The organism is Crocosphaera chwakensis CCY0110 (assembly GCF_000169335.1).
GTDB classification, from domain to species: domain Bacteria; phylum Cyanobacteriota; class Cyanobacteriia; order Cyanobacteriales; family Microcystaceae; genus Crocosphaera; species Crocosphaera chwakensis.
The window spans coordinates 1-41,624 of sequence record NZ_AAXW01000043.1 but is presented as its reverse complement, the minus strand read 5'-3'; the positions used below and the strand labels follow the sequence as shown (position 1 = coordinate 41,624).

Below are 41,624 nucleotides of genomic sequence, written 5' to 3'. Positions count from 1 at the left end.
ATCAGGCTTGTTCTAAAATTAATACTTATAGCAGAGGCTTTTATGGTGATGTGGAATATCTCTTAGAAAAAGAAGCCATTATTGACTTAATTGATCATCCTTTCGTTTTTTGGGAGGATTCTCCTCAAACTAAGGTTGACTTAGTGGCTGCTACTCCTGAATTGTTAGTTAAAAAGAATCGTAAAAAAGAGATTACTTTAAAACTTTCTCCTCCTCTTTATCAAAAACAATCCCCTCTCGTTTGGCAAGACACTATCAATCTTGTTAAGGTTTTGGTTATTACTTCTGATTACGAACAAATTGCTGCTATTTTAGGTAAACGTAATCAATTAAGAGTTCCTCCCTCGGCCGAAGAACAGGTTTTGGCTGCTATTAATACTATCTCTAGTTTATGCACGGTTCATTCTGATATTGAAGGGGATATTGCTGATGCGATTGAAGTGGAAGCTCACCCTCTTCCTCATCTTCAATTATTACCAAATGATGAGGGATTAAGTGCTAGAGTGGTTGTCTGCCCTTTTGAGAAAGGTCATTCTTTTTATCATCCTGGTACCGGTGGTGCAACTGTTATTACTGAGATTGATGGTCAACGTTATCAGACGACTCGTGATCTCGAAAAAGAAAAGGATTTATTTAACGCTCTCATTGCTGATTGTTCCCTTCTTTCTTCTGGTGATCCCACTACGGGAAGATGGGATTTTGATGATCCTGAACTTTGTTTAGAATTACTTCTACAATTACAGGATTTAGAAGGTCGAGTTATTGTTGAATGGCCTGAAGGGGAGAGTCTTAAGGTGACTCAACCGGCTGGTTTTTCTCATCTTCACCTTAATGTTAATTCTCAACAAGATTGGTTTGAGGTGTCTGGTCAATTACAGTTAGATGAATCAAAAGTTTTTGATTTACAACAATTACTGACCTTATTAGAACAGAGTCCGGGTCGTTTTCTTCCTTTGGGTCAGGGACAATTTTTGGCTTTAACTGATACTTTTCGTCAACGTCTTGAAGAATTTCGTCTTTTTTCTCAACCCCATAAACAGGCTCGTCAGCTTCATCCCTTGTCTACCTTAGCTTTGCAAGATTTTTTCTCTGAGGTTGAGGATTTAACGGTTGACCAACAATGGCACGAACATTGTCAGAAAATTCAAGCCATGCACGAATTTACTCCTCAATTACCTAGCACGTTTCAGGGGGAGTTACGAGACTATCAATTGGAGGGTTTTCATTGGTTAGCTCGTCTCTCTCATTGGGACGTAGGAGCTTGTTTAGCTGATGATATGGGCTTGGGTAAAACGATTCAGGCTTTGGCTGCCATTCTCACCCGTGCTACTGCTGGCCCGACTTTAATTGTTGCTCCCACTTCTGTTTGTTTCAATTGGATTGATGAATGTTTTAAGTTTGCACCGACCCTTAATCCTATCTTATTTGGCAGTGGTAATCGTCAAGAAATTTTAGATAATTTACAACCTTTCGATTTATTAATTTGCAGTTATGGGTTATTACAACAGGAATCGGTGGCTGCTATGTTGGCTGAGGTTTCTTGGCAAACTATTGTTTTAGATGAGGCTCAATTTATTAAAAATATGACCACTAAACGCTCTCAGGCTGCTATGAAGTTACAGGGTCAGTTTAAGTTGATTACCACTGGCACTCCTCTGGAAAATCATTTAGGCGAGTTATGGAATTTATTCCGCTTTATTAATCCTGGTTTGTTGGGGTCAAAGAAACAATTTAATGACCGTTTTATTGCTCCTATCGAATCAGATTCACATAAAATTCTTCATCAACAATTGAAACGGTTGATTCAACCTTTTATTTTACGTCGTACTAAAACTCAGGTTTTATCTGAATTACCTCCTCGCACTGAGATGCTGTTATCCGTTGAATTGAGTAACGAAGAAATGGCTCTCTATGAGGCTTTACGTCGTGATTCCCTAGAAAAATTGAGCGAGAGTGATGACAGTGGCGGACAAAAACATTTACAGGTTTTGGCTGCTTTGATGAAGTTACGCCGTTGTTGTTGTCATCCGAGTTTAGTTCTTGATGATGCTTCTTTAAAGGGTTCTAAGTTACAGTTATTTCAAGAAATCCTTGAGGAGTTACTTGATAACCGTCATAAGGCTTTGGTTTTTAGTCAATTTGTTGACCATCTACAAATTATTAAATCTCATCTTGATCGACAAAAGATTAGTTATCAATATCTCGATGGTAGCACTCCTAAAAAAGAGCGACAACGACGGGTTAAGGCTTTTCAGTCTGGTGAAGGGGATGTCTTTCTTATCAGTTTAAAGGCAGGGGGAACCGGTTTAAATTTGACGGCTGCCGATTATGTCATTCATCTCGATCCTTGGTGGAATCCTGCTGTTGAAGATCAGGCTACCGATCGCGCCTACCGCATCGGCCAACAACGTCCTGTTACTGTCTATCGTTTGGTTGCTAAAGACACTATCGAGGAAAAAATTGTTCAACTTCATCATCGTAAACGGGATTTAGCTGATTCTCTTCTTTCTGGTACTGATGTTTCTGCTAAACTTTCCACTTCTGAATTATTGGATTTGATGAAATAACTCTTATTGCTTTCGTTTATACGCTCCTCAATAAACATATAAAGTCAAAAAGCCCCTTACCAGCCAAGTACGCTTTACCTCTAGCTAACTTCTTCAGTTACTTTTTGTATCTTTTGAGATTCTTCTGCCGAATTCTCCCTCTATTGTACTTTAGTCTCATTTTTCTTCATATTGCTTTTTCTTACTCCTACTCATTAATCTCTTACTTATACCTGTATAATCCTACTCATACTTGTATAATACTTATACTCGTATAAAATCTTGCATTTCTTTAATTATTATCCACATTTTCAGATAGTCACTCAATCTTTGCCATCCTTTCCATAAGGTCTGCACTCCTGGCTCTCCATCCCCTTTTCTGCACATAAATCCTCCTAATCTTCCTATCCACCTCACACATTCATATATTGTCGGTATTTCTGACGGTAACTCTTTTTTTTTAGTTATTACACAGTATAACACCTGCCATTCTTCCTCTTCCAAAGCAATGTCGGCTGGTTCATCTGGCATTTCTACTGCACAATATTTGAGCCACAATATTCTTGAGGCAATGATGCTGTAGGTGGCTAATGCTTTTTCGAGTCGCTCCCCTTTGTCTAACATCAGCTTCTCAATGCCACAACCTGTTTTCAATACATAGTGAAATCTCTCAATTAACCAACGATATGTATAATATTTTAGGACTTTTTGGGCATCTGCTAAGTTATTCACAGCTAAAGTTGTTAATAGTACCCACTTTACTGCTTTTTCTCCTTTAGGAGCTTGAATCTCTTCGGCTACGATCGCATTTATCTTCATGGACTGCATTTGCTGATACTCTGGTTTATTGAGAGGTGGTTGGATCTCCACTGATGTCCATTTCACTTGTAATCTTGCTATTCTCGGTTTTCTTCGCGGTGTTCGCCTCAATTTAATGGCTATTTCTGCCATTGATTCCAATTTCTCTAACTTAGAGAATAATTTATCTATTTCCTCTTCTGTTTTAACTCTCCTATTCTGTGCTGCTCTGATTAATAAGTGTGCGCCTTCTCTTAACGGTTCGGCCAACAACTCAAAAATGTCTCCTTCGCGATCACACACCGTTATTAATTCTATATCTTCTGGTATTGCCTCCTGTACCTCTCTTAATGACTCGATCCATCTAAAACTTTCTTTCTCTTCTATTTTCCGCTTTCTTTCTACATATCCTTTGCCTTTCCTTACTTTAGCTCTTGCCCATACTTTTTGCTTCAATAAGCCGTATGGAATTCCTTCTCCACTGACAGCCAGGACATTATGGACTTTTAATCCTTCTGCACCTTGTTTACTGATACTCCCTAATCCTCTTCTGCCTTTTTTTGGAGGAAATTCTAGCTCTGTTGTGTCTTGCACCGCTAACACCACTTTTTCTCCTGCGATCTTCTCTATTGTCGCTTTTTTATGCGCTTCTATTATTTTTTCTGCTTTCACATGACGATTTTCCCAAAACTCGTACGTGGCCTGTACATCTGATGGCTTCTCGATCGCCTGTGGAACTGTTTCGTGAGGATGTTCGGATAACTCGGAGAGCATTTTTTCAAGTCTGGTATTTAACCGTTTATCTCCTAAATCTAGAAATTTCAGTTCTTCTTCTACCCATGCTTTCATTGACTTATCCTCCTTCCGTTATTCTCTTGAATATGATTTGAGCAATTGTTGACTTTTGAACCTTTTTTCCTTATTCTTAATGAGTAAACACTCTAACTTTTCTAAACTTTTATGTAGCTAATCCATTAACTAAATTTTAGTAAAACTCAGATAGAATAAGTCTTTTAGGCTTTTTATTTACCTTTATTTTATCTCACTTCTTCCCTTAATTTTAATTTATTTATCTTCATTTATCTTAACTACATTTTTACTCTTCTTTGAATTACTTTACTTATTTTAAAAATACATAGCCTCTTTTCTTATTCTGTTTTCCTTAATAATTACTGTGATTGCTCATGATTACTACCTTTTAGACGTTTTCCTTTTGTTAACTTATATGTGCCGAAGGGATAGCTGTCCAATCTAATCCCCTTGGATCTACTTGGTAAAAATCCAACGATTCAGATGCCACTTCTTCGTTTATACTTTGGTGTTTATGTACTATTTGGTAATCTCTTACCCGTCTCAGTAGTCTGTTAGCGATACGAGGAGTTCCCCGCGATCGCCTAGCTATTTCCATTGCCCCTGGTTGAGTGATAGTTACGTCCAAGATTTTCGCGGTTCTTTCAATGATTAAGGCGAGTTCTTCGGGTTCATAGAACCGTAATCTTTCGATTAAACCGAAGCGATCACGTAGTGGTGAGGTTAAAGAACCCACTTTAGTTGTAGCCCCCACCAAGGTAAATTTAGGAAGGGGAATACTCCGTGTTCTTGCTGCTTGACCTTTGCCAATGGTGATATCTAAACGATAATCTTCCATTGCAGGATAAAGCAACTCTTCGGTCAAACGGTTGAGGCGATGGATCTCATCAATGAACAATACATCCCCTGGTTTGAGGTTGACGAGTAATCCCGTGATATCTCTGGGTCGTTCTAAAGCCGGCGCTGCGGTTATCTTACAGTTCACTCCCATTTCTTCTGCCAGAATTAAGGACATGGTTGTTTTTCCCAGTCCTGGTGGCCCGTAGAGGAGTAAATGGTCTAGAGGGTCTTTTCTCCCACGGGCTGCTTTTATGCCGATGTTTAGCACCGATTTTAGGGATTCTTGCCCGATGTAATCCTCTAACCGATGAGGACGGATGTTTTGAGCATTGCTCTCATCCGAGTCTTTGTTTGTAGGATCTAATAATCTTTCTTGGTTCTTTGAGGTTGACTCAACTGTTGTTGGGGATTGCTGAGGATTTGAGGAGGGGGTGGTTTTCTTAACTGATTGAGTGTTTTTCTTCCCTGTGGTTCCTCGTTTGATGGCCATTCCCCGTACCTCTCGACTCCATACACTTTGATTTTGCCATTGTTAAACGATTTAACTCCTCTATCCTTGATTTTTCTTTAGAAATTACTCCACTTGATACAACGGCGATCGCACTTCAACTTAGCCATTTTGCTCTAACCATTGTCTTAAGTCGGCTTCACTACCAAAGTTTAACAAGGCTTTGGCAAGATTTTCCAACTGTTCAGTGGATAATCCTTGTATTTGCTCCGTTAAAATTGGTGATAAGTCTGGAAAACGAGTGTTAAGAAGGAGCAATATTAAATTAGCTTCTCCTTCTGTAAAAGCTTCTTGATATACTTTAGTTTTCTTTAAGTCAGCTAATTCAAACATGGCTTCGATTTCCTGTCGACTTTTTTTGGGGAACTTATAGACAATGATACTTTCAATTAAATCAATTAACTGTCGTTTACTGCCTTCATCACTTAATTGATTTTGGGCTTTTTTAATTAACTTTTTAGCTTGTGGTACAGACTTTTCTTCTGATTCTACCACAAGATTAATCATGCCAATTCCTAGAGAATCTTTAGCGGATTCTCCTAATTCATTCAAGTAAATTATACTCACTTCCTCTAAGTTAAGTAAATTTCTAAAATGAATAGACTGTTCTCTCTCAATTTTACGGCTAGGATAAATCACAACCATCTGCCAAGGATGGGGTGGTTTATATTGTCTCAGAAACAGAAAAAACTCCGAGAACAACCGATAGTATAAATCCTCTTCAGGTTGAAACTGCACCTCAACTAAATAGAGAGGTCGGTTAGAGTTTTCTTCATTAGGCAGAAATAAGCCATCAAGTCTAAAAGACAGTTGTTTAACTTCGATGGAAGAAAATTTGTAGTTTTTTTCTTGGGCTGATTCTTCTCCAATTAACTCAAAGAAGCTTCGAGGATAGTCAAGAAAAATCCGATAAAATATACTGTCTGTTTTCACAATTGCTTAAGACACTATTAATAAGGTGATGACTTTTATTCTCTCTTTATTATACCAAAATACTCTTTTTATTTAAGATTTTTCGCTTAATTAAGCAGGAGATCATTAAGATCATTTTCAGTGGTAAAATCGGGTTAATTTGAGGTTTGATTTTCACTTGAAAATCTAGTTTAATTACTTTAAATAACTTACTTTTGTATGTTTGTTGGTATTGTCCCTTTAATTTCGTAAAAATAATCTGTCCCTACTAAAGCTACCAAAATTTCAGCTATTTGCGTTCCTGCTGCGGCTTCTTCTACTTCGGCGAAACCATACTGATCTGAAATTTCCCACTGCCCTAAACGAGGAGAACGTCGGCACTCAAATCTTCCCAATCCATAAGCAACTTCTGGCGTTCCACACCGCTATTATTCCCCCACCTAACCAATATAGAGGTTTTAGAGGTTTAAGCCATCTTTGTCTTTGTTTACGTTGTAGTTTTTCGCTTAAATTCAGTGGTTTAAGTGTCATGACTCAAATTGGGAGCTAATCTATGAGGAGTAAATCTATGGTATTAGCGGATGGTTAAATTTTGACTAATTAATAAGCGATCGCTTATCCAAGACGAATTGACCCTTAGTTAGTGCCGAACTATAATAAAATATATCAGCACTAACGCTAAACTAATGTCCCAAGCCTCCATCAAAGCCCGAATCGTTCAACTCCGAAGTCAAGGAAAAGTCGCACCTCCCAATACCTGGATCGGAACCACCAGTATCACAAAGAAAAACGGTAAACGCTACACTTATTACAGGCTAATGAAAGCTTATTACCCTCCTGCTACCAAAGATAACCCTAATCCTTCTCGTAAGACTAAAATGGTACAGTATTTGGGGACAAAAGATAGTGAAGCTTATAAGGAGATGGTTGAGGCTATTAAGCGTCGCAATGAGATTCAGAGGTTGGAGAAGAAGCTGTATAACCTAGAAAAAGAAGTTAGTGTAGCATTAACTCAGAATAGACAACGGGATAAGCAACCAGCACTAACTACGTTGGTGACAGAGTTAGTCGCACAGGTGCAAGGTTTGGTAGAGGAAGTAGCGTGGATGAAAAAGCAGTTTCAGCAACAATTATTAACAGTTACATAGATGATTTTAAGTACAATGATAAATAGCTATTCCTTTATTCAAGGTTAGTCATGAGTAATAACGATAATCATGAGTCATTATTTGAAAACAATGATAATCAAATTGATGATGACAAATTTTCTATAGATATTCCCTCACAATCAGAGTCCCCCTATCAAGACCGAATTCCCTCTGGATATGATCCAATGGGAGAAATTTATCTCAGAGGTCGAGCCTTTAGAGGTCTAGCTAGTGGAGGCATCCCTTGGTGGATTCTCGTTTCTGGTTGGATTATTTTTGGAGGTTTTACACTTTTAATTATCGTAGCTGTCATAATAGCACAAGATTTTATAGGTCTAATTTTGTTATTTGTTCCTGGTACTATTTTGTTGATTCTCTGGAGAGGGACGAAAGCCAAGCTTCGTCGTAGAAAGTCTAAAAGAAGGTTTTAGTCGTTCCCGTATGAACTCGAATAATTATTATGATAATAGCAATTATCAATAACAATGAGCAACTTATAACTTGGAACTCAACAGTTACTTTTACTGTTGCTACTAAAGAATACCCTAAACAGAAAATTAAATGGTGGACTCGATGGTAATTTTGCCCTCCATTTCCTAACTTCTACCATCACTAAATGAGATTTTCAATCTTAATCTTCATAAGCAACGGTAGAAAAGTTCCTTGAATGAGAATAGTTTTTTGAGGCTACTCTTTTCTATCTTTTTCCATTATTTTACACTGTTTCGTCACCAAAATATCCCCTTGACGGACTGCTGTGACTGACCATGTTTGTCCTGTTTTCATATCTTTATGGGCAGGGTGGACACTAATTCTTAGGGTTTTGAGAGGAGGACGACTAACCTTAAGTTGAGCAAAGGACATCTTTCTCCCTAAAACTGTGACTCTTCCCGTCATCGTCATAGCTGATTCTGTTACTTCATCAGAGATTTCCTCTAAGTTAATTGAGATAATTTTTCCATCAGAAGTCATATTTAGAGTGGTTAACCAACTACTTTCTTCACTGGGATAATTAGCTGGTAGTTGCTTAATTTTAAACTGCGTTTTATCAGGAATTTCTAAGTAGAATATCTCCCCATCTTTTTTGACTGTTCCTCTCAGAACATAATGATAGTTTTTTGAATCCATTTTGTTAAATTTTTCAACCCTTGTCATGTTTTAACTCAATTTCTCTTCAAAATTCGAGCTAATCTTTGTCTAGAAAATAACCGTTATATTCCCAGTCTTCAGAGAAAGAAGTGGAATCTTCGAGTTGTTTCAATTCTTGAGCCTCTTTTTCTTTTTGCTTTCTAGACTTTGGTTTTATGTATTTAGGCCAATATTTATGGTAGTCCTTCTTTGATAGCCACCATTCCCCTGTTTTGGGGTGTTTCCAACCAGAACCTTTCTTTCGTTTTCCCATTTCTTTTCCGACCAATCCAAATAAAAGTTTAATCATATAATATTATAGAATCCAAGTAATCTTCTGTTATATCTTCTTGTTCACAAACGAGGTCACTTTCTTTATTTTGACCATATTCATCATTAAATTCTTGGTAACTATCTAATCTAATGTCTTCTCTAATTTCATTATGAGAATTTGAGTAACTTTTCCATTTATTACTCTGTCTAACTAATAGTTCATCTTCCGAATTAGTTTCGTCGTTGTTCTCAGTATTTTTAGTTTTAATTTCTTTAGAAGCTTTACTCATAAATTTACCTTTTATTCCCCTTAATTATACCATAAAATCTTACTTATTATTTCTCCATATTCCTACAAGAACCCCTTGTATTTCTACAGTCGTTCTGGGAACTTTTAATGGGGTTTCTTTATCGAAAGATGTTAAAGTCACCTCAGAAAAATCTAAGTTGTATCTTCCTAATGTGACACCATAGCCTTCGACATTAGCAGCGACAAATTCCCCGTTTTTCACTGTTTCTTCTGGAGCTAAACGACGGATAATAGCTATGTCTTCATGGGCGCACCGCGAAGCGGATCTCTTCGAGATCGCATTCTCAACTAACCCATTACCCTCAACTCGTAAAGCATAGTAATCATCTTGGTTGAGAACGTAGGGAAGTTCTAGGATTGATTGTTCGTCAGTGAAAGGTTCAACTAAACCACCGGCAGCTATGGCCCCTTTGATAACAATCCCAGGTTTCTTGACTTTTAGGGGTTTGATGGTTCTTGCTTTTCCTTCAATCCATGTCACATAACCCTTATCTCTCATTCTTCCGAGACGAGATTGAACAGGGGCTGGAGAACGTAAATTCATCGCTCTCATCATCTGACGAATCGAAGGAGCGTGTTGATTCTGGTTGATATAATGAACCAGCCAGTCGTATAACTCTTTTTGAGCAGGGGTTAATGGCTCCATAGCTCTGGGATATTTCTGAAACTGATCCTAGTTTACTTGTATTTTAATACTAAGGTTCTGTTTCTTGGGTAAATTTTATAAGGATAGTTGACTTTTCGTTGTCAATTGGTATTATTGTACTATATAGCAGTTTTTGTTCATGTACTCTCCTTCTCTCAAACAAGATTCCCGTGACCCCTTTGTTGATAAGCTTCTCTTCTTAGCTATCAACCACAATCCCACTCTGGCAGAACAATTAGCTGCCATTACCGAAGCTCACCATGAACGTCTTGCCGATGTCACTCAAGGTCGTCCTTATTTCCGAGTTCATGATCTTGTCCGACATATTTGTTCTTTTTCTTATGGTTCTGTTCAACAGATTCGACCTTCTGTTAATAATCATCTTTATCTTATCGCTTGGTTTGATTCTCCTCATCCTTGGCAATGGCAATGGATAGAATCCCATTCTTTAACTTTACTGCCTTCTTTTTTTTAGTTTATTTTTTTTCCAGAAAAGAATAAGGGGAATAATTAATAAAATGGAAGAGAGTCCTCAAGGATATATAAATAAGGTAAAAATTTTAGAAAGAAACAGAAAGTTTATTCAGATTTATTCTCCCATTTACTTTTTCCCGTTATTGTCTTTCCTAGTCTGCCAAATTCTTAAGTATTTGTTAGCCTAGAGAAGCACCCAGTAATTAATAGTGTACGTTGCCCCAATTATGGGGCTTTTTACCCTAATCATGCTAGTCCCACTCTAATTAAACTAACACCGTTATCTCCTCCATTACAGATATTGTATAAGTAACTCCTTGTTTGTCTTCTAAATAATAATTACCATCAATCTCAACCACTTTTCCTTTAATCTTCATCATTCCCATCGGATGGGGAATTAACCCTTGTAACAACTGTCCCACTTCATAATCAGGGGTTGATAAACGATGTTGCTGTGAAGCTTCTTTGAGATTGTTGTAGAACTCTAGCAACTGTGAATCACTTAAACGTTTTCTAGAACTAACACCATATTGACTCAGTAGGTACTCTTTCCCCGTATTGGTTGACCATCCTAGTTGGGACATCTGAGAGTCAATCTGTTTCATTAATTCTCCCCTAGAAGTAGCTGTGTGATGGCTTGTAACGGGCTGGCTATCGTCTGTAACCCTTGCGGATGTTGAGTGTGACGGCTGTGACGGGTATTTTTCAGTTTTTTCTATTTCCATTTCTGCCTCCGTTGAAACTAAAACTTTCTCTAAAAGTCCAACTGATGATGATGAAGTTTTGTTAGAAGTTCCAGAAAGTTCAACACACCCGTCACATTCATCACTGATGGGGGTTTCAGCCATCACACTACCCATCACACCACCGGTTACACTCACCACCGACTCTTCACATGATGAACGATACAATCCTTCGATTAATGGTGGTAAATCCTCGTCCAAATGATCCCGAATTTTCAACCCCTGAATAAATGCCCCTTTGCGATCGCGTCCTTTCTTGATGGTGAAACCCAATTGATTGTTACATAGGTCTAGTAGCAAATAGGAGAAACGAGTCAACGAAATGGTATTAATGCCCGATAATGAACAATACTTGCAATAGTTCGCGTATAACCATATCTGTTCCTTTGACTCTCCCAACGGCGACTTACAACCGATTTGTGTCTCGTATCCATCAATGTAAGTGATCTTCTCGTTTAGCCACGCTGCTATAGAATTGGTATCAATCAAGTTCTCTAGCTTGCTTTTTAGGAGTCCTACCGCGTAGTTTAATGGGTCTTTGATGATTTGGGTGGCTTGCTCACTATCCATCTCTAAGACCCAATTTAAAAGCCCTGGTATGTACGGGGCAAATTCTCCTGTTAGATTATTATCCCTGTCATGATCAATCAGCTTCTTTTGATCTCTTTCAGCAATGCGCCGATTCATAGTCAGGGGAATCTCACGACGGTATAACCCACTCGTATGATCTCCTGTTTTGATGGGTTCATTAGAGGTAATAATCACCAAAGCATCCGGGTAGAAACTGGCTAGGGCTTGCTTATACTTTTGCTCAAATCTTAGGCGATCGCCTCCTGTTAATGCCTTGAGTTTTTTCACGCCCTTGTAGCTCGTTGCCTCATTAATAATCACCAGCCGTTTATCTTTTATGTTGGCTGTCTCGAATTTATCCTTTTCGAGAATATCCAAATCGGTGACGTGGACATTTTCAGCCCCAACCAGTGCGATCGCTAATTTGGTTAGGGTACTCTTACCACTTCCTCCAGGGCCACATAAAGCTAAGAACTTTTGCCAGTCCGCCCGTCCGGTAACAATACCATGTAAATAAGCCCGAATGAGATTGACTAGGGTTGCATCCCCTTCCATCATTTCGAGTAACCATTGCTTGATAGGGTTACAAGATGCCAAGGGGTTAAAGTCATACGGTAAGCACCAAGTTAGGTAATTTGTGGGGCTATGAGGCCATAATTCTTTTGTCTCGATGTCTAACACCCCATTACGGAAGGGGATTAACCCTTTTTGGCTATGGCTTTGCATTTGGGGGGTTAATAATTTCCTGCTTAGATGCTTTCCTATTGATTGGACTAATCTAATAGTATAGTCGAATTCTTTGGGGGTTTGTGCTTTTAATTGCCCAATTATCTCTGTTTTCTCTTTATTACTCCTACTGCTTTCTTTTACTGCTTTGATTGCCTTTCCTATCTGACTCCTAATGTCTTCAACCACTTGATCTAAATGAGTAAATTCTAATAGTATTCTCTGTTCTAGTTCCTCAGTAGAGATTATTTTCCATATTCCTTCTATTTCTGCACTGTACAAATACCATTCTTTGGTTTCCTTATCGAAAATCAGTCTATCTTTGTACAATTCTACTAAATATTTGACTACCCCTTTCTCATTCCACTTGGGTAGATCATGCTCTAATTTTGTTACTTTGATTGAGTCCGGTTCATTACTCCGATTTTCCCAGACTGAACGGAACCATTCCCGTCCATTAGCTACGCACCGCTCCGCGGATCTCTTCGAGATCGCATCATCGATCCCTTTCTCCGGTGTCTCCCAACTAAGAAATAAAACTTTACAACACGCTTCTCGGAAACACGAGGCTAACCTCTCTCTCGCTGCTATGACACTGGCCTGGGTTTTTACCTTCTCATCTTGGTCAAAGACGATTACGATTTCTCGTCCTGGGGTAGCTAAGTATTGAAGCTGTGGCAAGAGTACGGGATTCCCATCAGGGTCCTTGGGTGAACCGTTCCATATTCCAGGGACACTAATGGCAGCTATTCCTTGGGACAACAATGCCCCGGCTTTTTTTGTGCCTTCGACAATGGCGATCGCTACCTTTGGATTCTCTTTGACCCATTTCCAAAACAATTGGTCTTTTTGTCCTAAGAATTCTTTGTAAGTTATCCCTTCGGTGTCTGCCCATTGGTAACGAATACGTTCTTGGTATTCCTTTAACAATCCCGATTTTTTAGCTACTTTTAACCCAATACGTCGAGAAACCTTGAGACATATTGCCTGAACCGGTTCAAAGGGTGGGACTTCGTATTTTCGGGTTTTGCCATCAGGGGTGACTTTCGGTTTGTTGGGTTTGAGTTGGGACCATAACTGATCTTCCCCCGTTTCCGGGTCAATGGCGTTCACCCCCCATCCCCCGTCCTCTAGGTGTAAGTTGGCTTTCAAGGTTCGGGTGTTGATGCGACCATCGTTTCTACGGGGTACGTTTTCACTGTAGAGTAAGAAGTTGTAAGTGTCTGAACCGATAAGCGATCGCACATTGAGATAGACGATTTCCGAGTCGACTCCTGAACCTTTGACCCACTCGTTACGGTGCTGTTCATTGATGTTATTCATTTTGGACTCCAGTTTTTATGTACTACTGGAGATGCTCTATAGTAACGGCTTACTACTTGGATTTTTCAAGCTCAGACAACTATGATAGAAATGTATATGTAGGGTCTGGTGTATGTTCTTTGTTAGCATCACCAGTTGTTGTCTTGCCAGCTTTAATAGCAATGGCCAAGAAAAGAGCATCACCAGTCTTTCCTATTTCGACTTAATTGAATAATTGCTTAAATCTATGCTTCGACTCATAAGCATAGTCATTAGTAAATGCTTGTAAGATACTTTTTCCCCTTGGGTGATCACAGGGTTCAACTTCGGGTGCATGATTGTCTCCTTAATTTTGTTTGAGAACCCATAAGGAGGACTAAAATTGAGATAAGAAACTTAATATAACCAGAGTTAAGATTTATTGCCTAATTCTGTCTTTTTTAGCAAAAGTAATTCTTTTAAAGACAATACTTGCCTGTCCCGCAAATTTCCTATATCATGAGGTTATTGCGGTTAATTACCGTGGCTAAAATTTTATATTTCTTTCTTATCTCATCATTACCTCCTTATTTGGTTAACAGAGATTTCACAGAGAGAAGCCCTTAGATTAGAAACGTCGCGCATTCCCCAATGACTCGGCGTTTCGTGGTTTTAAAGGGTTTCCACACTTGAGAAACATCTGATTGATATTAATAATCCTGTTTGGTTTGACAGAATACTTCAACTATATATCAGATCCATACTGCAAACAAGTTTTGAATCTTTGATGGGGAATTATTTGTTTTCGTCTCAAATAACAAATAACTGGAGTTTAGACTAACTCCCCCGAAATCATACCGTACAGTCTAGTCTAGTCAGCAGGGGGGTTACGGGGGGTGAACATTGAAGAGATAATGAGGGAAAATTAGCCAATAATCAAAAACCTTGAATCAATCTGCTTTAAAACTTCAAAATTTCAGAAACGAAGTCTATCAACTGTTAGGGCCGGCCAAAGATAGCACTTTTGAATTAATGGACGCAGTTCTAATCACTAGAAATGTCTATTCTTTTGCTGAATTATCATTATCACCAGTGTTTCGGAGAAAATGGCCAAGTTTGTATGAGGCGATGGATGATTGCCGACCAAAAGCTCACAAATTAATGAGACGTTATATTTCTGAAATCCGTGCATCAACTGGACAACAGAGAATTATCCTAGCAGGAGATCATACACCTTGGCCTAGAACAGAAGCACCAACACTCAAAGATAGAACTTATGAACATGGGGCAAAAGTTATTTCAGGGAAACCGATTACTTTAGGTCATGGTTATAGTACCTTAGCATGGATTCCAGAAGCCAAAGGGAGTTGGGCATTACCATTAAGACATGATTTAATTACATCCCATCAAACGCCCATAATTAAAGCAATTTTACAAGTTAAACAAGTGCGCCGATATCTGCAAGAAAGACCAATTACTGTGTGGGATAGTGAGTATGGATGCGCTAAGTTTGTTAAAATGGCAAAAGGAATAGATGCTGACTTTTTGATGCGTTTAAGTCCAAATCGTTGTGTTTATGCAGAACCTCCCAAATACCAGGGAAAGGGAAGACCTAGGAAACATGGTCAGAAAATGAAATTATCTGACCCGACAACTTGGGGAGTTCCTGTCTCTTCAGTAGAAATTAACAACCCGACTTGGGGAATAGTTGAAATCACAAGATGGAGTAAATTTCATTTCTATCAAGCTGCTGAACAAAAGATGGAAATTGTCCTGATTCAACGAAAGGGAAAAGGACTATCTAAAAAGGCAGCAAAACCGATGTGGTTGGCATGGATTGGAGAAGAAATACTTTCGTTAAAATGGATTTGGGAATTATATTTGAGACGCTTCGCAATTGAACACTGGAATCGTTTTGTGAAACAAAGATTGCATTGGACTAAGGCTAAACTGGGAACCACAGAAAAAGGACAGCGATGGAGTCATTTAATGCCCATTTTAACATGGCAATTATGGTTAGCTCGTGACATAATAGAAGATAATCCTCTCCCTTGGCAGAAACCTCAAGTCAGAGAAAAGTTAACCCCAGGACGAGTTGCACAAAGCTTTTCTGGACTTTTGACCGTGATTGGCACACCAGCAAAACCGCCCAAACCCCGTGGAAAGTCTCCAGGTTGGAAGAAAGGTAAAAAAGCGGTGCGACCCCGCGTCGTCTTACGACGCTAGGGAACGCGCACCAAGAAAAGGAATAAAAGACCTCATTATCCCACGGTCAAAAAGACAGTAACTCGACAAAAAAAAGCCAAGGAAAAGGCTGCTTAAAGTCCTTAATCAATATATTAATATTATTTTCAGCTTTTCTGACAGGCTAAATCATATTTTTATGCCTTCTAAATCGTTAGACTAGACTGTACAGTATGAGTTTTTAGTCTAAACTCCAGTTCTCAACCAGGCACTTATTGTTTAGTTTTCTCCTGTTCTACTTCATTAGCAGTCACCGTAGGGAAACTAGGAACTTATCAAACTCTACCTGGTTATTATTGTTATCTTGGCAGTGCCTTTGGACGAGGTGGATTGAAATCAAGAATTAGTCGGCATTTAGAAATTAATAAACGCCATCACTGGCATCTTGATTATCTTAGACCTTATTTAACCCTTATAGAAATCTGGTATTCAACTGATACAATTAAACGGGAATGTCAATGGGCTAAACTATTACTAGAAGATGAACAATCAAGTATCCCAATTAAAAAATTTGGCTCATCTGATTGTCATTGTCCTACTCATTTATTTTACTATCAAGTAAAACCTAAATTGAACTTAAGTGGAGATATTTTAAAAACGCTAGATGCCATCCCACTTACCAGTCTTGGTTAACAAAGACATCTAGCTCATTGAGAGTCAAAGTGAGAAACACTTTGTTGAGTGGATATTGAATCATTGGTTAAGATGCTCAAAATTCTTGTCACAACTTATCACATTATCCATCACTAAAGAACTATCTTAATAATTTAGTTATTTCCACTTCTTCCCAAAGGGTTGACCCCAATACTTCCAAGATTCCTTATTAAAAGGACTTCTATATTTTATGATTAATTCTCGTTCCCATTCTAAGAGAACTTTCTTATCAGGGGGAATATGTTCCCAAAAAGCAGAAACCACCCCTACTTTAAGATCATGTATGCGATGTAATTGAAGATAATTTCTGATATAGTCTTTACAATCATGAACCCCAGACCAACGCTTATTTACAGTTAGCTTTGTTTCACCGCAATATAATAAAATAGGTAGGGTATTATCGATTATAAAATAAAGATAACCTTTGTTACTCTCATCAGCAAACTGATATTTAGGTTCTGGCATTCTCCAAAATAAACAGTTATGGATTGGTAACTCAAACGGTTTTATATCCTCTACTGTATGCCATGAAGTTTTAGGCATCTCGAACAAACTTTGTTGTTGCGGTTGATTATTTTTGAGACTTTCTTGATATTTGAATATTCTCTGTTTCCATTTAATTAAAGCTTCTCTATCCATGATCAAATTTTCCTTTTTTGGAGTCAGAGAAGATGATTGAGTATCAAATAAGTCAAGTTGTTTCATTGAGTAATTATACTGCTAAAATCTACTTAATTTATTGTACTTCTTAACCTAAAATAATTAACAGTCATCAACATGATAAGATAATCTTTAGGTTTGGGAACACTAAATCTAACAGAATTCAAATTAATTATTTGTCATTTACTATTATTAAAGCACGACCAGGACTGACTACTAATCAAAAAATATTGGAATTATTAGCAAAATATCCCGACGGGTTGACTGTTAAACAACTAAGTGATTTACTTAATCGACCTATCTCTATGATACAAAGCTGTTTAAAGTTATTAGTTTCGGGTAAGAAAGTGACAACTACAAATCAAAGAATGATACAATACTATTACATATATTCAAAAAAAAAAGGAGGAAAATAACCTTGTTCAACACAATAAATAATAAAGTCTAATTCTTGACCTTGTATCCACTTTAATACTTCTTTTTTAAATAGTCATTTCCAACTTTTTTATTTTTAAGAATGACTATGTTTATTTACTTAATAATCGATTTAGTAGTTCTTTATTATTCCTATCAAAAACTTGTAAACGTACAAAATTAGGATCGTTGGGTCGCCAAGCTATTTGATATTTATAACCCGAATTATTCCAAATATAAATATGACGTTCACTCGAACCATTATTATAAGCTCCAGTAAAAGAGATTGAATCTCCTGTTTTTAAATTACGTCCTGCATAATTTAAGGCTTCATTTCTACATCTTAAAGATACTAACCATAATTCATCCCTAAAATCACCCAAGGGAAAATTACTACAACTTGAACCACTTCCAAAACTGCCCCCTGGTGTTTCGTTATGGCAATGATATTCTCCTGTGCTTCTATTATTATGACATCCTTCAGTATTTGTTCGACCTGGGTGACTTAATACATTGCCATTGTTAATAATAGTAAATATTCCTAAAATTGATAATATTAATAACTTATTCATGTTGGTAATTTTTCTAGTAAATTTTCTACGGTAAGCTTTCACAAGCTACACCATCTTGATCTCGATCTAAGCGATGAGGATCGCCTGGATAAGCTTGTAGAACTTGTTGAGCTTGAGATTGAGTTAAAAAATCAGAGCAATCACAATCGCTATTAACACAAGCAGGTAAATTGGCATTGTTAACCGAATTTCCTCTTGTTGTGCCATTAGCATTGGTTGGTTGATTGTTTCTTACTCCTTTACGCCAATCCCAAGGCATTACTGCGTTCGTTATATTCCAAAAGCCCAGACTTCTCTGCCGAGCTTGTTTCTGGGCATTAATGTAAGCCTGGGAATTTGGACAATTGCTTAAATATTTGTGATAAACAACTGCTTGACCTTCTTGTACCATTGTCAGATTAATATTGAGATTGCCTTTGGAAACGACACCCACAGTTCGACCATAACGATCTCTATCAACTGTCTCAATACTTACAATTGTTCCAACTGCGACTAATTGCTTTAAACGATTGGTTGAAGCTATACCCCCAGGTTGTGAAGACTCCGGAGCATCGATACACGCTAATCGAATAGTTATGTTCTGACCATTTTCAACCACGGTTAAAGTGTCTCCATCACCTACTGATACTACTTGTGCGGCTAAAGTAGGAACAGAAACAACTACGGATAAACCCAGTCCCACTATCAGTGTTTTCATAATCACAAATCAGTTTATATTTTTAGTCTTCCCTTAACTCGTAAAAAAAATATCATTATTCTCTCGGCATTTTCGGCACCGTTACCATTCCACTAATATCAACAGATTTCCGATTATAATTATAAATGGTTCAGAAATTTGAGCGAACAGTGAGTTATTACATTTTTTTCACGAATGTTCATGAATTTTAGAAGCATTGGAACATTTATTAGGGATTTTTTACGATATGGCAATGGGATTGTCATCATCTTGGCTGTAGTATACACTCTGCTCTTCTACTCTTTGGCAGAATGTGAGCCAGATAGTGTGGTACTCGTCCTGAGTGGTCTATTAGGGTTTTTGACCTACAGTTATGATCGGATGCACGATTTAGGTGAGGAATCAGACATCCTCAATTCGCCAGAACGAACTAATTGGTTGCGAGCGAATTATACCTTCATGGTTTACTTGTGTGCGATGGCCGCGGTCATCAGCTTCATCGCAATGCTGTTACGACCAGCTGCAATCTTTCCTATTATCAGTACCATAGGACTCGCCTTTGCCTATAGTCTCCCCATTCTTCGAGATGGTAAAAGCCTTAAAAAAATACCAGGGGTTAAAACGGCTCTCATAGTCGTCCTCTGGGTTATTCTTACCTTTCTTATCCCCATGACAGTTAGTGGTGTCCACTGGAGCTTTCAAATCATCGGAGGAATCCTCTATGAGAGTCTGATGATAGCATCAATTGCCAATCTGAATGACATCAGAGATACACCAGGCGATCGTCTTGCCGGTGTTCCCACCATTCCAGTTATTTTTGGTGTGAGAATAGCCTTCTTTTTTTCCCTGGTTACTATTATTGCCGCGACAATGGTTGCAGTGACTTTAGGAAATTGGGTGCTGGTAATGTTAAGTGTTATCGGCACAATTGGGCTTTTGTTCAACAGTAGTCAGGTTTTAGAAATGCTGCGCTAGATTAATCCCACCACATACACCCCGTTTTCTGCTAATTCATGAATCCTGCTAGGGTTTCTGAACCAACGTTGCGATCGCTCAACTACCACACAACTACCACATTATAGTTATGGTGCTTAATAGCTAGGAATGCCCGTCTTACTTTTTCTGTGGCTGCGTCGGGGTGACGAGTTCTTTTCAAACTTTTGTTAAAATATTAATGATACATTTTTCACCCCAATCATAGAGGTGCAGTCAAAAGCCTGGCAGCTTATTTTACACCCTAGATTGGGTTTGTTATTTAAGAAAAGTATTTTTTGCTCTGTTTTTCATTTTTTAGAGAAATTTTTACCTATTAATCTTATTTTTAAAAAGACCAAAATTATGAGTTTTTTCTATATCCTTACATCCATAATTCATTTAGTCATGAAATAATAAAATAAGGAATTTATTAAGTTAGTTAAATTTCTCTCTGTACGAGCGTACACTGGTAGTATGGCTCTTAAAAATTCTAAGTTAAGACACTTAATTCAACAAAAACCCAAGTGGAATAATCTTCCCACTAAAGCTGTTCGAGTACCTGAATGTCTTGTTGAAGAAATCACCACTTATGCTCATCGTTTAGACCAAAATACTATTTCGAGGACTGGTAGTCCTAGATGGCTTGGGATTAAACCTAGCATCTCTAAATTATGATGGGCTGTTATTGATGGGAAACCACAGAAGAACCGAGTATGGTGGACTTTGGCTTAGTTGAAACCGATTCCCATGATCCTCTACCCTATAGATTAGGGGAAATTGAAGCTGATTTACGAGAGATTCTACAAGAATATCAAGTTACAAATATTGCCATTGAACAGCCTTTTATTCAGCCCGAATTTCCTTCAATGACTAAGTTATTACAGGTGTTAGGTGTTATTAATTTGGTGGCTTATCGGCATGGTTGCTTACCTACGATGATTTATCCTGCAACTTGGAAAAGTAATCTTGATCATCCTAAGGCCGAACGAGAGGATCTTACTGCTATTGTTGAGGAGTTGTTCGATTTACAGAGTATCCTTTTAAACCAAGAGGTTGATGCTATTGCCGTTGCTTATACTGCTTGGTGTGGGCTAGGACAACAATGATTATAATGTATGCCATAGAGTGTATCAAAAAAAGGGTACTGTTATGTGGTTAGAATATGCTCTAAATCGAGATAGGGAGTATGTCTCTATAACTGAAGTCCCAAGAGGGAGAAGTGACTTATACTGTCCTTATTGCCAAGGTGAATTAATCGCCAAAAAGGGCAAAGTCAAAGCACATCACTTTGCTCATGCAGGAGAAACTTGCAATTATGTCCAAAACACTGAGTCTGTACAACTCCCTATGTACAAGCAGTTTAATTTGAATAGACATCTCCAAAAATCTATAACCTAGTTACAGCAATAGAAACAGGTGTATTGGACTCGAAGTAAAAAATTGTCCTGAAAACGAATTAATAAGGATTTGAAGAGACTAAATCTAATTTAGACATAAAACTATGGTTCATTCTAACGTCAATTATTTCTCCAGATGTACAGGATTTTATTACTTCTAAAATTAGGGAACTAATTCTCAAGCGGACTAATCCGCAAACTGTTAATAAAACCGATTTATATCTATTTTTGTGTAAGCGAAATCTCTCTTGAACTACTTTAAATACTTTGACTATTCTAATTAAATGCTCTACAAAAATTCGATTAGATGATAAAGCTTTATTTTCTTCTATTTGATTTTCTGTTAATTCTCCATTTTTCGCTCTTTTATGCGGAGTCGTAATTTGAGTTTCTCCAATGTAGGCTTTGTCCCCACTAAAAGTTTGATTTATCTTAAATTTATTTAAAGTTTGCCTACATATTTTTATGTCACTTATTGGTCCAGGTTTTCCAATAACTACATCAACAATATCCTCAGCTTTTGGTAATACAATAAACTGACTTTTAAGAGTATGTCTTTTTTGCTTTCCTGAAAAGTATCTTTTTTGCTCTTGGTAGTCTAAAGGTCTTTCAATAGGCTGTTCTGCACTATCTACAATCAATTCATAATCTTTTAATTGTTCAATCACAAGTTTTTCTTCGTCTTGGGACTTTTTTACTTGTTCTAACAAACTTGGAGGTAACTCTCCCTCAAAAAGTTTTTGCCAATATGTAAAAATATTATGAGCCGTTGATTCACTCACTTGGAAGACAAGTCCTAAGAATTGAAAGCTTACATTATGACGAAGATAAATTAACATGAGAATTATTTGTTCTTCTTCTGATAATTTAGGATGATTTCCACTTCCTGATTGATTAATTCGGGTTTTTGTTTTTTCAATTTTTTCTTTATTGTTCTGATTGAGAAGCTTTCCTAGAGCGATTAGTTGTTTGAGTTGTTGATAGTCGATTCCTAATAATCTTTTTGTTTGTTTAGAATATTTTTGAATATAAGCCCAAGTATAACTTTTCATGTCCTCTTTTAGAAATTTATTATGTATTTCATTATACTATTTTTTTGATTTTATTAAATTATGGAGATGTCTATTACCTAAAATCTAAAATGTTAAACAATCGAGATTATAGTAATTCCAATGCTGCTAAACAAAGTTTTTGTTGTGTTTGTGGTAAACATTGTACCCAACAAGAAATTTATTTCCCTAAGACAGTTCAATGCTTAAATTGTTATCAACTTCAAGATTTTTTAGCTTCTAAAAGATATTTTATTATTCCTTATGACGTAGCTAAACACCTTTGATACAAATTATCAACAAATGCTTAAAACCTTAACCATAGAAAATTATCGTTGCTTTAAAAACTTTTCTATTAAGAATTTATCAAGAATCAATTTAATAGTTGGACAAAATAATATTGGCAAAACCAGTCTATTAGAGTTTATTAATTCTTTAGATACTAATAATAGTATTTTGATATCAGTTAATGATGATTATCTTGACAATATTGAAAAAAATTGGGATTTAATTCAACTCACCCCTAAAGAAGATAAAGCGATAAAAGCTTTACAAATTATTAACTCTGATATTGAACGGATAGGTTTTACAGTGAGTCAATATCCTAAACAGATAAAACTTAAAATAAAAGGAAAAGATCAACCCATTCCTTTGAGTAGTATGGGAGAAGGAATGAAGAAAATCTTTGGACTTATTATAAGAGCAGTTATTCTTGAAAATAGAATATTATTAATTGACGAAATCGAAAGAGGATTACATTATACAGCACAAACAGATATGTGGCGTTTACTCATAAAAATATCACAAAACTTAAATGTACAAATCTTTGCAACTACCCATAGTTGGGACTGTATTTGTGCTTTTCAAGAAGTATTAGAAGACAGAGAAGATAAATTCGTTGGTAAACTATTTAGATTAGATAATAAATATGGAAAACTTAGGGCTGTTGCATATAAATTCGATGAGCTTTATATTGCTGTTAATCAAAGAATTGAGGTACGGTAAAAAACAGTTATTGAAATTGTTCAGGATAGTCATAAGCTAAATTGACTGATATACTATTTATAATTAAATTGTTAACAAAAATGTTCAAAATATCTAAAGAGTGGCATGGTCAAGAACTTAAAAGGGACAATAAATCTAAAGAATTTTGGTTTTCTCGTACTGATGATGAAGAAGGAATTAGTTTTTTAGCAGGAAGTGGAACCGATATCAATAAAATAACCTCAGAAATGTGTGAGCTAGTTTATGCTTGTTTATGCTTGGATGTATGCACAAGATGCACGAATCTCCATAAGTAGCACTTTCCAAGAAATGTATGAGCAAGCTGTTAGAGTTTATGCACAAGATGAAGCTCTTTGGATAGAGTCCTCTAACGGAGTCATGGATATTCCCTACACTCTTGAACAACTGGGAGAAATGTTCGTTGAACAGTCTCCCCCTCCTTCTCTTAATTGGTTGCTAAAATTAGCAGGGTAAGCTCATCTAAAATGGTATAAAATTTACTTGACTAAGAAAGCAAAGTATAGGTGAGGAAAAAAGAGACTTAAAATCAAAAAAACAAAGTACAATTAGGACTCTTGTAATTATGGAATCAGAACATGGCCAACGGGTTTGCAGACCAAAAACAATCTAGTAAAAAAAACACAAAAAGGGAAATATAGCATCTATTGATGAAATCCAAAACAATTTATTAGGCTATGTCAAAGAAATAGAAGATCCTAGAGTACAAAGAAGCAAAAAACACCTCCTTAAAGATGTATTGGCGATCGCTATATTGGCAGTAATTGCAGGGGCCCAAGGTTGGGAAGATATGGAGAACTATGGTATCGCAAAACAGGAGTGGTTATCAGAGTTTCTAGAACTACCTCACGGAATACCGAGTGATGACACATTTAGAAGAGTTTTTGAGAGAATTGACCCAAAATCCCTGCAAAAATGCCTACAAAAATGGGTTCAATCTATAATGAATTCAATTCAAGGTGAAATTATCCCCATCGATGGCAAAACATTAAGGGGTTCTTACGATCGCAATAAGGGACAGTCTGCCTTACATACGGTCACAGCGTGGGCATCCCAGCAGGGTCTGGTGTTAGGACAAGTCAAAGTAGAAGACCATTCCAACGAAATCACAGCCATCCCTGCCCTAATCGAACTATTAGACATTACAGGCTCGATCATCACCATTGATGCCATGGGAACTCAAACCAGCATTGTCGAACAAATCCGTGAGCGAAAAGCTGACTACATTCTCACCCTCAAAGCTAATCATCCCACTTTATTTTCTCAAGTCCAGCAATGGTTCACCGATACAAGGACTCAAGGTTGGGATGGCATTGATCATGACTACTACAAAACCGTAACCAAGGGTCATCACCGCACCGAGAAACGATACGTTTGGGCTATACCAGTAGCAGCTATGGGAGAGCTTTACCAGCAACAACAATGGTCTGGACTACAAACAATTGTTGTAGTCGAACGCATCCGTCACTTGTGGAACAAGACTACCCACGATATTCAGTTTTACCTGACCTCTTTACCTCCCAATGCCCAATTCCTTTGCTATGCTATTCGCACTCATTGGAGCATTGAAAACAATCTTCATTGGAAGCTCGATGTCACCTTCCGAGAAGATCAATGTCGTATTCGGTCAGAATATAGTCCACAGAACTTTGCTCTTCTAAGACGATTAGCACTTAATGTTCTCCATCAAGAAAAAACATTTAAACGTAGTCTTCGCCAGAAAATGAAGCAAGCTGCTATGAATAACAACTATATGATGACTGTTCTCAATACCTTCTATCAAGCGGATTTTAGATGAGCTTACCCTGGCTAATAGAAAATAATCCTTCTGATACATTCATATTTAGCTGTAGAAGAAGTAGAGTATTTAACAATGATGGAAAATACCCTGGTTATAGTTTATTCTTTGAGAACCCGACTCCCGAAATGGCTTATAACCCTGAGAGGATTTCTTTGTCTGATTTATCACCAAAAGCTGCTAAAAAATGCGTTGAATTTTTCGAGCTAATTAGTTTAGCTGATCAACAAGGTAGAGTTATTTGGTTAACCAAAGAAGATGGAAGTCCAAGGTTTCAAGATGATTTAGGTGATGCTATTAGTTTAGTTGAGATTTACAATAATACGCCTCCTGATGAGAGGTTTCCTGTTCATTTACTTCTTGGTCGTACAACTTCAAAAATAGAATCGTTATTAGATGAAAAATTTCAACAAAAGTCTGTAAAACAAACTTTCTTTTCATCGATTATTAATTGTATAATTAAAAGTCATTGATTTTAATTATACAATTAATAATCAAGAAAAAATACTAAATTTAGCAATTATTCACTTAAAAATATTTACTAAATTGCTTTTTTTCTCAAGAAAAATAGAAAGTAGGGTGATAAAAAAGAAGGCTAAAAAAATGAAAGATAAGAAATCTTTGAGATTCCTGTTACCGAAGTTATCCTGGGTTAATGAATTTAAGGGCAACATAATTAAATCAGAGATACGAGTAATAAAGTAACCGTTATGCCCCAAAAGGTTTGAGATAATTCTTTAGTTAATCCTGGTAAATTTATCATGAGAAGCTCTCCCAATTATGAATGGGTTTTTTTGTTCTTTACAACACTCCTCACTTGGGGCTTTTTCTCAATTTGATTTTAGCCCTCCACACTGATTAATAGTAATAAGAAAACATTGTTAAAAAAACGATAAGAAAAAGGTAACGGATCTAATCAGCGATCACTGATTAAGTCCCTATTTCCCCACGATAAACCCAGCTTTGTCAAGAGAGACTCGTAAAACTTAATATTAAGACTATGAAGTTTCTTAGACCAGTCGTTGAGACAAATCGGCGAAAATATATAGTTCGTGCAACCAGGGACAATCAATTCAGATATACTATATTTTATTTGAGTTATCTACAATGATTAAATCGTCTCCCGAATTTCGTGAGCAATGTTACGATTTGCTACTAAAAATTCCTCACGGAAAAGTAACCACTTACAAAGAAATTGCCAAAGCTCTTGGCTCGAAAGCCTGGCGCACTGTTGGAAGCGTGATCGCTCTTAATCCTAATCTGATTAATGTTCCTTGTCATCGTGTTATAAAGAGCAATGGTCAAATTGGTAATTATGTTTTAGGAACTGATCGAAAAGCTGAATTATTAACAAAAGAGGGTATTCCGCTTGCTAAAGGAAAAGTGGTCAATTTTGAACAATATTTTCATCGCTTTTAAAGGATTGATGATGCCATCCTAACTCAAAAATCGGCTCTAAAACCTTACTTTCTAGGAAGTTTGAGAATTTTTACTGGACTGGGTTAACTCAAGTGGAGATATTTTTCAAAACACTAGAGGGCATCCCAGTTACCCTAATCCAAGGTAACGAGGGTGAGCAGAAACAAGGAAAAGGCAACTAGCCAAAACACTGATTATATCTAGGTTTTAGCTACTAATCTTCCCCTTCAAAGTAATCTAAGCTATCTTCTTTGCGTCCGATAAAAGCCAGACGAGCTTTGAAAACACTTTCTCCAGGAGGAATCATAGAAGTCACTGCAAATTTACCACTCATAGGATACTCTACAACATCGGGGTCATGCTGAGTGGCAACACACAGATAATGTAGTTCTGATGTCGAAGTGTTCTCAATCTGATGCGCTGTCTCATCATCTCCTGCTATAGCAGCGACCACATCCGTTCCGTTAAACTTACTCAAATCTACCTATTGGTGGGTTTGATGTTAACTTCTTGCTTCATCCTGGCGGTGTCGGCACTCACCAGTCCACAAGCTGACACGATGGAACTCATCGCCAAAGACGCTAAATTAAATGAGGCGTTAAGATCACGTCCGCATTCAAAAGAACACAATTCACACTTAAAAGTTCGTTCACTTAAAGACAAAGTTTCTTTAATATGTCCGCAATTGGAACATTTTTTAGAACTTGGAAACCATCTATCAGCTATTATTAATTCAGACCCGTACAACTGAGTTTTATAATCAAGTTGTCTCCTGAATTCATAAAAACCCATGTCTTGAACGGCTTTAGCTAACTTGTAATTAGCCATCATTCCTGACACATTTAAGTCCTCAATCACTATCTTACCGTGGTTTTTAGCTAAATAAGTAGTGAGTTTATGTAATGTGTTTTTACGGATGTTAGCTATTTTAAAATGCAGTGATCGTATTTGTCTTTGTGCTTTTTTCCAATTGTTAGATTCTTTAACTTTATGACGAGCTAGATATTGAAGTCTGCTTAATTTCTTTTCGTATTTACGGTAACTTTTAGCTCCTTCAAATACCACGTTAGTTGATAAAGTGACTAAGGATTTAACCCCTAAATCACAGCCTACTACATCAACAATTTTATTTGTTGATTTTGGTTCAACTTCAACTTTAAAACTAAGAAACCATCGATTAGCTTTTTGACTAATTGTGACAGATTTAGGTTTGTATCCTGATGGTAATCTTTCGTAAGTTTTAAGCCAACCAATAACAGGAACCTTTATCTTTTGATGTTCACATTTAATGCTACCATCTAAAGTAAAACTATCATGTTTACCTTTCTTTTTAAACCTTGGGGGTTTAGCTATCTTTTTAAAGCATCTAGCCCACGCATTAGCTAAAGCTCTTAATGCCCATTGAGGAGCGCATTTGGAAACTTGATAATACCAATCATGCTTAGATTTTACTAAAGCTACTAACCATTTATGTAAGTCAATAGCAGTAGGAAATTTGATTTTATTGTCGGGATTAGTTTTATTATGATCTAAAATTTGCTTAGTTAAAGACAATCCCCAATTCCAAGCATGACGGGCTGTCCCTGCGTGTTGAGCTAACAATGAGCGTTGTTGATTGTTAAGTTTTAATTCAGTCTTGAATCCTAGTAGCAACGTCTCTAAGCTCCTCTACGATTTTTCTATTCTTATGGCTTCTTGAACCATATAATCTTGCTGAAAACACTGTAATGATTTCTAATACATCTTGCGCCAAATCCTCCTCAAATGTACTATCTTCAGTTCGGTTGATAATGACAACTTCTGTGCCAAAGTGTTCACATAAACTGAAGATTAATTCACTCCCAAACCTGAGTAACCTATCCTTGTGAGTTAAAACCAACCTCTCAACTTTACTATCAACAATTAATCTGATTAATCGTTTTAATCCTTTCTTATTGTAGTTAAGTCCTGAACCTAGATCATCTATAATTTCAACTTGCCAACCATTTTGAGCGCAAAACAGTTCAACAACTTCTTTTTGACGTTCTAAGTCTTTCTTTTGGTCATGACTAGAAACCCGACAATAACCAACTGTATAAGAAAGATTTTCTTTAACTCCAAGCAACTGAGAAACGGTGTACCGTCGATGTCCGTTGGCTGTTCTTTCGGGTATTAACTTCCCCTCAGACTCCCAACGTCTTAACGTCGATACGCTTACACCTTTTAATTTAGCTGCTTCTGATATAGTCAACTTACTCATAAAGTGATTATAGCACAAATCATGAGTAAGTTTAGATAGTATTAGTTAGGTTTTTAGCTTCTGATTCTCGCCCCTTCTTTATATTGGCCAGCTTTGAGACCCTTGATGATAAGTTACATTACCTTTGAGAATAATCATCATCTCTTCATTAGCATGATGAGCGTGTTTAGGAAAAGCTTTTTTTCCTGGAGGCAAAATATGAAGCATAGCTCCAAGCTGTCTTGTACCAATTATGGGGCCAATCCGTCCTAGTTTGGCTGAAAATGCCTTTCCGTTACCAAATTCGTTTAATTCAATTTCCTCTAGATTAATTATTGGTTTCTTCATTTATTTTCTCCCTTCACAATTGTTGTTGCCAGTCGATTAAGCCACACAAAGTTTACCACCATTCACTCATTATTAATGATCTTTGGGTAATAACTGAAGTAGAAATTGAGGAAGGGAACGACGTAACCAAGAAGACCAAGTAGAAGAATATTTTTGGTACTGAATTCCACCGAGAATAATAAGGAAACCGACAACAGAAATGGCAATGGGAAACAATAGTGAATCTTGGAAGACTCTATAAGAAAGATGCCCTAGATAAGTGATAATTCCGAGACTGCCAAAGATAACAAAGACACGCCGTCGAAGAAGAACAGAAAGCAAGACCAAAAATAAGTTAATTAAAAAATAGATAAATCGGTCTAATTCGTCTCCCGAATTCATAAAAGTTAAACCGCCCCAAAAAGCCATTAAACCTGATAAATAGAGCCAAAAGGCAAAGTCTCCTTGACTGCGACGAATACGACGATCTATGAGAAAGGCAACAATAAGATTAACAATACCAAACCAAAAAGAAACCAGACATCGTTGATTCCAAGTAAATTGTTCTTGACTAAAAATTAATGGGGTTAAATCCATTGACATATACCAAAGGCTGTAAGCAATAGGCAAGGTTAAAAAAGGAAAGCGAATCCATCGAAGTGCTAATAATCCAGCTAGAATCGTCCCAACTTCCATATAAAACCAACTGGCTTTGACCCAAATATGATAGTTAGCATAGTTACCAGGATCTCCATAAGGCCAAATGCCTACCATTCTCTGAAAGCCATAAATGGCTAAAGGGACTAGACACACAGCAATAGAAACGAGCAAACCCCCTGGAATTTTAAACTCCCGTTTAAACCATAAATGTTGACCAATCATCACAAAGACGAATATATAAATACTTGCCAGTATAAAAATGCCCCCACCGCCCAAATTTTCCCAAGCTACAGTCAAGTAGAAACCCATTCCCAAGATAATAATCAGTGCGCCGAAATAATAAGCAACATTGGCAAAATTAAATTGGGGAACATTGCGCTTTCTCTCAAGCCAAGCTTGCCAGAGTTGTTCAGCTGTCTCTGCTGAGAGTAAATTTTCTCTAACTGCCCACTCCAAATCCTCTCGTTCAATCTTCATGATGAGTGACTCCTTTAAAGTGCCGAATCCAGATTGTTGATAAGTTTTAACCTTATCTTATGATCCCTTTTTCAGTACAACCAACAATATTTGGTCATACTCAGACTCTCTAGTTATTTTCTTTGTTGAACAAGACAAAAAAATACAATCAAGCTAATATATTCTAAAAATAATCTCTCGATAAATACTTTTGAAATTTTAGATTAATTCACTATTTACAGGTTATACCCATGCTTCCCCCTATCCGTTTTCATAAATCAAAGTCTTCTCGTCAAAATACACCTTTCCTTCATTCTTCTAACAAATTTTGGATTAAGTTTAACGACCATAAATTTAATTCTGAAGGTTTAGGAGCTTGGTATCATCACTGGCGAGAGCCTTATCATTTGCTCTTAAATATTCCTACTCTAATGCTTAGAGTCTCTAATCAACGCAAAAATTATATTCTTGAAGCCAAAATGCGTTTATATCTGATGTGGGATGAAGTGAGTGCGGAATGCACCGACGCTTTCCTGCTGGATTTCAAATCCAGCAGGGTCGTCGGTAAAGAAGGAGATTTTTTTCGTCGGGTTTATGAATTGAAATTAGTTAGAGATCATAATCCTACTTTAGCGATGACTTGGACAGTTATGCACCCGATTGATGAAAATAGCCCCTTGTTTGGGGTCAATCTCGACACTTTAGAAAAAAAGAAAGCGATGCTCTTAACTTCCTTGTCTGGTATTGATGAATCCATTGCCCAAACCATGTATGCTCGTTCTACCTATGGTTTTCGAGATATTCTTTGGAATCATCAATTTCAAGATGTTATTTATCATACTCCTGATGGTCATCGTTATATCGATTTATCTTTTTTCCATCGTACTCAAGCTCTTAAGTCTGAAATCTCTCAATAAAGTAATAAGCCATCGGTTTAATCAAATTGAGAACAAAAGGGGTCACAAAGACGTATTTCTCTGTTTTTGTCTTGGAGACAACAACTCACCCAATTAGCTTCTCCCATTTTTGATGAATTTGTCCCATTATTTATCTCAAATTGGTACAATCTTATTTGAATATTAGGATGTTTTAGTCTTACTAAGTTCCAATAATAAATTAATAACATCGTCTCCTCCTCAATCTTAAACTAACCAAAAGTTAAATAACTTACTTCATATAGTCCACAACCAATGTTATTTTTACTGTTAGAGATGTTAGCTTTTGTTATAAATCGTGAAAAAACTTTGCTTAAGTTAATTTATTTTTTGTTAACCTAGAAATAATTTACTATTAATCAAATTATGAATCGGATAACTTCCTCAAATGTCTTCGACTTTATTTCCAATTTTAAGAAGTAAACTACCTGAAATTAAGACCCATTCATAATAATGAAACTAGCTGACTTACCCACAGAAGTGATCCAAGACCTTTGCTCTGAACAACGGTGTCGATTAGACATTGATCCAGGCTTTGATAGTAAACATGAATTTTGGATGACTTGGCAACACTTTCTTACTATCCCAGAGCAGAATTCTTCTGTGTTTGAAAAGACTGAAGATGATTTAGCTGAGTTCCTTAATTTTAATGGATTCAATGTTTTATTACCAGTCCCTAGAACTCATCATCCTCACATCCAATTAATTCGTCTTATACCAAGCTCTGATGAAAGGACTTTAACCCTACTAATCCATGATTCTTTTCACCAGGATTGGTTTTTAGATTCATGGGGAGCCAGGTACGGTTTTCTAGCTTTAGCTGAGAGCTACTCTCAATTTGGCACTGATTTCTATGTGGCTAACTATTACCATTTTTCCTATTTAGTTAATGAGGACTATCAAGTTGCTCAGAATATTATGGCACAGAAAATACACTAATATTATTAGTGACTAAACAGAACAAACATCACAATAAAAAAATTTTTCCACCATCAGTCGGTGAAACAGGATCAGGATGTGTTCGATTACCACCACCGCCACCGTCCGGCGGAGAATCATCATCGCGCCACGATGATATAAAATCTTTGACAAGGGCAAGAGGAATCAATACACATTTCCGAGTTGTCTCTTCTGGTGGCTTCGGCGCTACGTAATCATCGCCCTCGTTGTGACCATTGATCAGAGATCGCCTCCTAGCCTTGAATTATAATATGATACTTAGCCTCAGACATTTGGAGTTAACTAAATGAATGAATCAGAGGATTTTTTTTCATAATAACTGTATCATTTCCTTTGACAATTAACCGCTCTACTTCCCTCCATTCTTGCCTTCTATATAAACTTTCTGCGCTCAAGGTGAAAAGATAGATTTGGCTATATCCCATTGAGAAAGACTTTTGTTCGATCTGTTTTAGCAGTGAGCTTCCTATACCCTGATTTCGATGGCTTGGCTCTGTATAAAGTAAAGCAATCCAAGGCTTAATTTCTCTAAATTTCGGGTAAACAAGTTGTATTCCCACTTGGTTGTAAAGACCTCCTGTGGCAATCAGTTTATTCTCCTTCTTCACAATGAGTTGAAAAATAATGTCTTCGTGATTGTGTTCTTCTAACCTCCTAATCGTCTGCTCTACTGGGATTTTCCATTCTCTATAATACCACTGGGATATTGTTAGAAGCGAGTTTCTATCTGTTGATTTAAGTTCTTGAATCTCATCCAACATTTTTTTGACTGATATTATTTCTTAAAACAACGATAGCTTTTTTGAGTCGTGGGGACAATCTACTTCATTACTGGACTCAGATGAGCGATCGCTAGTCTTGAATTTGGTAGTTTAGTTTTAGGGGCAAAAGTTTTAATAGTCCTCTGATATCAAGATTTCGGTGCCTTCATTTTCACCATGAAACAAGCAACCCAAGCGAACTTTATTATAGCAAAAAGCTTATCTAATGCACTTAATAAAACTTTGGGAATTAAGGCAAACGCAATATAAATACTTTAAATAAAATCGTTAGAAGCCAAAAATGTATCTACTAAAAATAAGGATTTAGTAAAAAACTTTCGCTTATTTATTCATTTTACCTCTAGAATTTCTCAAAAAACTTGAGAGTTTTTCGACTTGTTTTGGAGCTTGCATTTGAGTAAAATATTGAACGGCGAGTTGATAGTTATGCTTACTTTTTCCTGGGTTATTCATGGCTTGATAAGTCAGACTCAATTGCCAATAAGCTTCAGCTAAATCACAAGTTGCTCCGATTTCTTCTAGTAAGCAAATCCCTTGTAAGTGTTGTTCTAAAGCGACCTCAAAACAGTTCTGCAGATGGGCAATTTCAGCTAATCCCTTCAGTGTTTTGGCTTCAACTTGGATATAATGATTTTTTTGAGCGTATTCCAAAGCCTCACTTAAAATTTGATGCCCTCGTTCAACTTTTCCCAAATTAACATAAGTTTGACCCAAAATTTGTAAAAAATAAGCCAATCTTCCTGGCACTTGCTCACCAATAAAATCATAGGCTTCATCCGCTAAAATCTGAGCGGGTTCAACCTCACCGAGATAAGATTTTACTAACCCTAAACAAAGAGAAGCTTTTTGAGACCAAGCATGATGCTTCGTTTGATCTGCTTCTTTGATAACTTGCTCAAATAAAAGGGCTGCCTCTTCAAGTTCCCATAAATCGATTTTATACAGTCCCATACTTAATAAAGCATCAATATTAAGCATTTTTAAATAGTAGAGCTTTTGATGATCAACCGAAGAATCTGGCAACTTTTGTAAGGCTTGAGTCGCTAGATAAATCGTTTTTTCTTGATAAGTAAACGCCTGATGAATTTCTCCAGTTATCCAAGATAAATCCCCTAAAATATTATAAAGCTCACTCAGGTTATGCTCAGATTTTATATGAGGAATCACTTGATTTATAGTTATCAAAATAGGTTGCAATAAGCCCAAACGATAAAACGTACTTCCTAATGGCAAAAATTGTCCCCACTGATTATTTCGGCTTTGAAGAATTACTCTAGCTGCTTGGTCAAACTCTTCAATTTCTAAGTAGTGATAATAGGCTTCTAACCCTTGGATAGCATCTTGAATTGTCTCAATTGTTTCTACACTATTTGTCCAAAATAAAGCCGCTTGACGATTAGCTTTTTTCCAATATTTACTTTGTCTTAAACGGAAAATTCCTTCCGATTGAATCAGAGGATGTAGCCAATATTTTCCTTCCTCAAATTCAATTAATGAGCGATTTCGTAAAGACCGAATTACACTAAAATGTTGTTCATCAGAAACATCCCATAATAAACAAAATATTCCTTTTACAGGCACATTTGGGATATCTTGATAACGATAGCAACTTAATCTAATTAATAAACGATAAGCTAAGGGATCTAGAATTTTTAAGCGTTCAATTTGACTAATCACTAAATTTTTTAGAGCCGTCGTCACTAATAAATTTTGCTGATTTTCTTGCCAATAAGCTGTCATCTTTCCACCATAATCTTCTTTGATTAGACCACAGACAATTCTCATCGCCTTGGCATTACCACCATAAGACCAATGAATCTGAGTTAAAGTCGAAATGTCTAGAGTGACTTGATTTTCAAGAAAAACTTGCCAAGCTTCTATAGACAGTTGGGGTAAACGATAATGAGCAATATTTAAGTCAGGTTCACATAGGCGATCGCGACTCGTAATTAAAGTCACAGATTGAACATTAGCATCAGCTAAAATCCGCAGTAATTCAAGATAATTTCGATGAAGAGAAATCAAACATCCTTTTTGCTCTAATAGGGGTTCAAAATTATCAATTAAAATTCCAATGTATCGATGATTTAGTTGCCGTTTCAGACGACCCAGAGCCACTCCAAAATCTTGACTCGGTTCTTGATTAAAATCTTGTTTAAGCCATTCTTCCACTCAGGGTAAGCTCATCTAAAATGGTATAAAATTTACTTGACTAAGAAAGCAAAGTATAGGTGAGGAAAAAAGAGACTTAAAATCAAAAAAACAAAGTACAATTAGGACTCTTGTAATTATGGAATCAGAACATGGCCAACGGGTTTGCAGACCAAAAACAATCTAGTAAAAAAAACACAAAAAGGGAAATATAGCATCTATTGATGAAATCCAAAACAATTTATTAGGCTATGTCAAAGAAATAGAAGATCCTAGAGTACAAAGAAGCAAAAAACACCTCCTTAAAGATGTATTGGCGATCGCTATATTGGCAGTAATTGCAGGGGCCCAAGGTTGGGAAGATATGGAGAACTATGGTATCGCAAAACAGGAGTGGTTATCAGAGTTTCTAGAACTACCTCACGGAATACCGAGTGATGACACATTTAGAAGAGTTTTTGAGAGAATTGACCCAAAATCCCTGCAAAAATGCCTACAAAAATGGGTTCAATCTATAATGAATTCAATTCAAGGTGAAATTATCCCCATCGATGGCAAAACATTAAGGGGTTCTTACGATCGCAATAAGGGACAGTCTGCCTTACATACGGTCACAGCGTGGGCATCCCAGCAGGGTCTGGTGTTAGGACAAGTCAAAGTAGAAGACCATTCCAACGAAATCACAGCCATCCCTGCCCTAATCGAACTATTAGACATTACAGGCTCGATCATCACCATTGATGCCATGGGAACTCAAACCAGCATTGTCGAACAAATCCGTGAGCGAAAAGCTGACTACATTCTCACCCTCAAAGCTAATCATCCCACTTTATTTTCTCAAGTCCAGCAATGGTTCACCGATACAAGGACTCAAGGTTGGGATGGCATTGATCATGACTACTACAAAACCGTAACCAAGGGTCATCACCGCACCGAGAAACGATACGTTTGGGCTATACCAGTAGCAGCTATGGGAGAGCTTTACCAGCAACAACAATGGTCTGGACTACAAACAATTGTTGTAGTCGAACGCATCCGTCACTTGTGGAACAAGACTACCCACGATATTCAGTTTTACCTGACCTCTTTACCTCCCAATGCCCAATTCCTTTGCTATGCTATTCGCACTCATTGGAGCATTGAAAACAATCTTCATTGGAAGCTCGATGTCACCTTCCGAGAAGATCAATGTCGTATTCGGTCAGAATATAGTCCACAGAACTTTGCTCTTCTAAGACGATTAGCACTTAATGTTCTCCATCAAGAAAAAACATTTAAACGTAGTCTTCGCCAGAAAATGAAGCAAGCTGCTATGAATAACAACTATATGATGACTGTTCTCAATACCTTCTATCAAGCGGATTTTAGATGAGCTTACCCTGTTCTTCCACTACTTGTTCGGCTGAAGTAATATAACGTCTTTCTTTAGCCATTAATAATTCTAAAACCATTTCAAATTTCTGAGTTTTCAAATATTGTTGAGCCAAAGTGGTTTTTCCTAATCCCCCTTCTCCTTGAATAACAATCACTTTGCTTCCCTGATTAATTAAGGTATTGAGATGAAGCATTGCTGGCTCTCTTCCGATAAAATTAGGGATTTTTTTGGCCGACAATTGAGGAAGAGATGGCTGATATTGCTCTAAAATAGCCCGACAATTTTTTTTATTAATTCGTTGTTCTAAAACTTGAGATAATAATTGCCATAATTGAGAACCAATATCCTTAATATGTCCTTCCGTATAACCATAAGCTTCTGATATTTCTCCATAAGTATCTCCTTGTAAAACTTGCTCAAGAATTACTGTTTGTAACCAATTAAGCTTATCCCCTGTTTTATTGACAATCAGTTGTTCTAACCAGGAAAAATCCATATCAGTTCCCCTTATAAATCTTTAGCTCACAAGACGATTAATCTCAAGAAATCAAAGAGCATTTATTAACTCAATTTTATTAAATTAGTCAAGTATTTTTTTACTATAGCGTTTCTCCTCTAGTTTTGAGAATTTTGAGGACATCATTTTAAATCCGACTTTTCCGACGTTTTGGAACTTTCTACTCCCCGACTTTTTCCCACTGACACACCCATTGATGATTAATTAAGCTACTAATCATCCACCAGTAATGAGTCTGGACTTTAGCTCACTAATTTCTTAGAATAAAAATGATTCCAAGTCTCTCTCCCAATATTTCCCATAATTTAGATTTTAATTCTCTTCCTCACCACGTTGCTGTCATCATGGATGGAAATGGTCGCTGGGCTACACAACAGGGGCTACCTCGTATAACGGGTCATCGTCAAGGAGCAAAAACCCTTAAAAATCTCCTTCGTTGTTGTTATGATTTAGGCATTGGCGAATTAACTGCTTATGCCTTTTCAACTGAAAATTGGCGAAGACCGTCAGAAGAAATTAACTTTTTAATGTTGCTATTTGAGCAATTACTCAAACAAGAATTAGAACAACTTCATCGAGAAAGTATTCGGATTTCTTTTATCGGAGACTTATCTATTTTACCCAGTTCATTACAACAAATCATGGCTCTTTCTAGGGAGAAAACCCAAAAGAATCAGGCACTTCATTTTCGCCTAGCTATTAACTATGGCAGTCGTCAAGAAATTGTTCATGCTTGTCGTCAAATAGTACAACAAGTTCATCAAGGAAACTTAACTTTAGAAACCCTTGATGAAGCGGTTTTTCAACAATATCTATCTACCTCTGAGGGGTCAGATCCCGATTTACTCATTCGTACCAGTGGTGAAATGCGTCTTAGTAATTATTTGTTGTGGCAAATGGCTTACACAGAAATCTATTTTACGGATGTTTTTTGGCCAGATTTTTCCCCCTCTCATTTTTACGAGGCTTTATGGCATTATCAACAACGAAATCGCCGTTTTGGAAGACTTGTGGGGACTCACTTGCCAGAGAACAGGAGCTTGTTTTAGCTGGGAAGGCAGGACTCGAACCTGCATTGTTTCGATGTCAAAGATCGATGCCATACCGTTAGGCGACTCCCCATTAATTCCCCAAGATGGATAAATTTAATTTGTGGTGGGTTGGGAGGGACTCGAACCCCCAAGTTCAGCACACAAGCACTTGATTTACAGTCAAGCTCCTTCACCAATTTGGATACCAACCCAAGCTTTTGATTCTACAGCCAATTAAAACCTTTAAAATAGTTATTAATTAGCAAGTAAATCATAATTTTTTGTACTATAAGTTTTTTGTAGTATATGTATTATTACAAGTTAAAAAACTGTGTTTTCTTAGAAGACTATTAGCATTTATTTAAGTCAGTTAGGTAGAAGCTATTTATCCTCTAAGTTTTATCTGTACACAGCTTCAATAACTCATCAGCTTACAAGGTGCTTCTTTAACAAGGTAAAGACTGCACCCATCCACTTAAAATTCCTTCAAAGTGTCACAATAAATTAGTTCCTAACAAACTACTCTTCTGTCATAGTAAAACTATTCAGTGTTATTTTTAAAACACCTGTTTTTATAAGAAAAGTAATTATTAAGCTGATTTTATATGTTTAGCTTTTTTCGACACAATATCTGTATTGTGCCGTAACTAAAGACTCTCACTTTCAAAGTAGTCTAATAGCTTTAAAATTTTAACTTAAACTATACTTACAAAAAACTTTCTATTAGCCGATGTTACGGATAACAACATAGATAAAGACTAAGCTGGAGGTAAAAGGACTCTAATAAACTGAGTTGCCAGGAATATAGACTGACTGCGCTATTAATAATCTTTGATTTCCCACTAGCTATACTCATAATCGGTTTCGACCTCCTTATTTTAGCTTTTTGTAGTATAACATTATTTTTTTGTTTGTCTACTATTTTTTAAAAAAGTTTTTCACTGATAGCAAAAATTTAACAACAAAGTGATCGCACTCAGAATAACAGAGCTTTACCCCTTGACTTTCAAGTTAGTGAAGATTTACAATTAAAACAACAAACTTCACTAACTACGACTCATGCGACCTGAATTAGCGATTAAAGCTCGCATAGCGCAAATTCGAGCATCAGGAACTGTAGCTCAATCCAACACTTGGATTGGTTATACCCACATTAATAAAAACGGGAAGAAATACACTTATTATCGTTTAGTGAAGGCTGTAAAGATTTTTAAGGGCAATGACGCTGATAATCCTACCAACAGCCAAGTTAAAGGAAAAATGGTTAAGTATTTGGGGGCAAAAGATAGTGATGCTTACAAGGAAATGAAAGAGGCGATCTCTCGTCGCAACGAAATTCAGAGGTTGGAGAGGAAGCTGCACAACCTAGAAAAAGACGTTAGTGTCGCATCAGTTCATAGACGACAACGGGATAAGCAACCAGCACTAACTAAGTTGCTAGGGGAGTTAGTGCAACAGGTGCAAGGTTTAGTAGAGGAAATGGCTTGGTTGAAAAGGGAATTTGTGTCACAGTTGAAGTCGAATCCCATTACTTCTTGACTTTCTACTTAATGCTGACTTATGCTTAATTATCATCTACACTAATCAAAGGCATGACAACAGTTGCCGAAATCCAAGAACAAATAGAAAAAATCCGTGCTAGTGGAGATATTGCACCTCCTAATACTTGGATTGGTTCCTCTAGTCTCAAAAAAAAGGACAAAAAGCACACCTACACCTATTATCGCCTCCTGAAAGCCGACTATGATAATCGAACTAAGAGTGGTAAACCCAAAACTAAAATGGTGAGCTATTTAGGGAGTGCTGATAATGAAAAATATCTGAACATGAAGGCTGCTATCGAACGTCGTAATCAGATTGAGAAGTTACTTAAACAACTTGAAAAGTTAGAAAAAGAGACTAATACAGTAACTCAAACATCAAAAAGAAAACCTCGTCAACCTGCACTAACAACTTTAGTTATGGAGTTAATTACTCAAGTTCAAACTCTCCAGAATGATATACAAGAGTTAAAACAACAGTTATCTACTTCTAAAAAATAATCATTCAAATACTATCAAAGAATCCAGGTAATCCTCTCTTAAATCCTCTTGTTCACAGACTAAATCACTTTCTAAGAAATTCATTGAAAGTTTTGAATACAGTTGAGTTGAGATTCTTGTTCAGTGTCAACTAAAAGATGGGACACACACACAGAATTAGCCTCAGTCTCATCAAGGCTATCATCCCAACATTCGTCGCCCCAAAGATCGATAAGTCGGTTTAAGTAATAGCTTTCTGGAGGAAAATCTGGTTGTTTACAAGTAGAGGAAGGTTGATAGAATGACTGATGATTCATAATGACAAGAAATGAATAAGTTAAAAACGATGAGGATTCTATTGAATCCATAACTATTGGAGAAATGGCATACAGAAGTATGCTTCAATTTTTTATAAGCTTATAGAGAATTAGTGAGTATGTCAGGGGAAATAGCCACTTATTTTTATTTTTAAAAATAGAGAAAAATAGAAATAAGTAGAATTTAGTGGTAGTGTTTCGCCCTCTTGACTTCGAGCGGTAGTGTTGCCAAAATTAGCGATCGCATGATTCGACGATTGCGTCTTTTTCGTTGATTTAACCCCACAAACTTTTCCACCAGTCTCTTGCGCGAAGTTAGTGCCGATTTACAATTCCAATACCTACACTTACTGACTCAATTTATAGGGGATTATTTTACACCGAATTCAGGTCTGGAAGATTACAAAGCATCTCATCCCATGTATTCTGTGCTTGCAACGCTTCTATAATAATTTTAAGTGGTTCAGCAAAAATCATGGGAAAATCTTTCTCTCCAGACAACTTGATCTTATACGCTAATTGCTCTTGAGGGGGAGTAAACTCAGCGTTAACTCCCTCTTTGTTGCCTCTTGCATCCACCCGATACCAACCGATTTCAGGTAAATAGATTGCATTGAACCCGTGCAAACTGTACGGCGCACCCAAATCATCAATACTTAATCGCTGATAACAGAATCCTGTTGGAATTTGGTTGGCTCTTAAAAGTGCTGCTAGTAAATGGCTTTTAGCGAAGCAATAACCTGTTTTATATTTAAGAACCTCTGAAGCTCGGCAAGTTACAGGATTTATTTGATAGTCACAACTGTGACGAATCTCGTCTCGCACCCACTCAAAACAACCTTTGGCGATCTCTATTGAAGTCTCAAAATCTAACGCAATCTGTTTGGCACGTTTCCTAATTTCGGGATGATGCCAGTCAATGACTTCACTAACCTTCAAATACTCATTCATTCCTTTTGAGATGCGATTGCTACCGAAGTTAACCATGTTGTTCTAGCCACTGTCTTAAGTCACCTTCATTGCCAAAGTTTAACAAAGCTTTTGCTAGGTTCTCCAACTGCTCAGTAGATAATCCTTGTATCTTATTTTTGTATGTTTGTTGGTATTGTCCCTTTAATTTCGTAAAAGTAATCTGTTCCCACTAAAGCCACCAGAATTTCCGCCATTTGCGTTCCTGCTGCGGCTTCTTCTACTTCGGCGAAACCATACTGATCTGAAATTTCCCAATGGCCTAAACGAGGAGAACGTCGGCACTCAAATCTTCCCAATCCATAAGCAAC

The 41,624-nt window shown here is 36.9% G+C and carries 44 protein-coding genes, 2 tRNA genes and 6 pseudogenes; 23 read left to right on the top strand and 29 right to left on the bottom strand.

The annotated features are described in order from the left end of the window. The coding region (locus tag CY0110_RS20420; protein WP_008277443.1) for a DEAD/DEAH box helicase at positions 1–2,567 on the top strand (2,567 nt) is incomplete at its 5' end. Positions 2,568–2,810: 243 nt separating this feature from the next. Here the strand turns inward: CY0110_RS20420 and CY0110_RS20415 are convergent. From CY0110_RS20415 to CY0110_RS30055, 5 genes and pseudogenes are all read right to left on the bottom strand, one after another. After that, a complete protein-coding gene (locus CY0110_RS20415; RefSeq protein WP_008277442.1) occupies positions 2,811–4,193 on the bottom strand; it encodes an IS4 family transposase in 1,383 nt (460 codons plus the stop codon). Positions 4,194–4,587: 394 nt separating this feature from the next. Beyond that, positions 4,588–5,484 (bottom strand): annotated as a pseudogene (gene ruvB / locus CY0110_RS20410) (Holliday junction branch migration DNA helicase RuvB); the annotation flags it as partial. A 120-nt stretch (positions 5,485–5,604) separates the two neighbouring features. Beyond that, complete coding sequence (locus CY0110_RS20405) at positions 5,605–6,435, bottom strand: Rpn family recombination-promoting nuclease/putative transposase (protein WP_008277440.1); 831 nt, start codon at positions 6,433–6,435, stop codon at positions 5,605–5,607. Positions 6,436–6,623: 188 nt separating this feature from the next. After that, positions 6,624–6,809, bottom strand: coding sequence for a hypothetical protein (locus tag CY0110_RS20400; RefSeq protein ID WP_008277439.1), 186 nt, complete (start codon positions 6,807–6,809; stop codon positions 6,624–6,626). Further along, complete coding sequence (locus CY0110_RS30055; RefSeq protein WP_157464616.1) at positions 6,796–6,945, bottom strand: hypothetical protein; 150 nt, start codon at positions 6,943–6,945, stop codon at positions 6,796–6,798. The genes CY0110_RS20400 and CY0110_RS30055 overlap by 14 nt, the downstream gene beginning before the upstream one ends. Before the next feature lie 155 nt (positions 6,946–7,100). Here CY0110_RS30055 and CY0110_RS20395 point away from each other — a divergent pair, with 155 nt between their 5' ends. Together CY0110_RS20395 and CY0110_RS20390 are read left to right on the top strand one after the other, a co-directional pair. Next, positions 7,101–7,562: a transposase gene (locus CY0110_RS20395; protein ID WP_008277438.1), complete on the top strand. Its 462-nt coding sequence runs from the start codon at positions 7,101–7,103 to the stop codon at positions 7,560–7,562. 50 nt (positions 7,563–7,612) lie between these two features. Next, positions 7,613–7,993, top strand: coding sequence for a hypothetical protein (locus CY0110_RS20390; RefSeq protein ID WP_008277437.1), 381 nt, complete (start codon positions 7,613–7,615; stop codon positions 7,991–7,993). A gap of 256 nt (positions 7,994–8,249) precedes the next feature. On the opposite strand, the gene CY0110_RS20385 is transcribed toward CY0110_RS20390, so the two are convergent. The 4 genes from CY0110_RS20385 to lexA are packed head-to-tail and all read right to left on the bottom strand — an operon-like array spanning position 8,250 to position 9,919. Further along, positions 8,250–8,690, bottom strand: coding sequence for a hypothetical protein (locus tag CY0110_RS20385; RefSeq protein WP_232285763.1), 441 nt, complete (start codon positions 8,688–8,690; stop codon positions 8,250–8,252). A 58-nt stretch (positions 8,691–8,748) separates the two neighbouring features. Continuing rightward, positions 8,749–9,000: a hypothetical protein gene (locus CY0110_RS20380; RefSeq protein ID WP_008277435.1), complete on the bottom strand. Its 252-nt coding sequence runs from the start codon at positions 8,998–9,000 to the stop codon at positions 8,749–8,751. Then, a complete protein-coding gene (locus CY0110_RS20375; RefSeq protein WP_008277434.1) occupies positions 8,993–9,253 on the bottom strand; it encodes a hypothetical protein in 261 nt (86 codons plus the stop codon). The genes CY0110_RS20380 and CY0110_RS20375 overlap by 8 nt, the downstream gene beginning before the upstream one ends. A gap of 39 nt (positions 9,254–9,292) precedes the next feature. Further along, entirely contained in the window at positions 9,293–9,919 is a 627-nt protein-coding gene (gene lexA / locus CY0110_RS20370; RefSeq protein ID WP_008277433.1) for a transcriptional repressor LexA, read from the bottom strand. 139 nt (positions 9,920–10,058) lie between these two features. On the opposite strand from lexA, the gene CY0110_RS20365 reads away from it, so the two are divergent. Continuing rightward, positions 10,059–10,394 carry a hypothetical protein gene (locus tag CY0110_RS20365; protein WP_008277432.1) on the top strand — a complete coding sequence of 112 codons (336 nt, stop codon included), beginning with the start codon at positions 10,059–10,061 and terminating at the stop codon, positions 10,392–10,394. A gap of 265 nt (positions 10,395–10,659) precedes the next feature. On the opposite strand, the gene CY0110_RS20360 is transcribed toward CY0110_RS20365, so the two are convergent. After that, entirely contained in the window at positions 10,660–13,755 is a 3,096-nt protein-coding gene (locus CY0110_RS20360; protein WP_008277431.1) for a phage/plasmid primase, P4 family, read from the bottom strand. A gap of 903 nt (positions 13,756–14,658) precedes the next feature. Between CY0110_RS20360 and CY0110_RS20355 the strand changes: the two are divergent. Together CY0110_RS20355 and CY0110_RS20350 are read left to right on the top strand one after the other, a co-directional pair. Beyond that, positions 14,659–16,035, top strand: a pseudogene (locus CY0110_RS20355) (NF041680 family putative transposase). 219 nt (positions 16,036–16,254) lie between these two features. After that, positions 16,255–16,590, top strand: a pseudogene (locus CY0110_RS20350) (GIY-YIG nuclease family protein); the annotation flags it as partial. A gap of 138 nt (positions 16,591–16,728) precedes the next feature. Here CY0110_RS20350 and CY0110_RS20345 read toward each other — a convergent pair. From CY0110_RS20345 to CY0110_RS20335, 3 genes are all read right to left on the bottom strand, one after another. Further along, positions 16,729–17,316 (bottom strand): GIY-YIG nuclease family protein, encoded by a 588-nt coding sequence (locus CY0110_RS20345; protein WP_008277428.1) that lies wholly within the window; start codon positions 17,314–17,316, stop codon positions 16,729–16,731. A gap of 482 nt (positions 17,317–17,798) precedes the next feature. Further along, positions 17,799–18,257 carry a YHYH domain-containing protein gene (locus CY0110_RS28060; protein WP_008277427.1) on the bottom strand — a complete coding sequence of 153 codons (459 nt, stop codon included), beginning with the start codon at positions 18,255–18,257 and terminating at the stop codon, positions 17,799–17,801. Positions 18,258–18,282: 25 nt separating this feature from the next. Further along, complete coding sequence (locus CY0110_RS20335; protein WP_008277426.1) at positions 18,283–18,954, bottom strand: thermonuclease family protein; 672 nt, start codon at positions 18,952–18,954, stop codon at positions 18,283–18,285. Positions 18,955–19,128: 174 nt separating this feature from the next. Here CY0110_RS20335 and CY0110_RS31040 point away from each other — a divergent pair, with 174 nt between their 5' ends. From CY0110_RS31040 to CY0110_RS20315, 4 genes are all read left to right on the top strand, one after another. Continuing rightward, positions 19,129–19,908: a UbiA family prenyltransferase gene (locus tag CY0110_RS31040; protein WP_008277425.1), complete on the top strand. Its 780-nt coding sequence runs from the start codon at positions 19,129–19,131 to the stop codon at positions 19,906–19,908. Positions 19,909–20,382: 474 nt separating this feature from the next. Further along, positions 20,383–20,583, top strand: coding sequence for a hypothetical protein (locus tag CY0110_RS31035; protein WP_008277424.1), 201 nt, complete (start codon positions 20,383–20,385; stop codon positions 20,581–20,583). 38 nt (positions 20,584–20,621) lie between these two features. After that, positions 20,622–21,014, top strand: a complete 393-nt coding sequence (locus CY0110_RS31030) for a crossover junction endodeoxyribonuclease RuvC (protein WP_008277423.1) — start codon at positions 20,622–20,624, stop codon at positions 21,012–21,014. A 43-nt stretch (positions 21,015–21,057) separates the two neighbouring features. Next, positions 21,058–21,306: a competence protein CoiA family protein gene (locus tag CY0110_RS20315; RefSeq protein WP_232285761.1), complete on the top strand. Its 249-nt coding sequence runs from the start codon at positions 21,058–21,060 to the stop codon at positions 21,304–21,306. 58 nt (positions 21,307–21,364) lie between these two features. Here the strand turns inward: CY0110_RS20315 and CY0110_RS20310 are convergent, their stop codons facing one another. Then, positions 21,365–22,357, bottom strand: a complete 993-nt coding sequence (locus tag CY0110_RS20310) for a transposase family protein (protein ID WP_008277421.1) — start codon at positions 22,355–22,357, stop codon at positions 21,365–21,367. Positions 22,358–22,446: 89 nt separating this feature from the next. Between CY0110_RS20310 and CY0110_RS20305 the strand changes: the two genes are divergently transcribed. The 7 genes and pseudogenes from CY0110_RS20305 to CY0110_RS20275 all read left to right on the top strand — a co-directional run bounded on the left by CY0110_RS20305 (position 22,447) and on the right by CY0110_RS20275 (position 26,594). After that, positions 22,447–22,641 carry a hypothetical protein gene (locus CY0110_RS20305; protein ID WP_008277420.1) on the top strand — a complete coding sequence of 65 codons (195 nt, stop codon included), beginning with the start codon at positions 22,447–22,449 and terminating at the stop codon, positions 22,639–22,641. A gap of 16 nt (positions 22,642–22,657) precedes the next feature. Further along, positions 22,658–23,359 carry an AAA family ATPase gene (locus tag CY0110_RS20300; protein WP_008277419.1) on the top strand — a complete coding sequence of 234 codons (702 nt, stop codon included), beginning with the start codon at positions 22,658–22,660 and terminating at the stop codon, positions 23,357–23,359. 80 nt (positions 23,360–23,439) lie between these two features. Continuing rightward, positions 23,440–23,655, top strand: a complete 216-nt coding sequence (locus CY0110_RS20295; RefSeq protein WP_008277418.1) for a hypothetical protein — start codon at positions 23,440–23,442, stop codon at positions 23,653–23,655. After that, the gene (locus CY0110_RS20290) at positions 23,603–23,833 is read left to right on the top strand and encodes a hypothetical protein (protein WP_008277417.1); all 231 of its coding nucleotides are present in this window, start codon (positions 23,603–23,605) and stop codon (positions 23,831–23,833) included. Before CY0110_RS20295 ends, CY0110_RS20290 begins: the two co-directional genes overlap by 53 nt. Before the next feature lie 122 nt (positions 23,834–23,955). Beyond that, positions 23,956–25,175, top strand: a pseudogene (locus CY0110_RS20285) (ISAs1-like element ISCysp2 family transposase). Further along, positions 25,172–25,648 carry a hypothetical protein gene (locus tag CY0110_RS20280; RefSeq protein WP_008277416.1) on the top strand — a complete coding sequence of 159 codons (477 nt, stop codon included), beginning with the start codon at positions 25,172–25,174 and terminating at the stop codon, positions 25,646–25,648. The pseudogene CY0110_RS20285 and the gene CY0110_RS20280 overlap by 4 nt, the downstream one beginning before the upstream one ends. A gap of 634 nt (positions 25,649–26,282) precedes the next feature. After that, positions 26,283–26,594 (top strand): MGMT family protein, encoded by a 312-nt coding sequence (locus CY0110_RS20275; RefSeq protein WP_008277415.1) that lies wholly within the window; start codon positions 26,283–26,285, stop codon positions 26,592–26,594. Positions 26,595–26,808: 214 nt separating this feature from the next. Here the strand turns inward: CY0110_RS20275 and CY0110_RS20270 are convergent, their stop codons facing one another. The 5 genes from CY0110_RS20270 to CY0110_RS20250 form a co-directional block, all read right to left on the bottom strand. Then, on the bottom strand, positions 26,809–27,072 hold the full coding sequence (locus tag CY0110_RS20270) for a cupin domain-containing protein (protein ID WP_008277414.1): 264 nt from the start codon (positions 27,070–27,072) through the stop codon (positions 26,809–26,811). Between the two features lie 2 nt (positions 27,073–27,074). Continuing rightward, positions 27,075–28,247: an RNA-guided endonuclease InsQ/TnpB family protein gene (locus CY0110_RS20265; RefSeq protein ID WP_008277413.1), complete on the bottom strand. Its 1,173-nt coding sequence runs from the start codon at positions 28,245–28,247 to the stop codon at positions 27,075–27,077. Next, complete coding sequence (locus tag CY0110_RS20260) at positions 28,225–28,833, bottom strand: IS607 family transposase (RefSeq protein ID WP_008277412.1); 609 nt, start codon at positions 28,831–28,833, stop codon at positions 28,225–28,227. Before CY0110_RS20260 ends, CY0110_RS20265 begins: the two co-directional genes overlap by 23 nt. A 78-nt stretch (positions 28,834–28,911) precedes the next feature. Beyond that, complete coding sequence (locus CY0110_RS20255) at positions 28,912–29,160, bottom strand: cupin domain-containing protein (RefSeq protein WP_008277411.1); 249 nt, start codon at positions 29,158–29,160, stop codon at positions 28,912–28,914. A gap of 72 nt (positions 29,161–29,232) precedes the next feature. Next, entirely contained in the window at positions 29,233–30,276 is a 1,044-nt protein-coding gene (locus tag CY0110_RS20250; protein WP_008277410.1) for a DUF2157 domain-containing protein, read from the bottom strand. 230 nt (positions 30,277–30,506) lie between these two features. Here CY0110_RS20250 and CY0110_RS20245 point away from each other — a divergent pair, with 230 nt between their 5' ends. Beyond that, a complete protein-coding gene (locus CY0110_RS20245; protein ID WP_008277409.1) occupies positions 30,507–31,172 on the top strand; it encodes a K+ channel, inward rectifier in 666 nt (221 codons plus the stop codon). A gap of 17 nt (positions 31,173–31,189) precedes the next feature. Here the strand turns inward: CY0110_RS20245 and CY0110_RS28800 are convergent, their stop codons facing one another. Next, positions 31,190–31,381, bottom strand: a complete 192-nt coding sequence (locus CY0110_RS28800; RefSeq protein ID WP_071943884.1) for a hypothetical protein — start codon at positions 31,379–31,381, stop codon at positions 31,190–31,192. A gap of 262 nt (positions 31,382–31,643) precedes the next feature. Here CY0110_RS28800 and CY0110_RS20240 point away from each other — a divergent pair, with 262 nt between their 5' ends. After that, positions 31,644–32,129 carry a hypothetical protein gene (locus CY0110_RS20240; protein ID WP_008277408.1) on the top strand — a complete coding sequence of 162 codons (486 nt, stop codon included), beginning with the start codon at positions 31,644–31,646 and terminating at the stop codon, positions 32,127–32,129. A gap of 299 nt (positions 32,130–32,428) precedes the next feature. Here the strand turns inward: CY0110_RS20240 and CY0110_RS20235 are convergent, their stop codons facing one another. Both CY0110_RS20235 and CY0110_RS20230 read right to left on the bottom strand, forming a co-directional pair. Next, complete coding sequence (locus CY0110_RS20235; protein WP_008277407.1) at positions 32,429–32,911, bottom strand: GNAT family N-acetyltransferase; 483 nt, start codon at positions 32,909–32,911, stop codon at positions 32,429–32,431. A gap of 342 nt (positions 32,912–33,253) precedes the next feature. Continuing rightward, on the bottom strand, positions 33,254–35,104 hold the full coding sequence (locus tag CY0110_RS20230) for a hypothetical protein (protein ID WP_008277406.1): 1,851 nt from the start codon (positions 35,102–35,104) through the stop codon (positions 33,254–33,256). Between the two features lie 131 nt (positions 35,105–35,235). On the opposite strand from CY0110_RS20230, the pseudogene CY0110_RS20225 reads away from it, so the two are divergent. After that, positions 35,236–36,455: pseudogene (locus CY0110_RS20225) on the top strand (ISAs1-like element ISCysp2 family transposase). Here CY0110_RS20225 and CY0110_RS20220 read toward each other — a convergent pair. Beyond that, a complete protein-coding gene (locus CY0110_RS20220; RefSeq protein WP_008277404.1) occupies positions 36,448–36,954 on the bottom strand; it encodes an NB-ARC domain-containing protein in 507 nt (168 codons plus the stop codon). The pseudogene CY0110_RS20225 and the gene CY0110_RS20220 sit on opposite strands and share 8 nt — an antisense overlap. A 284-nt stretch (positions 36,955–37,238) precedes the next feature. On the opposite strand from CY0110_RS20220, the gene CY0110_RS20215 reads away from it, so the two are divergent. Further along, a complete protein-coding gene (locus CY0110_RS20215; protein WP_198139224.1) occupies positions 37,239–38,024 on the top strand; it encodes an isoprenyl transferase in 786 nt (261 codons plus the stop codon). Here CY0110_RS20215 and CY0110_RS20210 read toward each other — a convergent pair. Then, positions 38,025–38,097, bottom strand: a tRNA-Gln gene (locus CY0110_RS20210). It lies immediately after the preceding gene. Positions 38,098–38,128: 31 nt separating this feature from the next. Next, positions 38,129–38,218 (bottom strand) — tRNA-Tyr (locus CY0110_RS20205). An 847-nt stretch (positions 38,219–39,065) separates the two neighbouring features. On the opposite strand from CY0110_RS20205, the gene CY0110_RS20200 reads away from it, so the two are divergent. Together CY0110_RS20200 and CY0110_RS20195 are read left to right on the top strand one after the other, a co-directional pair. Continuing rightward, positions 39,066–39,545, top strand: coding sequence for a hypothetical protein (locus CY0110_RS20200; RefSeq protein WP_008277402.1), 480 nt, complete (start codon positions 39,066–39,068; stop codon positions 39,543–39,545). 53 nt (positions 39,546–39,598) lie between these two features. Further along, on the top strand, positions 39,599–40,048 hold the full coding sequence (locus tag CY0110_RS20195) for a hypothetical protein (RefSeq protein WP_008277401.1): 450 nt from the start codon (positions 39,599–39,601) through the stop codon (positions 40,046–40,048). A gap of 80 nt (positions 40,049–40,128) precedes the next feature. On the opposite strand, the gene CY0110_RS20190 is transcribed toward CY0110_RS20195, so the two are convergent. The 4 genes and pseudogenes from CY0110_RS20190 to CY0110_RS20180 form a co-directional block, all read right to left on the bottom strand. Beyond that, positions 40,129–40,344 carry a hypothetical protein gene (locus CY0110_RS20190; protein WP_008277400.1) on the bottom strand — a complete coding sequence of 72 codons (216 nt, stop codon included), beginning with the start codon at positions 40,342–40,344 and terminating at the stop codon, positions 40,129–40,131. Between the two features lie 375 nt (positions 40,345–40,719). Beyond that, positions 40,720–41,295, bottom strand: a complete 576-nt coding sequence (locus CY0110_RS20185) for a transglutaminase-like domain-containing protein (RefSeq protein ID WP_035800158.1) — start codon at positions 41,293–41,295, stop codon at positions 40,720–40,722. 28 nt (positions 41,296–41,323) lie between these two features. Then, positions 41,324–41,401, bottom strand: coding sequence for a DUF4351 domain-containing protein (locus CY0110_RS31025; protein ID WP_232285764.1), 78 nt, complete (start codon positions 41,399–41,401; stop codon positions 41,324–41,326). A gap of 25 nt (positions 41,402–41,426) precedes the next feature. Further along, a pseudogene (locus CY0110_RS20180) lies at positions 41,427–41,624 on the bottom strand (hypothetical protein); the annotation flags it as partial.

What these genes read in the sequence shown, in the direction of transcription:
- CY0110_RS20415 (WP_008277442.1), bottom strand. Translation starts at nt 4,193, where the DNA reads ATGAAAGCATGGGTAGAAGAAGAACTGAAATTTCTAGATTTAGGAGAT.
- CY0110_RS30055 (WP_157464616.1), bottom strand. Translation starts at nt 6,945, where the DNA reads ATGACACTTAAACCACTGAATTTAAGCGAAAAACTACAACGTAAACAA.
- CY0110_RS20395 (WP_008277438.1), top strand. Translation starts at nt 7,101, where the DNA reads ATGTCCCAAGCCTCCATCAAAGCCCGAATCGTTCAACTCCGAAGTCAA.
- CY0110_RS20390 (WP_008277437.1), top strand. Translation starts at nt 7,613, where the DNA reads ATGAGTAATAACGATAATCATGAGTCATTATTTGAAAACAATGATAAT.
- CY0110_RS20385 (WP_232285763.1), bottom strand. Translation starts at nt 8,690, where the DNA reads ATGGATTCAAAAAACTATCATTATGTTCTGAGAGGAACAGTCAAAAAA.
- CY0110_RS20380 (WP_008277435.1), bottom strand. Translation starts at nt 9,000, where the DNA reads ATGATTAAACTTTTATTTGGATTGGTCGGAAAAGAAATGGGAAAACGA.
- CY0110_RS20375 (WP_008277434.1), bottom strand. Translation starts at nt 9,253, where the DNA reads ATGAGTAAAGCTTCTAAAGAAATTAAAACTAAAAATACTGAGAACAAC.
- lexA (WP_008277433.1), bottom strand. Translation starts at nt 9,919, where the DNA reads ATGGAGCCATTAACCCCTGCTCAAAAAGAGTTATACGACTGGCTGGTT.
- CY0110_RS20365 (WP_008277432.1), top strand. Translation starts at nt 10,059, where the DNA reads ATGTACTCTCCTTCTCTCAAACAAGATTCCCGTGACCCCTTTGTTGAT.
- CY0110_RS20360 (WP_008277431.1), bottom strand. Translation starts at nt 13,755, where the DNA reads ATGAATAACATCAATGAACAGCACCGTAACGAGTGGGTCAAAGGTTCA.
- CY0110_RS20345 (WP_008277428.1), bottom strand. Translation starts at nt 17,316, where the DNA reads ATGAAACAACTTGACTTATTTGATACTCAATCATCTTCTCTGACTCCA.
- CY0110_RS28060 (WP_008277427.1), bottom strand. Translation starts at nt 18,257, where the DNA reads ATGAATAAGTTATTAATATTATCAATTTTAGGAATATTTACTATTATT.
- CY0110_RS20335 (WP_008277426.1), bottom strand. Translation starts at nt 18,954, where the DNA reads ATGAAAACACTGATAGTGGGACTGGGTTTATCCGTAGTTGTTTCTGTT.
- CY0110_RS31040 (WP_008277425.1), top strand. Translation starts at nt 19,129, where the DNA reads ATGTTCATGAATTTTAGAAGCATTGGAACATTTATTAGGGATTTTTTA.
- CY0110_RS31035 (WP_008277424.1), top strand. Translation starts at nt 20,383, where the DNA reads ATGGCTCTTAAAAATTCTAAGTTAAGACACTTAATTCAACAAAAACCC.
- CY0110_RS31030 (WP_008277423.1), top strand. Translation starts at nt 20,622, where the DNA reads ATGGTGGACTTTGGCTTAGTTGAAACCGATTCCCATGATCCTCTACCC.
- CY0110_RS20315 (WP_232285761.1), top strand. Translation starts at nt 21,058, where the DNA reads ATGTGGTTAGAATATGCTCTAAATCGAGATAGGGAGTATGTCTCTATA.
- CY0110_RS20310 (WP_008277421.1), bottom strand. Translation starts at nt 22,357, where the DNA reads ATGAAAAGTTATACTTGGGCTTATATTCAAAAATATTCTAAACAAACA.
- CY0110_RS20305 (WP_008277420.1), top strand. Translation starts at nt 22,447, where the DNA reads ATGTTAAACAATCGAGATTATAGTAATTCCAATGCTGCTAAACAAAGT.
- CY0110_RS20300 (WP_008277419.1), top strand. Translation starts at nt 22,658, where the DNA reads ATGCTTAAAACCTTAACCATAGAAAATTATCGTTGCTTTAAAAACTTT.
- CY0110_RS20295 (WP_008277418.1), top strand. Translation starts at nt 23,440, where the DNA reads ATGTTCAAAATATCTAAAGAGTGGCATGGTCAAGAACTTAAAAGGGAC.
- CY0110_RS20290 (WP_008277417.1), top strand. Translation starts at nt 23,603, where the DNA reads ATGCTTGTTTATGCTTGGATGTATGCACAAGATGCACGAATCTCCATA.
- CY0110_RS20280 (WP_008277416.1), top strand. Translation starts at nt 25,172, where the DNA reads ATGAGCTTACCCTGGCTAATAGAAAATAATCCTTCTGATACATTCATA.
- CY0110_RS20275 (WP_008277415.1), top strand. Translation starts at nt 26,283, where the DNA reads ATGATTAAATCGTCTCCCGAATTTCGTGAGCAATGTTACGATTTGCTA.
- CY0110_RS20260 (WP_008277412.1), bottom strand. Translation starts at nt 28,833, where the DNA reads ATGAGTAAGTTGACTATATCAGAAGCAGCTAAATTAAAAGGTGTAAGC.
- CY0110_RS20255 (WP_008277411.1), bottom strand. Translation starts at nt 29,160, where the DNA reads ATGAAGAAACCAATAATTAATCTAGAGGAAATTGAATTAAACGAATTT.
- CY0110_RS20250 (WP_008277410.1), bottom strand. Translation starts at nt 30,276, where the DNA reads ATGAAGATTGAACGAGAGGATTTGGAGTGGGCAGTTAGAGAAAATTTA.
- CY0110_RS20245 (WP_008277409.1), top strand. Translation starts at nt 30,507, where the DNA reads ATGCTTCCCCCTATCCGTTTTCATAAATCAAAGTCTTCTCGTCAAAAT.
- CY0110_RS28800 (WP_071943884.1), bottom strand. Translation starts at nt 31,381, where the DNA reads ATGTTATTAATTTATTATTGGAACTTAGTAAGACTAAAACATCCTAAT.
- CY0110_RS20240 (WP_008277408.1), top strand. Translation starts at nt 31,644, where the DNA reads ATGAAACTAGCTGACTTACCCACAGAAGTGATCCAAGACCTTTGCTCT.
- CY0110_RS20235 (WP_008277407.1), bottom strand. Translation starts at nt 32,911, where the DNA reads ATGTTGGATGAGATTCAAGAACTTAAATCAACAGATAGAAACTCGCTT.
- CY0110_RS20220 (WP_008277404.1), bottom strand. Translation starts at nt 36,954, where the DNA reads ATGGATTTTTCCTGGTTAGAACAACTGATTGTCAATAAAACAGGGGAT.
- CY0110_RS20200 (WP_008277402.1), top strand. Translation starts at nt 39,066, where the DNA reads ATGCGACCTGAATTAGCGATTAAAGCTCGCATAGCGCAAATTCGAGCA.
- CY0110_RS20195 (WP_008277401.1), top strand. Translation starts at nt 39,599, where the DNA reads ATGACAACAGTTGCCGAAATCCAAGAACAAATAGAAAAAATCCGTGCT.
- CY0110_RS20190 (WP_008277400.1), bottom strand. Translation starts at nt 40,344, where the DNA reads ATGAATCATCAGTCATTCTATCAACCTTCCTCTACTTGTAAACAACCA.
- CY0110_RS20185 (WP_035800158.1), bottom strand. Translation starts at nt 41,295, where the DNA reads ATGAATGAGTATTTGAAGGTTAGTGAAGTCATTGACTGGCATCATCCC.